This is a genomic window from Ramlibacter monticola (assembly GCF_016722785.1).
GTDB lineage: Bacteria > Pseudomonadota > Gammaproteobacteria > Burkholderiales > Burkholderiaceae_C > Ramlibacter > Ramlibacter monticola.
Genome location: NZ_JAEQNE010000010.1, coordinates 111,859 through 169,529, shown reverse-complemented (window position 1 = coordinate 169,529; position 57,671 = coordinate 111,859). Strand labels below are relative to the sequence as shown.

42 protein-coding genes and 5 tRNA genes (2 of these 47 only partly in view) are annotated in these 57,671 nt (G+C 68.9%); 16 read left to right on the top strand and 31 right to left on the bottom strand.

The window, feature by feature from the left end:
- The 5 genes from JJ685_RS27650 to fumC form a co-directional block, all read right to left on the bottom strand.
- Positions 1-48, bottom strand: the beginning of a protein-coding gene (locus JJ685_RS27650; RefSeq protein ID WP_236599331.1) for an MmgE/PrpD family protein. 1,407 nt of this gene lie to the left of the window's left edge; 48 of the gene's 1,455 nt are visible here — the first part of the coding sequence; the start codon lies at positions 46-48; its stop codon lies beyond the left edge, outside the window.
- A complete protein-coding gene (locus tag JJ685_RS27645) occupies positions 45-1,109 on the bottom strand; it encodes an ABC transporter ATP-binding protein (RefSeq protein ID WP_201677604.1) in 1,065 nt (354 codons plus the stop codon). The genes JJ685_RS27650 and JJ685_RS27645 overlap by 4 nt, the downstream gene beginning before the upstream one ends.
- A gap of 9 nt (positions 1,110-1,118) precedes the next feature.
- Positions 1,119-2,831 carry an ABC transporter permease gene (locus tag JJ685_RS27640; protein ID WP_201677603.1) on the bottom strand — a complete coding sequence of 571 codons (1,713 nt, stop codon included), beginning with the start codon at positions 2,829-2,831 and terminating at the stop codon, positions 1,119-1,121.
- 4 nt (positions 2,832-2,835) lie between these two features.
- A complete protein-coding gene (locus JJ685_RS27635; RefSeq protein ID WP_201677602.1) occupies positions 2,836-3,879 on the bottom strand; it encodes an ABC transporter substrate-binding protein in 1,044 nt (347 codons plus the stop codon).
- 109 nt (positions 3,880-3,988) lie between these two features.
- Positions 3,989-5,368 carry a class II fumarate hydratase gene (gene fumC / locus JJ685_RS27630; RefSeq protein WP_201677601.1) on the bottom strand — a complete coding sequence of 460 codons (1,380 nt, stop codon included), beginning with the start codon at positions 5,366-5,368 and terminating at the stop codon, positions 3,989-3,991.
- A 160-nt stretch (positions 5,369-5,528) separates the two neighbouring features.
- Between fumC and JJ685_RS27625 the strand changes: the two genes are divergently transcribed.
- The 6 genes from JJ685_RS27625 to JJ685_RS27600 all read left to right on the top strand — a co-directional run bounded on the left by JJ685_RS27625 (position 5,529) and on the right by JJ685_RS27600 (position 17,252).
- Positions 5,529-5,909 carry a hypothetical protein gene (locus JJ685_RS27625; RefSeq protein WP_201677600.1) on the top strand — a complete coding sequence of 127 codons (381 nt, stop codon included), beginning with the start codon at positions 5,529-5,531 and terminating at the stop codon, positions 5,907-5,909.
- 314 nt (positions 5,910-6,223) lie between these two features.
- The gene (locus JJ685_RS27620; RefSeq protein WP_236599330.1) at positions 6,224-10,942 is read left to right on the top strand and encodes a cytochrome c peroxidase; all 4,719 of its coding nucleotides are present in this window, start codon (positions 6,224-6,226) and stop codon (positions 10,940-10,942) included.
- Positions 10,943-11,019: 77 nt separating this feature from the next.
- The gene (locus tag JJ685_RS27615; RefSeq protein WP_201677598.1) at positions 11,020-11,673 is read left to right on the top strand and encodes a DM9 repeat-containing protein; all 654 of its coding nucleotides are present in this window, start codon (positions 11,020-11,022) and stop codon (positions 11,671-11,673) included.
- A gap of 254 nt (positions 11,674-11,927) precedes the next feature.
- Complete coding sequence (locus JJ685_RS27610; RefSeq protein ID WP_201677597.1) at positions 11,928-13,481, top strand: fumarate hydratase; 1,554 nt, start codon at positions 11,928-11,930, stop codon at positions 13,479-13,481.
- 47 nt (positions 13,482-13,528) lie between these two features.
- Positions 13,529-14,347, top strand: a complete 819-nt coding sequence (gene murI, locus JJ685_RS27605) for a glutamate racemase (RefSeq protein WP_201677596.1) — start codon at positions 13,529-13,531, stop codon at positions 14,345-14,347.
- Positions 14,348-14,600: 253 nt separating this feature from the next.
- Positions 14,601-17,252, top strand: a complete 2,652-nt coding sequence (locus JJ685_RS27600) for an Ig-like domain-containing protein (protein WP_201677595.1) — start codon at positions 14,601-14,603, stop codon at positions 17,250-17,252.
- A gap of 97 nt (positions 17,253-17,349) precedes the next feature.
- On the opposite strand, the gene JJ685_RS27595 is transcribed toward JJ685_RS27600, so the two are convergent.
- The 7 genes from JJ685_RS27595 to JJ685_RS27565 form a co-directional block, all read right to left on the bottom strand.
- Positions 17,350-18,648 (bottom strand): MFS transporter, encoded by a 1,299-nt coding sequence (locus JJ685_RS27595; protein ID WP_201677594.1) that lies wholly within the window; start codon positions 18,646-18,648, stop codon positions 17,350-17,352.
- A 49-nt stretch (positions 18,649-18,697) separates the two neighbouring features.
- A complete protein-coding gene (locus tag JJ685_RS27590; protein ID WP_201677593.1) occupies positions 18,698-19,327 on the bottom strand; it encodes a DUF6806 family protein in 630 nt (209 codons plus the stop codon).
- 101 nt (positions 19,328-19,428) lie between these two features.
- A tRNA-Leu gene (locus JJ685_RS27585) sits at positions 19,429-19,518 on the bottom strand.
- Positions 19,519-19,578: 60 nt separating this feature from the next.
- Positions 19,579-19,654: transfer RNA gene (locus tag JJ685_RS27580), tRNA-Gly, on the bottom strand.
- 154 nt (positions 19,655-19,808) lie between these two features.
- A complete protein-coding gene (locus JJ685_RS27575; RefSeq protein ID WP_236599346.1) occupies positions 19,809-22,406 on the bottom strand; it encodes an OmcA/MtrC family decaheme c-type cytochrome in 2,598 nt (865 codons plus the stop codon).
- Between the two features lie 246 nt (positions 22,407-22,652).
- Positions 22,653-23,036: a ComEA family DNA-binding protein gene (locus JJ685_RS27570; protein ID WP_201677591.1), complete on the bottom strand. Its 384-nt coding sequence runs from the start codon at positions 23,034-23,036 to the stop codon at positions 22,653-22,655.
- A 172-nt stretch (positions 23,037-23,208) separates the two neighbouring features.
- Positions 23,209-23,955 (bottom strand): hypothetical protein, encoded by a 747-nt coding sequence (locus tag JJ685_RS27565; protein ID WP_201677590.1) that lies wholly within the window; start codon positions 23,953-23,955, stop codon positions 23,209-23,211.
- 512 nt (positions 23,956-24,467) lie between these two features.
- Here JJ685_RS27565 and JJ685_RS27560 point away from each other — a divergent pair.
- From JJ685_RS27560 to JJ685_RS27540, 5 genes are all read left to right on the top strand, one after another.
- Entirely contained in the window at positions 24,468-24,938 is a 471-nt protein-coding gene (locus JJ685_RS27560; protein ID WP_201677589.1) for a spore coat protein U domain-containing protein, read from the top strand.
- A gap of 65 nt (positions 24,939-25,003) precedes the next feature.
- Positions 25,004-25,510, top strand: a complete 507-nt coding sequence (locus tag JJ685_RS27555; RefSeq protein WP_201677588.1) for a spore coat protein U domain-containing protein — start codon at positions 25,004-25,006, stop codon at positions 25,508-25,510.
- Positions 25,511-25,533: 23 nt separating this feature from the next.
- Positions 25,534-26,277, top strand: a complete 744-nt coding sequence (locus JJ685_RS27550; protein ID WP_201677587.1) for a fimbrial biogenesis chaperone — start codon at positions 25,534-25,536, stop codon at positions 26,275-26,277.
- A gap of 103 nt (positions 26,278-26,380) precedes the next feature.
- Positions 26,381-28,702 (top strand): fimbria/pilus outer membrane usher protein, encoded by a 2,322-nt coding sequence (locus JJ685_RS27545; RefSeq protein WP_201677586.1) that lies wholly within the window; start codon positions 26,381-26,383, stop codon positions 28,700-28,702.
- A gap of 4 nt (positions 28,703-28,706) precedes the next feature.
- Complete coding sequence (locus JJ685_RS27540; protein ID WP_201677585.1) at positions 28,707-29,177, top strand: Csu type fimbrial protein; 471 nt, start codon at positions 28,707-28,709, stop codon at positions 29,175-29,177.
- Between the two features lie 44 nt (positions 29,178-29,221).
- On the opposite strand, the gene JJ685_RS27535 is transcribed toward JJ685_RS27540, so the two are convergent.
- From JJ685_RS27535 to JJ685_RS27495, 9 genes are all read right to left on the bottom strand, one after another.
- A tRNA-Cys gene (locus JJ685_RS27535) sits at positions 29,222-29,295 on the bottom strand.
- A gap of 44 nt (positions 29,296-29,339) precedes the next feature.
- Positions 29,340-29,415: transfer RNA gene (locus JJ685_RS27530), tRNA-Gly, on the bottom strand.
- A gap of 68 nt (positions 29,416-29,483) precedes the next feature.
- On the bottom strand, positions 29,484-31,898 hold the full coding sequence (gene lon / locus JJ685_RS27525; protein WP_201677584.1) for an endopeptidase La: 2,415 nt from the start codon (positions 31,896-31,898) through the stop codon (positions 29,484-29,486).
- Positions 31,899-32,048: 150 nt separating this feature from the next.
- The gene (gene clpX / locus JJ685_RS27520) at positions 32,049-33,314 is read right to left on the bottom strand and encodes an ATP-dependent Clp protease ATP-binding subunit ClpX (protein ID WP_201677583.1); all 1,266 of its coding nucleotides are present in this window, start codon (positions 33,312-33,314) and stop codon (positions 32,049-32,051) included.
- A 160-nt stretch (positions 33,315-33,474) separates the two neighbouring features.
- Positions 33,475-34,083, bottom strand: coding sequence for an ATP-dependent Clp endopeptidase proteolytic subunit ClpP (clpP, locus tag JJ685_RS27515; RefSeq protein WP_201677582.1), 609 nt, complete (start codon positions 34,081-34,083; stop codon positions 33,475-33,477).
- 139 nt (positions 34,084-34,222) lie between these two features.
- Entirely contained in the window at positions 34,223-35,551 is a 1,329-nt protein-coding gene (gene tig / locus JJ685_RS27510; RefSeq protein WP_201677581.1) for a trigger factor, read from the bottom strand.
- Positions 35,552-35,577: 26 nt separating this feature from the next.
- Positions 35,578-35,664 (bottom strand) — tRNA-Leu (locus JJ685_RS27505).
- Positions 35,665-35,792: 128 nt separating this feature from the next.
- Positions 35,793-38,972, bottom strand: a complete 3,180-nt coding sequence (locus JJ685_RS27500) for an efflux RND transporter permease subunit (protein ID WP_201677580.1) — start codon at positions 38,970-38,972, stop codon at positions 35,793-35,795.
- Between the two features lie 7 nt (positions 38,973-38,979).
- A complete protein-coding gene (locus JJ685_RS27495) occupies positions 38,980-40,152 on the bottom strand; it encodes an efflux RND transporter periplasmic adaptor subunit (RefSeq protein WP_201677579.1) in 1,173 nt (390 codons plus the stop codon).
- Positions 40,153-40,244: 92 nt separating this feature from the next.
- Here JJ685_RS27495 and hpnC point away from each other — a divergent pair, with 92 nt between their 5' ends.
- The 3 genes from hpnC to hpnE are packed head-to-tail and all read left to right on the top strand — an operon-like array spanning position 40,245 to position 43,248.
- Positions 40,245-41,111, top strand: coding sequence for a squalene synthase HpnC (gene hpnC / locus JJ685_RS27490; protein ID WP_201677578.1), 867 nt, complete (start codon positions 40,245-40,247; stop codon positions 41,109-41,111).
- 26 nt (positions 41,112-41,137) lie between these two features.
- Positions 41,138-41,977 (top strand): presqualene diphosphate synthase HpnD, encoded by an 840-nt coding sequence (gene hpnD / locus JJ685_RS27485; protein WP_201677577.1) that lies wholly within the window; start codon positions 41,138-41,140, stop codon positions 41,975-41,977.
- Positions 41,977-43,248 carry a hydroxysqualene dehydroxylase HpnE gene (gene hpnE, locus JJ685_RS27480; protein WP_201677576.1) on the top strand — a complete coding sequence of 424 codons (1,272 nt, stop codon included), beginning with the start codon at positions 41,977-41,979 and terminating at the stop codon, positions 43,246-43,248. Before hpnD ends, hpnE begins: the two co-directional genes overlap by 1 nt.
- Before the next feature lie 158 nt (positions 43,249-43,406).
- Here the strand turns inward: hpnE and JJ685_RS27475 are convergent, their stop codons facing one another.
- Positions 43,407-44,096, bottom strand: coding sequence for an HAD family hydrolase (locus JJ685_RS27475; RefSeq protein ID WP_201677575.1), 690 nt, complete (start codon positions 44,094-44,096; stop codon positions 43,407-43,409).
- Between the two features lie 17 nt (positions 44,097-44,113).
- Between JJ685_RS27475 and hemH the strand changes: the two genes are divergently transcribed.
- Positions 44,114-45,217, top strand: a complete 1,104-nt coding sequence (hemH, locus tag JJ685_RS27470) for a ferrochelatase (protein WP_201677574.1) — start codon at positions 44,114-44,116, stop codon at positions 45,215-45,217.
- A 3-nt stretch (positions 45,218-45,220) separates the two neighbouring features.
- On the opposite strand, the gene JJ685_RS27465 is transcribed toward hemH, so the two are convergent.
- From JJ685_RS27465 to JJ685_RS27425, 9 genes are all read right to left on the bottom strand, one after another.
- Positions 45,221-46,117 carry an alpha/beta fold hydrolase gene (locus JJ685_RS27465; RefSeq protein ID WP_201677573.1) on the bottom strand — a complete coding sequence of 299 codons (897 nt, stop codon included), beginning with the start codon at positions 46,115-46,117 and terminating at the stop codon, positions 45,221-45,223.
- 37 nt (positions 46,118-46,154) lie between these two features.
- Positions 46,155-48,413, bottom strand: a complete 2,259-nt coding sequence (locus JJ685_RS27460) for a 3-hydroxybutyrate oligomer hydrolase family protein (RefSeq protein ID WP_201677572.1) — start codon at positions 48,411-48,413, stop codon at positions 46,155-46,157.
- The gene (locus JJ685_RS27455; protein ID WP_201677571.1) at positions 48,397-49,551 is read right to left on the bottom strand and encodes a branched-chain amino acid ABC transporter permease; all 1,155 of its coding nucleotides are present in this window, start codon (positions 49,549-49,551) and stop codon (positions 48,397-48,399) included. The genes JJ685_RS27460 and JJ685_RS27455 overlap by 17 nt, the downstream gene beginning before the upstream one ends.
- Positions 49,552-49,557: 6 nt before the next feature.
- On the bottom strand, positions 49,558-50,541 hold the full coding sequence (locus JJ685_RS27450; RefSeq protein ID WP_201677570.1) for a branched-chain amino acid ABC transporter permease: 984 nt from the start codon (positions 50,539-50,541) through the stop codon (positions 49,558-49,560).
- Complete coding sequence (locus tag JJ685_RS27445) at positions 50,538-51,263, bottom strand: ABC transporter ATP-binding protein (protein ID WP_201677569.1); 726 nt, start codon at positions 51,261-51,263, stop codon at positions 50,538-50,540. Before JJ685_RS27445 ends, JJ685_RS27450 begins: the two co-directional genes overlap by 4 nt.
- A complete protein-coding gene (locus tag JJ685_RS27440; RefSeq protein WP_201677568.1) occupies positions 51,260-52,093 on the bottom strand; it encodes an ABC transporter ATP-binding protein in 834 nt (277 codons plus the stop codon). Before JJ685_RS27440 ends, JJ685_RS27445 begins: the two co-directional genes overlap by 4 nt.
- Positions 52,090-53,577, bottom strand: coding sequence for an extracellular catalytic domain type 2 short-chain-length polyhydroxyalkanoate depolymerase (locus JJ685_RS27435; RefSeq protein WP_201677567.1), 1,488 nt, complete (start codon positions 53,575-53,577; stop codon positions 52,090-52,092). The genes JJ685_RS27440 and JJ685_RS27435 overlap by 4 nt, the downstream gene beginning before the upstream one ends.
- 110 nt (positions 53,578-53,687) lie before the next feature.
- A complete protein-coding gene (locus tag JJ685_RS27430; protein WP_201677566.1) occupies positions 53,688-54,884 on the bottom strand; it encodes a substrate-binding domain-containing protein in 1,197 nt (398 codons plus the stop codon).
- 164 nt (positions 54,885-55,048) lie between these two features.
- Entirely contained in the window at positions 55,049-56,500 is a 1,452-nt protein-coding gene (locus JJ685_RS27425) for a sigma-54 interaction domain-containing protein (protein ID WP_201677565.1), read from the bottom strand.
- A 177-nt stretch (positions 56,501-56,677) separates the two neighbouring features.
- Here JJ685_RS27425 and JJ685_RS27420 point away from each other — a divergent pair, with 177 nt between their 5' ends.
- Positions 56,678-57,671, top strand: partial view of an ABC transporter substrate-binding protein gene (locus JJ685_RS27420; RefSeq protein WP_408015506.1) — the 5' portion only. It continues 173 nt past the right edge of the window; 994 of the gene's 1,167 nt are visible here — the first part of the coding sequence; its start codon is at positions 56,678-56,680; its stop codon lies beyond the right edge, outside the window.

The following is a 57,671-nucleotide window of genomic DNA, read 5'->3' as shown; positions in this document are numbered from 1 at the left end:
CTCGATGATGCTCACGCGATGCTCCTCGATGTGCGAAAGGGTGGTCATTGCGCCAATGCGCGGCAGTGCTCGGGCGGCAGGTGCAGCCAGACGCTCTCGCCCGGCGGCACGCTCAGGTGCGAGGGCGTGACCGCGCGCACCGTCTCGCCGTCCGCCAGCGAGACGAGGTAGTCGCGGTGCGAGCCCAGGTAGATCTGCCGCGCCACCGTGCCCTGGACGACGTTGGTGACGCCCTCCGGCCGGGTGGGGGCCAGGCGGATGTCGTGGTGCCGCACGGACACGGCGGTGTCCCCACCGCCGCCGAACTCACCCGAACCGCAGCGCAGCACCAGCCCGTTGCCGCACGCGACGCCGTCGGTGCCGTCCCAGCGGCCGCGGAACACGTTGGTGCCGCCGATGAAGCGGGCCACGAACTCGGTGCGCGGACGCTGGTAGATCTCCTCCGGCGTGCCGGCCTGCTCGATCACGCCCTGGTTCATCACCACGATGAGGTCGGCGGTGGTCATCGCCTCGGCCTGGTCGTGCGTGACGTACACCGTGGTGTAGCGGTACTTGTCGTGCAGGCGGCGGATCTCGAAGCGCATCTCCTCGCGCAGGTTGGCGTCGAGGTTGGACAGCGGCTCGTCCAGCAGCAGGGTCTCGGGTTCCACCACCAGGGCGCGGGCGAGCGACACGCGCTGCTGCTGCCCGCCGGACAGCTCGCCGGGGTAACGCTGCGCGAGCTGCGACAGGCGCGTCACCGCGAGGATCGTGTCGGCGCGCTGCTGCGCGTCGTGCTTCGGCAGGCCGCGCAGCTTGAGGCCGTAGGCGACGTTGTCGAACACCGTCATGTGCGGCCACAGGGCGTAGCTCTGGAAGATCATCGACATGTTGCGGCGCTCGGGCGCCTCGGTCGCGCCCGGCGCGGAGATGCGGCGGCCGCCGACGCGGATCTCGCCGGCGTCGGGCTCCAGGAAGCCGGCGATCAGCCGCAGCGTGGTCGTCTTGCCGCAGCCCGAAGGCCCCAGCAGGCAGACCAGTTGCCCCTTGTCCACCGACAGCGTGAGGTCCTTGACCACCGCCGCGCCCGCATAGCGCTTGCTCAGTCCGTCGAGTTCGAGGAATCCCATGGTCTTCGTTCAGCGCAGCGCCGGCAGGCGCGGGCCGCCCAGCAGGGGCAGGCGGTTGGCGAGGATGACCACGGCGAAGGAGACGAGCAGCAGCATGATCCCCAGCACGGAGATCGCGCCCATGTCGCCGCTTTCGTTCAGGTCGTAGATGATCACGGACACCAGCTTGGTGTTGGCCGTGGTGAGCAGGATCGTGGCCGACAGCTCGCGGATCGTGCCGATGAAGACGAAGCACCAGGTCGCGATCACGCTGGTGCGCAGCAGCGGCGCCGTGATCAGGCGCAGCGTCTTCAGGCGGCTCGCGCCCAAGATGCGGCTCGCCTCCTCCAGTTCCGGGTGGATGCCCTGGAAGGCCGCCGCCATCTGCTGGTAGCCGGCCGGCATCTCGATGGTCAGGAAGGCGATCAGCAGGATCCACAGCGTTCCGTACAGCATCAGCTGCGGATGCGAGTAGGTCAGGAACAGGCCGACCCCCAGCACGATGCCGGGGATGGCGACCGGCGCGGTGGCCAGCATGCCGAGCCAGTGCGCGCCGCGCACCGGGTTGCGCGAGACCATGTAGGCCGTCAGCAGCGCGATGCCGGTGCCCAGGGTGGCGGTGGAGAACCCGAGCAGGAAGGTGTTCCACATCGCCAGCCGGGTGGCCGAGAACTCGAAGAACACGAAGTGGAAGTGGTGCAGCGTGAGGCCGTCGACGCCGTTCCTGGTGAGCGCCGCTTTCGCGAGGGCCGCATACGGCAGCAGCACCGTGAGGGACAGCACCAGGAAAGCGAAAGCCAGCGCCAGCGGCGTCCAGCCGCGCAGGCGCGTCACCCGCGGCTCGCCGCTCTTGCCGCCCAGCACCGTGTAGCCCTTGCGGCCCAGGATCCAGCTCTTGCCCTGCAGCAGCAGCACCGTGATCAGCAGCAGCGGAAGCGAGGCGGCCGCGGCCAGCCCCGGCTTGGGCGGGAACTGGAACAGGCTCCAGATCTTGGTCGTGATCACGTGGAAGCCGGCCGGCAGCGCCAGGATGGCCGGCGAGCCGAACATGGTCAGGGCCTGCAGGATCGCGATCAGCGAGCCCGCCAGCATGGCCGGCAGCACCAGCGGCAGCGTCACCTTGCGCAGCGTGGTCCAGCCGCGGGCGCCGAGGATGGAGGACGCGTCCTCGAGGTCGGAAGGCACGCGGTCCAGCCCGTTGGCCACCAGCGTGAACACGTAGGGGAAGGTGTAGCAGGCGATCGCGAACACCAGGCCGCCGAAGCTGTAGATGTTGACCAGGGCGTCGTAGGGCTGCGCCCCCGTGAGCTGGCGCCAGAACACATTGAGCAGCCCGCTGTTGGGCGCGGCCAGGATCTCCCAGGCGATCGCGCCCAGGAAGGGTGGCGTGACGAACGAGGCCGTGATCAGCGCGCGCACGATCCGCCGCCCGGGCAGGTCGGTCCGCGCCACCAGCCAGGCCAGCGGGGTGGCGACGGCGCAGGACAGCGCGCCGACGCCCAGCGCCATGCCGACGGCGATGCCGAAGGGCTTGCGCAGCGTGTTGTCGGTGACCAGCGTGGCGAAGTTGGCCAGCGTGAACTGGCCGTCCTTCGTGACGCTGTAGTAGGCCAGCCAGGCCAGTGGCAGCACCACCAGCACGACCAGCAGCGCGGCCAGCGCGTAGAAGGCGGGCCGCAGGAGGTCGATGCGGATGGGGGGCCGGGCGATCGAGACCGGTGCGTCCGGCAGCGCGACCGACATCGCTTCAGGTTCCGAAATACTCTTCGTACTTCTTCTTGATCGTCTCGGGGTCCAGCCTGGCCGGGTCCGAGTTCAGCAGCTTGATCTGCGACAGCGGCACGCGCCCGGCCTTCTCCTTCACCTCGGGATGGAAGGAGCGCAGGCCGCCGACGTCGCTATTGAGCTGCTGCGCCTCGCGCGTGAACATGAAGTGGTAGAACAGCTTCGCCGCGTTCGGGTTGGCCGCGTTCTTCAGGATGGCGCCGTTGCCGACCACGAGCGGGGTGCCTTCGGGCGCGTACACGGGCTCGATGGGCACGCCGCTCTCCTTCAACAGGAACACGTTGTACTCGTTGCCGTCCGCCATCACGGGGCGCTCGCCGGCCGCCAGCTTCTTGGGCGGCTCGGTGGACGACTGGACCTGCATGACCTTCTGCTTGCCCAGCTGCTCGAAGTAGCCCCAGCCCAGGGGCGACTGGCTGAGCGCCTGGGTGCCGGTCATGATGGTGCCGCTGTAGCCGGGGTGCGCCTTCACCATCTTGCCGGACCACTTCGGGTCCAGCAGGTCGGCATGCGACTTCGGCGCCTGCTCTTTGGGCACCAGCTTCGTGTTGTAGGCGATGACGGAAAGGTGGGCGCGGTAGGCCGCGTACTGGCCGTCCGCGTCCCGGTACTCCTTCGGCCAGAACTTCGCCACGTCGGCGGGCACCGCCGGCTGCAGCCAGCCCTGCTTCTTGAAATGCAGGAAGTGCACGGCGTCGGAGGTCTCGACGACGTCGGCGTTGTAGATCTTGCTGCCGTACTCCTGGTTGATGCGCTGGAAGATGCGCTCGGCGCCGGAACGCTCGACCTGCACCTTGATGCCGGGGTACTTCGCCTCGAAGGCACGCGCGAGCTTCTCCGCGACCTGGACGTCGGTGGCCGAATACCACACGACCTTGCCCTCCTTCTGCGCGGCCGCCACCAGCTGCGGCGTCGCGTCGTAGGGGGCGGGAGCTTGGGCCGAGGCCACACCCGGGACGAGTGCGGCCGCGATCGCCAGGGCGGCGACGGCGGGCTTCACTGACATGCAGGTCTCCTTGCTGCGGCTTCACGCGGGCCGCTGGAATTCCATCTTGGAGACCGTTTCCCAAAGTGTCAACAGTTCAAGCCATAACGTCGACAGTCAACGGAAAGGCCTACACCATCTTCTCCGGCCGCACCCACTCGTCGAACTGCTCCGCCGTCACGTGCCCCAAAGCGATCGCCGCTTCGCGCAGGCTGGTGCCTTCCTTGTGCGCCTTCTTGGCGATCTGCGCCGCCTTGTCGTAGCCGATGTGCGGATTCAGCGCGGTCACCAGCATCAGCGAGCGGTCGACCAGTTCGCGGATCCGCGCGCGGTCCGGCTCGATGCCCTTCGCGCAGTGCTCGTCGAAGCTGCGCATGCCGTCGGCCAGCAGGCGCACGCTGTGCAGGAAGTTGTGCGCGATCATCGGCCGGAAGACATTCAGCTCGAAGTTGCCGGAGGCACCGCCGAAGTTGATCGCCACGTCGTTGCCCAGGACCTGGCAGCACGCCATGGTCAGGGCCTCGCTCTGCGTGGGGTTGACCTTGCCGGGCATGATCGACGACCCCGGCTCGTTCTCCGGGATGCGGAGCTCGCCGATGCCGCTGCGTGGCCCGCTCGCGAGCCAGCGGATGTCGTTGGCGATCTTCATCAGGCTGGCCGCCAGGGTCTTCAGCGCCCCGTGCGCGAACACCAGCGCGTCGGCCGCCGCCATCACCTCGAACTTGTTGGGGGCCGTGACCAGCGGCAGCCCCGTCAGGCGCGCCAGTTCCTCGGCCACCTTCTCGGCGTAGCCCGCGGGCGCGTTGAGCCCGGTGCCCACCGCGGTGCCGCCCAGCGCGAGCTCGCACAGATGCGGCAGCGTGGCGTGCAGGTGCCGGTCGGCCTGTTCGAGCTGCGCGACGTAGCCCGAGAACTCCTGCCCCAGCGTCAGCGGGGTCGCATCCTGCAGGTGGGTGCGGCCGATCTTCACGATCCCCTGGAACTCCCGGGACTTGCCGGCCAGCGTGCCCTTCAGGGCGGCCAGCGAGGGCAGCAGCTTGTTCCGGAGGGCGTCCACCGCCGCCAGGTGCATGGCGGTGGGATAGACGTCGTTGGACGACTGGCTCTTGTTCACGTCGTCGTTCGGGTGCACCTTGCGGCCCTCGCCCCGGCTGCCCCCCAGCAGCTCGCTGGCGCGGTTGGCCAGCACCTCGTTGACGTTCATGTTGGTCTGGGTGCCCGAGCCGGTCTGCCAGACCACCAGCGGGAATTCCTCGTCGTGCCGGCCCTGCAGCACTTCGTCGGCGGCGGCGACGATGGCGGCCGCCTTCTGCTGGTCCAGCAGCCCGAGCAGGTGGTTCACGACCGCCGACGATCGCTTGATCCGGGCCAGGGCCCGGATGATCTCCCGGGGCTGGCGCTCGCCCGAGATGTCGAAGTTCTGCAGCGAGCGCTGCGTCTGGGCGCCCCACAGGCGCTCGGCCGGGACCGCGATGGGCCCGAAGGTGTCGTGTTCGATGCGGGTGGCCATGGGGCCACCGTAGCAGCTTTGCGTAGCGCGTGGGCTTCGCGGGATGCTGACTCGCGTCAACACATCCGCATAGGCCATCACTTTCGTTAGGGACGTCAGCCGGCGGTCGACATCCTGTGCTTGAATCCATGCCGACAGGGGTGGAGCTGTGGAAAAAGCGATGCAATCAGCCGGGTCGAGCGGGCCCGGGCAGGCAGCCGCGCGCGGCACGTGGAGCCTCGCGCTCCTGCTGTGCCTGGGCGGCTGCGCCGACGTCGACGTGCGGCGCATTCCGCTCGAGCAGCATCCCAACTTCGGCGGCGCCAGCACCGCGGCGCGCGCCGAACGCGAAACCCAGATGAACCGGGACTGGCAGAACAGGCCGCTGACGGAACTGCTGGCCGCCTACGGCAAGCCCCAGATGGTCATGAACATCCCCGGCGGCGGCATGCCCCCGAGCTTCGCCGTCGTCTACGGCACCGACCCGGACAGCGGCTGCATCGACGCCTTCGCCGTCAGCTCCAAGGGCGAACCGGTGGTCCGCATCTATCACTGCCGGTAGGCACCGCTCGCTTCCTCCGGGTTTCCCCTTGAGGCCTGCCCCGCAGGCCTGAGCTCCTGCCCCCTCCCTTCCCAGCCGCCGGGTTCCCGCCCGACCCCCGGGTCATTTTCCCCACGCATGGGGATTCGCCCTACCCAACCCCGGGGGAAGGTGCCGACTAAACGGCCCTTTGGTGCCGTCAGACCGGCACTTTTTACCAACTGACACGAATCGCGAGGTTGGCACGCACCGTGCACGTTTCGTTGCAAATAGGAGCGAGGACGATGAAGAGGAGCCACCTGCAACGGGCCCTGAAGGTTTTCAGGATTTCCGCGTTGAGTCTTGGGGTTGCCGGGGCGCTCGCCACACAGGCGGGCGCCCTGGATTATTTCGGGCCGCCCCCGCCCGATGATCCATCGTTCTACCGCGACCCGCCGCCGGACGCCGATGCCGCGCTGCGATCCCTGTACACGCTGCCCGAAGCCAACCTCGGCGCGTTCGAACTGCCGAACGGCGAGCACAGCGGCAAGGTGGAGCAGCGCGCCGGCAACGTGCTGCCGCCTTCGCTCCAGAGCTCGTTCAACTACCCGACCAACGGCTACCCCAGCCCCATGTTCGGCGCCCAGCCCTGGACGCAGAAGATGCTGATGTTCGAGGAGTTCGGTCCCGAGAAGCTGGACCCGAACGCCGAAGCCGGCACGCTGCCCCTGCCGCTGCCCACCACCGGCCCGGGGCCGGAACAGGACCCGGCGGACGTCGCGAGCAGCGGCCCCGCCGGCACGGCGCTGGAGGGCTTCCTCAAGCAGCCGGGCATCTTCCCCTTCCCGAAGCGCGAGTCCAACACCACGGCCCTCAACCCGTGGCAGTCGGTCGTCGAAGGCTTCCTCGGGCGCGCCCTCGACACCCCGCCGGCCGAAGGCCGTCCGCCGGGAGAGGGCTGGGCCCACCAGCGCTGGAACGAGTTCTACCCGCAGTCCTACTACAAGACGGCGCAGGCTGGTGCCCGCGTCAACGGCGGCTTCCGCGACTCGAAGCAGCTGCACCAGTACAAGTACGGCGAGTTCGGCCCCGGCGGCCTGTACCACAACACCACCGGCCTGGCCGGCTTCGACGGCACGACCAGGGGGATCGCGATCAAGATCCACCCGAACATGCCGGTGCAGGACCACAAGAGCCTGTGGACCTTCGATGGCACGCTGCCTCCGAAGCTGCTGATGGCGCGCTACGGCCAGCCGATCCTCATGCGCCACTACAACGCGCTGCCGGTCGACCCCGCCGCCAACCGCGGCTTCGGTCTGCACACCATCACGACCCACGAGCACAACGGCCACAACCCGGCGGAAAGCGACGGCTTCGCCAACGCCTTCTTCTTCCCCGGCCAGTTCTACGACTACCGCTGGCCGCTGCAGCTCGCCGGCTACGACAGCATCAACACCAACGCCTCCGACCCGAAGGCGGCGTTCCCGTGCTCGCCCGGCGAGACGCTGTGGGTGAACGACACGACCCCGGGCGTGAAGACCTGCCAGAACGGCAAGATCAACATCCGCGGCGACTGGCGCGAGACGATGTCCACGCACTGGTTCCACGACCACATGCTCGATTTCACGGCCCAGAACGTCTACAAGGGCAACGCCGTGATGATGAACTACTACTCGGGCCTGGACCGCGGCAACGAAGCACTGAACGACGGCGTGAACCTGCGCCTGCCTTCCGGCTCCGCCATGCCCTGGGGCAACCGCGACTACGACGTCAACCTGGTGATCGGCGACAAGGCCTGGGACCAGACCGGCCAGCTGTGGTTCAACCCCTTCAACACCGACGGCTTCCTGGGTGACCGGGTGCTGGTGAACTGGCAGTACGCGCCCTACCTCGACGTGCGGGCGCGCCGCTACCGCTTCCGCATGCTGAACGGCTCCGTGTCGCGCTACTTCACGTGGGCCCTGGTGAAGGAGTGCGCCGGTGCGACCACCTGCGCGCTGCCCGGCCCCGCCGGCTCCAACGTGTCGTACAGCCGCGTGCCCTTCCACATGGTCGCCAACGACGGCAACATCCTGGAGTACGCCGTTCCCTTCGACGGCACCCTGGACCTGGACCGCGACGGCGACCTCAACGACCACAACGCCATCCTGCCCACGCAGGCCATCGCCGAGCGCTACGACATCGTCGTCGACTTCGCCAGGAACGGCATCCAGCCGGGCGACAAGGTGTACTTCGTCAACATCAAGGAGCACCAGACCGGCATCGAGAGCAAGCGCGACGTGCCGCTGGGCGAAGTGCTCTCCGGCGAGTACCAGGCGGTCGTGACCACCGGCACCGACGGCAAGCAGCGCTGGGACAAGGGCGACCCCGCCGTCGGCAAGGTGCTGGAGCTGCGCGTGCAGGCCTACACCGGCACCGACCTGAGCATGGACCCGTCCGAGTACGAGCCGGCCAAGCCCGGCAAGGCCGCCGGCAAGAAGATGATCCCGCTCTGGCTGGATCGCAACAACCCGGCCGACCAGCTGAAGCTGGCCAACGCCCGCCACCGCGAGTTCCACTTCGGCCGCTCCAACGGCACCGACCTGGCGCCGTGGACCATCAAGACCGACGGCGGTGCCGGCTTCAACGCCGACCCGCGCCGCATCTCCGCCGCCCCGCAGCTGGCCAACGGCCCGACCGACGCCGGCTACAGCGGCGACGGCACGCTGGAAGTGTGGACCATCACGACCGGCGGCGGCTGGGGCCACCCCGTGCACGTGCACTTCGAGGAAGGCATCATCATCAAGCGCGGCGGCAAGGAACCGCCCGAGTGGGAGAAGTGGGCGCGCAAGGACGTGTACCGCATCGGGCCGGAGCAGGACAGCACGTCCAGCGTCGAACTGGCCATCCACTTCCGCGAATTCGCCGGCACCTACGTGGAGCACTGCCACAACACGCAGCACGAGGACAACGCCATGCTGCTGCGCTGGGACATCGAGCGCCCGGGCCAGTTCCAGCTGATGCCCACGCCGATGCCCACCTGGGACGGTGTGACCTACACGCCCTCCGTCGGCCTGCCGACCTTCCGCACCGGCCTGGGCACGGCGCTGAACCCGGTGTCGCCGCCCGCCAACATCGAGACCTTCGGCGCCATCATCCGGCCCGAGGTGCGCGAACCGGCCATTCCGCTGCCCCAGATGTCGCTGAAGACCGTGCCGGTGCCGAAGCCCACGGACGCCGAGCTCGCCGAGTTCGTGGTCGACAAGCAGGCCGCCATCGCCCTGGGCAAGGCGCTGTTCTGGGACACCCGCGTCGGCAGCGACAACAAGACGGCCTGCGCGAGCTGCCACTTCAGCGCCGGCGCCGACAAGCGCATGAAGAACCAGGTCAGCCCCGGCCTCCTGCGCATGACCAAGGACCTGGCCTCGGCGGATCCGGACAACACGTTCCAGCTGATGGGGCCGAACTACAACTTCAACGTGTCGGACTTCCCGCTGACGAAGTTCCGCGCCGGCACCACCGGCAACAACCCGGCCAACCGCTTCGACGTGAACGACGTGATCTCGTCGCAGGGCGTGCTCAACGCCACCTTCGGTGACATCACCCCCGACACGAAGAAGGGCAACGGCACGATGACGGAGACCTGCACCTACGAGCTGGATCCGGTGTTCCACTACGGCGCCGTCAACACCCGCCAGGTGCCGGCCCGCAACGCGCCCTCGGTGATCAACGCCGCCTTCAACTTCCGCCTGTTCTGGGACGGCCGCGCGAACAACCAGTTCAACGGCGGCGACCCCTTCGGCACGCGCAACCCCAACGCGCTGGTCTGGAAGATCGACAACGGCGCCATGCGCCAGGTGATGGTCAAGCTGCCCTCCTCGGCGCTGGCCTCGCAGGCCTCCGGCCCGCCGCTGTCGGAAGTCGAGATGAGCTGCTCCAACCGCACGTTCGCTCACCTGGGCAAGAAGATCCTGGGCACGCAGATCCTGACGGACCAGGCGATCTCGGCGACCGACGGCGTGCTGGGCGCGTACGCCACGGCGAACGCACGGCCCCTGTACCGCGACCTCGTGGCCAAGGCGTTCAACCCCGCGTACTGGATGTGGCCGACGGTGGACGTGACCGACGCCGATGCCAAGAAGCTGGCCTCGATGGACCTGAAGAAGAAGCTCAAGAAGCCGAAGAAGCTGAAGATGACCACGGGCCAGATGGAAGCGAACTTCGCGCTGTTCTTCGGTCTGGCGATCCAGATGTACGAGCAGACGCTGGTTTCCGACGACTCCCGCTTCGACCAGTGGGCGGCCGGCGACACCACCGTCATGACCGACAGCGAGAAGCGCGGCTTCGACATCTTCATGAACAAGGGCCTGTGCCAGGCCTGCCACGTCGGCGCGGAGTTCACCGGCGCCTCCTTCCGCAACGTCACGGCGGTGCGGCTGGAGCGGATGGACATGCGCGACGGCCGCCCGGTCACCTACGACAGCGGCTTCTACAACATCGGCGTCCGCCCGACGCACGAGGACCTGGGCATCGGCGGCCGCGACCCGTTCGGCAAGCCGCTGTCGGAAAGCCTGTTCATGACCGAGGCGCTCGACAAGGACGCCGCCGGCGCGCAGCTGGGCAACAACTTCGAGACCTGGAAGTACCTGATCCCGAAGAGCGCCGCGGAGGTGAACATGGCCGGCTCGTTCAAGGCGCCGAGCCTGCGCAACGTGGAACTGACCGGCCCGTACTTCCACAACGGCGGCAAGGCCACGCTGATGCAGGTGATCGACCACTACGACCGCGGCGGCGACTTCGGCGTCGACAACATCAAGCAACTGTCGCCGGCAATCATCCAGCTCGGCCTGACCGAGCAGGAGAAGATCGACGTGGTGAGCTTCCTGCTGTCGCTCACGGACGACCGGGTGCGCATGGAACGTGCGCCCTTCGATCACCCGTCGGTCTGCGTCGCCAACGGCCACGTGCAGAGCTCGCTGACCTCGCCGACCGGCCTGAACGCGGTGGACGACATGATGTGCCTGGACGCGGTGGGCTCGGAGGGACGGACGACGCCGATCACCCCGTTCCTGGAGCTGTCGCCCTACCAGCACTGACGCCAAAGCGCCGGCCCGCTCCCCCGGGGGCGGCCGGCGCGGATTCGACGAACTTCATATCTTCACTGGAGGCAGCTATGCAATCGATGGGACACGCCCTGGCAGCAGTGCTCGTCATGCTCGCGCCGGCCCTGGCGGGCGCCGAGGGCCTGGACTGGGTGGCCAAGGATGGGCGCGGGACCCTGGTGGTGGCGGGTGGCAGCGATGCCCTGCCCCTGCACGTGTGCCGGGTGGACCTGGGCTCCGGCGTCGTGGTGCCGGGCAAATTCTGGACGGGCGGCGACCGCGGCGGCGAGTGCCGCGTCGCGGCCGGCGGCAAGGAACAAGGCTACGCGAACTTCGAGATGCTGGTCGAGGCGGCCGACACGGAGGCCGTGTACCGGTGGGTGCCCGGCCATGCGATGGGCTACCCGCAGAATTCCGTGATCGGCGGCGGCGCGGCGGACGGCCAGCGCCTGCTGGTGTGCGCGGCCGTGGACAAGTCCGATGGCAGCGTGCATCCCGGCTACATGCAGGACGACAACTGCATCTACGGCCGCGACGGCGCCCAGGCGGTCGCCGAGAACTATCTCGTGCTGGCCACCAACGATCCCGAGGTGACCAGGACGGAGGAGGCCCAGCCCGCGCTGCAAGGCTTCGATCCGGGCAGCATCCTCGGCGGCAAGGGGGTCGCGGCCTTCTGCGCACGCAAGGCGGACGCCTGCGTGGCAACGCTGCCGGCGAATTTCTGAATCGAGGGGTGAGGAGCCGGCCGAGCGCCGGCGACATGGACGGGGGGCGCAGTCGGGCCCCCTTTTTTTATTCCCGGCCCGCTTCTTCCAGGCTGCGCCGGCTTCGTCGCGCGGCTGGTCGGCGCGGCGATCGGCCTGCTGACGGGAGGCCACGGCGTCACGGCCTGATCACGCGGTCATGGCGGGGTGTAAGGAGGTGCTCAGCCGGGGTGGGATAATCCCGGATCTCCCCTCCTGCACACCCTCCCCCAGCCATGACGACGACCATCAAGGCAGCCGACCTCATCGAATCCGTCGCTGCCGCGCTGCAGTACATCAGCTACTACCACCCGGCCGACTACATCGCCCACCTCGCCCGCGCCTACGAGCGCGAGCAGAGCCCCGCGGCCAAGGATGCGATTGCGCAGATCCTGACCAACAGCAAGATGAGTGCGACCGGCCACCGCCCGATCTGCCAGGACACCGGCATCGTCAACGTCTTCCTCAAGATCGGCATGGACTGCCGGCTGGAAGGCTTCGGCGGCAGCCTGGAGGAGGCCGTCAACGAGGGCGTGCGCCGCGGCTACCTGCACCCGGAGAACACCCTGCGCGCCTCCGTGGTCGCCGACCCGCAGTTCGAGCGCAAGAACACCAAGGACAACACGCCCGCAGTGGTGAACGTCGAACTGGTCCCGGGCAACAAGGTGGAAGTCACCGTGGCGGCCAAGGGCGGCGGCAGCGAGAACAAGAGCAAGATGGTGATGCTCAACCCGAGCGACTCCATCGTCGACTGGGTGCTGAAGACCGTGCCCACGATGGGCGCAGGCTGGTGCCCGCCTGGCATGCTGGGCATCGGCGTCGGCGGCACGGCCGAAAAGGCGGTGCTGCTGGCCAAGGAAGCCCTGATGGAAGACATCGACATGTACGAGCTGCAGGCGAAGTCCTCGCGCGGCGAGAAGCTGTCGAAGCTCGAGGAGATGCGGCTGGAGCTGTACGAGAAGGTCAACGCGCTGGGCATCGGCGCGCAGGGCCTGGGCGGCCTGACCACCGTGCTGGACATCAAGATCAAGATGTTCCCCTGCCACGCCGCCGGCAAGCCGGTCGCGATGATCCCGAACTGCGCCGCCACCCGCCACGCGCACTTCGAGCTCGATGGCTCGGGCCCGGCCTACATCGAGCCGCCGAGCCTGGACCTGTGGCCGCAGGTGGCCTGGGAAGCCGACACGAAGAAGAGCAGGCGCGTCAACCTCGACACGCTGAGCAAGGAAGAGATCGCCACCTGGAAGGCGGGGGACACCCTGCTGCTGAACGGCAAGATGCTCACGGGCCGCGACGCCGCCCACAAGCGCATCCAGGACATGCTGGCCAAGGGCGAGCAGCTGCCGGTCGATTTCGCCAACCGCGTCATCTACTACGTCGGCCCGGTCGACCCGGTGCGCGACGAGGTGGTGGGCCCCGCCGGCCCGACGACGTCCACCCGCATGGACAAGTTCACCGACATGATGCTGGCGCAGACCGGCCTGATCGGCATGATCGGCAAGTCCGAGCGCGGCCCGGAGGCGATCGAGTCGATCCGCAAGCACAAGGCGGCCTACCTCATGGCCGTGGGCGGCGCCGCCTACCTGGTGTCCAAGGCGATCAGGAAGTCGAAGGTGCTGGGCTTCGGCGACCTGGGCATGGAAGCCATCTACGAATTCGAGGTGGTCGACATGCCGGTGACGGTGGCGGTGGACGCCAACGGCACCAGCGTCCACACCACGGGTCCGGCCGAGTGGTCCAAGCGGATCGCGTCGGGCGAATTCAAGAAGATTCCTGTCGCCGCCGCCTGAAGCTGTCTCACAAGCGCCGTCGCGTTCCACCCCGTAGAGTTACGGGGATGGACCGTGACTGCCCGATCGGGGTATTCGACAGCGGCGTGGGCGGGCTCAGCATCCTGCGGGCCCTGCGCGCCGAACTGCCCCACGAGGATTTCGTCTATTTCTCCGACGCGGGCCACGCGCCCTACGGCGAGAAAGGCGAGGCCTTCGTGTCGAACCGCTCCCTGGCCATCGCCGTGGACCTGCTGGAGCAGCACCGGATCAAGGGCCTGGTCGTCGCCTGCAACACGGCGACGGCCGCGGCCGTCCACCTCCTGCGCGCGCGCCATACCCAGCTGCCGGTGATCGGCGTCGAGCCGGCCCTGAAGCCCGCCTCGGCGCTGACGCGGACCGGCCGGGTCGCCGTGCTCGCCACCCGCGGCACCCTCTCCTCCGCCAAGTTCCAGGCGCTGCTCACCTCGCTGCGCCACCAGGCCGATTTCGTGCTGGTGCCCTGCGACGGGCTGGCCGCCGCCGTGGAAGCCGGCGACGAGGCCCGCATCCGCGAGCTGTGCCGCCGCTACACGGTGGAAGTCTGCTGCTTCGGCAGCGAGCGCGGCGAGATCGACACGGTGGTGCTGGGGTGCACGCACTACCCGTTCGCGGAAGAGGTCTTCCGCGAACTGCTGGGTCCCTCCATCCAGCTGGTGGAGACCGGCCAGCCGGTGGCGCGCCAGACCCGGCGACTCCTGTCCGACCGGGGCCTGCTGAGCCCCGACGGCAGCGGCCGGGTCGAATGGCGCACCAGCGGCGCGCCCGAAGTCCTGCAGTCTGCCGCGGCCCGCTGGCTGGGCCTGGACACCGCCGGCTCTCCGGGCGGCCTGCGGCTGGCCGCCTGAGCCAGGGCTCCGCGACCCTTCCCCACGTCCGTCTCCCCAACACTGGTGGGGAACGGCACGTTCGTTCCCCCAATGGTGGGGGAATTTCACCCGCGCGCCAGCACGAAGGTGCCTCGAAGGTGGCACCTGCGGGTGGTCCACTCTTTGCGTAACGTTTGATACACCGGCATACAAGTTCGCCAGCAGGGCCCGAGCACGGGGCCTGGGGGATCCCGACCGGTCCGGCATTCACGTTACGAGGAGAGAGGGACTCATGGTTTCACCCAAACGCAGCCTGCTGTCTGCGGCTGTGCTGCTCGCACTCGCCGCCAGCCCCGCCCACGCCGTGCTCGAACGCATGGGGCCGATCAGCAAGGCGCCCACCGTCGGCGGCTTCCCGTCGTGGTTCCAGGACAAGACCGGCATCACGCTGGAGTTCTGCGACCCGCTGAACGCCTCCGAACTGAACGGCGGCTGGTGCACGGTCCTCGACGGCGTGCTGCCGGAGAACTTCCCGCTGAACTACGGCCCCGAGCACTTCTACTACGCGGCCGTCAACGACATGCGCGACGCCGGCACGGGAATGCGGGCCAAGCTGGTGCTCGCGATGGAGGCGGCGTTCGCCAACAACTTCCCGGCGGAAGGCGACCAGGTCACCTTCGGCCGCCTGCGCGTGGTGATCCCCAACCTGCCCTTCGACGGCGACTACCGCGTGATCACCCCGTATTCGGACAAGACCTATCCGAACATGACGGTCGGCGGCAAGATCTCCGACACGCTCGACATCGGCCTGGGCTGCGTCAACACCTTCGAGTGCACGCTGAAGACGCCGATCGGCCCGTACCTGCTGCCCTCGCCCTTCCCGGGCGGCAACGAAGTGCCGGCTATGCCCGAGCTGAAGTCGGCGCCTCCCGGCACCGACCCCTACTACGACGCCCTCCTGGCGCTGGGCGGCGCGACGGCCGACCCGCAGACCGGCAGGAAGTACCTGGCCGACCCCGGCCGCGTCGGCCCCGTCACGGGCAGCCCGCTGCCGAATTTCACGGCCTTCGAGACGAACGGCACCACCGCTTCGCGCAACCACAACACCTTCCGCATCGAAGTGCGCACGCCCGGCGACGGCGCGGTGTTCTACACGATGGAGGGCGAGAGCAACTTCACCGTGGCGGGCCGCCTGCTGACCGGCACCCTGCCCGGCAAGGTCACGCCGACCCGCGCGTCGTACAAGGCCGACGGCGTCGGCAACATGACCGACCTGGACGTCTTCGCCACCGCCTCGCCGACCACGCAGGCGCGCCTGCCGGCGCAGCCGCAGCTGCCGCCCGTGATGCCGGTGCTGTCGTACTTCGACCAGCCCTGCGCGAATTCGCTGATCGTGAACCCGGAGACCGGGCTCACCGTCGTCAATGCGCCGCAGTTCTTCGGCGCCCCGACGGGCACCTCCAGGACGATGGCGCAGAGCGGGAGCACCTTCTGGGGCCAGAACCAGCCCACCGCCACCGGGGCGGCGCCCAGCCATGTCTGCCTCATGGACTCCGCGGCGCGTGACGCGAACGGCCAGACCGTGCCGGCCTACTACCTGCAACGCGTGACCGACACCGTCCGCATCAACGCAGCCGACTACGACGGTCCGGGCAACGGCACGCTGTCCGTCAGCGCGATCTCGAGCGACCCGACGGCGAAGCTGACCCTGATCGGCTTCGGGCCCGCCGCGCCCGGGACTCCCGGCCGGGCGCTCGCCACGGCCCCGGGTACCGGCCTCGACCTCGCCCTGGACGCCGCCACCGTGACCGGCCTCATGGCCTCCCCGGCAACGGTGCAGGTGGCCTCCTCCAAGGGCGGCCTGGCGACCCACGAGACCGAGACGGCCCGCGGCATGGCCACCGGCACGGGGGGCGGCGGTGGTGGCGGCGGCGGCGGCAACACGCCGCCCGTGATCGGCACGCCCGTGGCCGTGAACGAGACGGCCACGGTGTTCGAGGACTGCTCGCAGGCGGCCGCCAGCATGTGCGGCGCGGGCATGGACCTCGCGGTCGACCTGCTCGGCAACGACACCATCACCGTGAACGGAACGGCGATGACGCTGCGCAACTTCGTGCGGCAAGGCCTCGGCACGGCCACGGTGAGCGCGCAGGCGCCGCGCCTGGGCCTGGCGAACATCACGTCCGACGGCATCATCTCCTACGTGCCGAACCCGAACGCCAACGGCACCGACTCGATCAGCTACACCGTGACGGTGGACGGCAAGGTCTCCAACCAGGGGCTCCTGACCATCACCATCACCCCGGTGAACGACACGCCCTCGGCTGGCAACACCAGCGGCGGCGGCGTGGTGACCAAGCCCGCCACCCTCAACCTGCTGGCGAACAGCACCGATCCGGACGGCCCGGCGGACCTGAAGGACGCGGTGATCATCAGCTGGCCCACGCAACTCGGCACGCGGCCCACGCCGGTGAACGGCGTCGTGAGCTTCACGCCGACGACCGCGGGCACGTACAACATCGTGTACCAGGTGAAGGACGCGGCCGGCGTGGTGTCGCCGAACACGGCCACCGGCTCGGTGACGGTGCTCGCCGCCGAGACGATCACGCCCGTCCAGACCCAGTTCACGCCGGCCGCCCTGCGGTGGAGGATCAACGGGACGGACACCGTGCGCGCAGGCCAGACCTTGACCATCGTCTACGGCGACGGCAAGACGCGCAGCGGCATCACCTGCAGCGGCCTCATCGCCACCGGCGAGTGCCTGATCGGCACCGCCATCGTCGACGCCGCCGGCGGCTGGTCGCTGGACAAGATCATCGCCGCGGGCACCGCGCAGGATCCGACCAGCACGGGCGCGTGGCAGCGGACGCCGTCCCGCGTGCGGATCTACTCCAGCGAGCCGGTGCTGGGAGGCTCCGCGAACGGGACGATCCTCGTGAAGTAAAGCGCCGACTGGCGCAAGTGCCATGACCCCGTCATGGCAGGGGCTGCCGGAATGCCGGCGCCACCGGGGCACCGACCGCAAGGCCGGTGCCCCTTTCTCATTGGGCGAGCGCGGCGGCGCGGCCGCGCGCCACGTCCACCTTGAGCAGCAGCGCGAGTCCGACGACGAAGAGCACCGCGGTGCTCATGATCGCCAGGCGCTGGTTGCCGCGCGTGGCCCAGGTGATCGCGCCGTAGCTGAGGGGGCCGACGATGCTGGCAAGGCGGATCGCGAAGGTCCACAGGCCGTAGAACTCGGCCAGCTGGCGCGGCGGCGCGAACATACCGGCCAGCGCGCGGCCCGCCGACTGGCTCGATCCCATGCACAGGCCCGCGATGGCCGCGGCCCACCAGAACTGGCCCTTGGTGGTGGAGAGCGCGGCGATCACGCAGGTGGCGATCCAGCCGGCCAGCGTGCTGCCCAGCGCGATCTTGTGGCCGATGCGGTCCTGCAGGTAGCCCCAGGCGAAGGCGCCGGCGGCGGCCGCGAGGTTCAGCACGAAGATCAGCACCATCGTCTCCTGTTGCTGGAAGCCGACCACGCTCTCGGCGTAGATCGCGGCCAGCGCGATCGCGACAGCGACGCCGCCCTGGTAGAACACGGCGCAGGCCAGCAGCCACATGAAGTCGACGTAGCGACGCGCCTCGGCGAAGGTGCGGCGCAACTGGTGCAGCGAGGCGGCGAGGCCGCCTTCGCGCAGCGCGTCCGGGTCGGGCCGGGCGCGCTCGGTGAGCAGGCGGAAGGTGACGGTGGAAGCCAGGCCGTAGATCGCCGCCGTGACCAGCATGGTGACCGGCACGAACTCCGCGGCGGGGATGCCGCGCCCCTGGGCCCACAGCACGTAGCCCAGGCAGATGCCCAGCGCCAGCATCCCGCCGAAGTAGCCGAAGCCCCAGCCCCAGCCGCTCACCTTGCCCAGCGCATCCGGCCGCGCCAGCTCCGGCAGGAAGGCGGCAGTGAGCGATTCGCCGTAGCTGTAGAAGACGTTGGAGACGACGATCAGCGTCATCGCCAGCGCCACGCCCCCGGGCCGCGCGAGCGCGAGCGCCGCGGTGCTCACCACGCAGCCGAGGGTGACCAGCGCGAGGATGCGCTTCTTCGCGCCGCGCAGGTCCGCGTAGGCCCCGAGGCTCGGCATCGTGAGCATCACGATGAAGTAGGAGATGCTGAGCGCGAGCGTCCACGCGAAGGTGGCCCACTCCGCCTTCTGGGCGATGCCGCCCACGAAGTAGGCGGCGAAGACGGCGGTGATGACGACCGTGGTGTAGCCGGAGTTGGCGAAGTCGTACATCGCCCAGCCGAACACCTCGCGCTTGCGCACGCCGGGGTTCAGGGCGTCCTGGGAGAACAGGGGCATGGGGCGGGATGGTAGACGACGGGAACGTCGTCACCCCCGCCCGGGAAGATCAGTGCAGGTGCCGCGGCCGCCGGCCACCGCCGTGCCCGCCCGAGGAACCGCCGCCGCTGCCGCGCGGCGGCTTGCCCAGTTCCAGCGAGCTCACCAGCGCGTCGAAACGCCGGGAGAACAGCTTGTCGATCTCGCCCACCACGCCATCGAGCTCGGAGGTGTCGAAGTGGCGCTCCATCAGGTTCACCACGTCCTGCACCAGCAGGTCGCGCTGCACCTGCATGATCGCCGCCGGCGTGGGGCCGACGAACAGCATGAGGAAGTCGTCGCGCGACTCCTCCTCCGGCTCGGCCTCCTCCTCGTCGAACTCGGCGTCGTAGAAGGTGACCTCGATGGCCGCGCCCTCTTCCGCCAGGTCGTTGAGGCTCATGCACATCTCGTCGAGCTGCTGGCGGAAGTCCAGGTCGCCGGCCACCGTCCAGCACATGCTCAGGAGGCGTTCCTGGGCGTCGAACTTGATGCCGGGCTCTTCCTCGTAGGCGCTTTCGGCGCCGTCGGCCAGGGACTTGGCGCCGGCGTAGGTCCACAGGGGTTTCAGCGCCTCCTGCAGCTGGGCGTACGTCACGCCCGTGCGCAGCGGTACTTCGCCGTGCACGTGGATTTCGAAGGGGGCGTCGTATTGGGACATGGTGCTCTCCGGCCCTATTGTGGACCTTCCCGGCCGAGGTTTAGTTCTGCGTATTCAGGGGGCGGGACCCGCCTCCGAAGGGGGCCCGGCCCGCAACAGGATGGTGCCCCGAGCCGGAATCGAACCGGCACGCCTTGTTCAAGGGCGGCGGATTTTAAGTCCGCTGTGTCTACCGATTTCACCATCGGGGCGCTGGGGGCGACTGTACGGCAAACAAAAAGGGAAGCCCTCTCAGGCTTCCCTTCCGGATCTGGAGCGGGAGACGAGTCTCGAACTCGCGACCTCAACCTTGGCAAGGTTGCGCTCTACCAACTGAGCTACTCCCGCATCGCACCTGACGTTCGACACATCAGGTGAGCCCACGATTATAGAACACAAATTCCGCCCGGATGGGCTGAGGCCAGCCCCCGGACTTTGCATCCGTCAGAAAGTCGTCCGTCTTCTCCGCTGGCCGTCCCGCAAGACGGCCAGCGGGACCACGCTACTTCGAGTGCACCGCCTTGATGTCGGCGATCCGGCCGGAAGCGTGGCAAATGAGGCATTGCTCGACCTTGAGCAGCGCCGTGGAGCGTGCTTCATAGATCGAACCGCCGTTCGACGTCATGTGCGACTGCGCCAGGGCCGTGTCATGGCAGGCGAAGCAGACGGCCGCGGTGGGTGAATTCACCAGCGTGGTCGGGGCCGCCTGGGTCGCCACGCCCGTTGCGGCGGCGAAGCTGAAGTTGGCGCCGTAGTTCGTGCCGGCGGTGATGTAGGGCGACGCCTGGAACTTCTGCAAATCGGTCGCCGTGGCGGACAGCGGCGTGCCGGTGGCCACCGCCTTGAACAGGCGACCGGCTTCCTGCGACGCCGAGGCGCTGGCGCTGAAGTCATAGGTGCCTGGCAGGTGGCAGGTCTCGCACCTGTTCAGGATGCCCGGGAACTTGATGTCCGCATAGGACTCCCCGACGGCGGTCGCGTGCCAGGTAAAGGGCTTCTCGCGCTTGTCGCTGGCGTGGATCGCATGGATGAACGAAGTCGAATCCGCCGTCCAGCCGCTGCTGGTCCGATTCGGGTTGTGGCACCACGAGCAGGTCGTGCCGTCGTTGCGCTGGCCTCCGTGGAAGGACTCGATCGTGAAGGCGCCGAGTTCCTGGTGGCAGTTGTTGCAGCGCTTGTCTTCGACGATCGCCCGACGTCCCGTGTAGCCGGTGCCGACCGTCTGCAAGTCCGGGGCGATGGCGACCAGGCCACCGAGCAGGTTCGGCTGTCCAGCCGTGATGTCGGTCGCCGTCGCGGGGCTGACCCCGAAGCGTGGGTGACGGTTCGGATCCAGCAGCGAGTTGTCCACCAGGTTGATCTGTGTCAGCGGCATGGTGGTCTTCAGGCCGTAGCTGTATCCGATGCCGCCCGTCAGCATCGTTGCATTGTCGGGAACGACGACGCCCGTGAGGGTGACGGTGTAGTTGCCGTTGGCGTCGGGTCCGACCAGGGTGCCGGCGCCCGTGCCGGTGGCCGTGCCGTTCCAGATGCTTCTCAGGTAACCGTTGATCTGGACGTTGAAGTCCGTCGGTGACGTCACGTTGTCCTGAGGCACGGCGAATGCGAAGGACGCGCTGGGCGAGCCCATGAAGTTGTCCCACATCTCGGTCTTGCCGCTGCCGAACACATTGATCGGCATCGGCACGCCGTCCTTCAGGACCTTGAACACGATCACCGGCTGCTTGGAGGCATTGCGCGAGACGCTGGCGACGACGTAGTCGATCTTGAACGCGCCGGCCGGCAGGTTGTCCGTCTTGGACGCGATCCACGCCGCGTTGGTGTTGTTGTTGCCGCCGGTGACCGCCAGCGAGTTGAGGGGGTTCGGCGGGGTGATCGCCAGGTGGTAGACCTTCTCGATCGACGTCGCGTCGTGGCAGGAGTCGCAACCGCCGTCGTCGGCCTGCACACCGCCGATGTGGCCGGTGGCCGCCGGCGTCGTGCCATTGATCTTGGCCTGGTTGGCGGCGGCGTTGGTCACGCCAGCGCCGGTGGCGAAGTCGATGCCGTCGTGGCAGGCGCCGCAAGCCAGGCGGCTGGGCTTGGTCTTGAAGTTGGTGGCCTGCGGTGCGACCTTGGGGGCGGTGCCGTCGTGGCACTTGTCGCAATTGCGGATGTCCTGCGGGAACTTGGTCTCGTTCAGCAGCAGGCCGGCGAAGTTGTAGCCCTGCTTGACCAGCAGCTCGCCCTTGTGGATGCGGTGGATCAGGACCGGGAAGTCGCCCATCGTGACGCCGTCCGCAACGTAGGTGGTGCCGGTGAAGACGTTGTTCACCGAAGTCGAGCGTGGCCGCCCGTACTTGCGCTGGTCGCTGTGGCAGGTCACGCAGTAGCGCGGGTCGAAGCGGGTGCCGGCGTGGAAGCCCTCGCTCTCGGTATTCGGAAGGCCACCGAGCTTGCCGTGGCATTCGTTGCAGCTCAGCTTGTCGACGATCAGGCGCTGGTTCGGGTTCGTCACAGGAACCGCCGCGCCGGTCGCGGGAATGAAGTCGAAGATGGCGTTGTTCGGCTTCGACATCGGCACGCCGGGAACCGTCTGCACCTCGGTGGGTGTATTGGTGCCGGTGCCCGGGGCGTTGCCGGAGATCTGCAGCGCGACCCGGTGAATGGCGTTCGGATCGAAGGTCAGGTCACCCAGGTCGGCCTTGACGTTGAGGCCGGTGAGCGTCATGGCGTCGACCTGCGCCTTCACTTGCTTGATGTCGCGGAAGAAGGTGTACTGGTACGTCCCATTTCCATTGTCGACCAGCGTGCCGTTGCTGTCGGTGCTCGGGCGCTGGGCCGTCGCGGCGGCCGTCGTGGTCGGCACGGTCGTCACGATGTAGCTGACCCACCTGCTCGGGCCGTTCGCGATGGGGTTGGGGACCAGCTTCGCCATGCTGAAGGCGAGGTTCTGGTAGCGCGCAACGGTCGCCGTCGCCGACTTGGTGGCCAGCCCCAGGCCAGCGATCGGGACGCCGAACTGGTCGACGACCTTGAAGTTGACGACCGGCGGACTGGCAATGGTCACGCTGGTGATCGTCGCATTGAATTCCGTGGCGGCGAATTGCTCCGGGGTCATCTGGGTCACGTTCGTCACGCTCGAAGGACCCGCGGGGCCCGCGGGACCCGCGGGGCCCGGGGGACCGGCAGGGCCGGGTGCGCCGTCGTCACCCGAGCATCCGTACAGCAACGATGCTGCGACTGCGGCGATGGCTGCACACCGCGACAGCCTCTTCAAACCATCGATCACGTGGTGCACGGTACCCTCCTCGGTGGATGCCACCCGTTGCTGGCCAGGCAAGCAGCTCTCTTCCGGAGAGCGGTGTCACTTGCTGGCCGACTTGCCGAACTTCGCGTCTTTCTGCCTTGCCACGACGAGTTCGCGCAGGGCCTGGTACTGCATGGGCGAGATGATGTTGCGGGTCTGCAGGTGGGCCTTGGAGAGGTAGGGCCGACCCGCGATCACCCTGTCTGCTTCGGCATCGCCGATGCCGGGCAGCTTCTTGAGCTCAGCCTTGCTGGCGCTGTTGATGTCCACCGGTTCGACGGGGGACGGGGCCGCCGCATCCTTTTTCGCGACCACTTTCCCGGCAGGGGCTGCACCGACCTGGGCCGCCTTGGGCGGCGGCGCATCCGCGGCCTCGGCCAGGGCGGCGGCCAGCCCCAGGACCAGTCCGACGAGAACGCATGCGGCACGGTGATGCTTCATTGCGCAGTTCCCAGATCCCCTTGATCTTGCGGCGCGGTCCGCATTCGGCCCGGCGCGGGTGGCTGAGCCAGAATCCGTGAAAGTAGCGGAGACCCGGATGAGGGGACTATTGGACCTTGGTCCCACCCGGTGCGAACGCACCCGGGCGCCGGGCGCTATTGAAGGCCGTCCGTCACCCGGCCGTTACGATCGCGATCAGCTTGCGCAGCGTGTCGATCTGGGACTCGATGGCCCCTTTCAAGGTATGGACCTCGCCCACCTTGCCGTTGCCGTTGCTCGTGTTCGCGGCCACCAGCGTCGCGTCAGGCCGGGAGAAGCGGGTCGCGTTCCACGGCCTGACGCTCGTCGGGTCGCTGACGCCCTGGTCGCTGATGTCGAACTTCAGTGGCATGGACTCGCAGGTCACCACGTACGCGAGCCTGCCGTGAGGCAAGGAATCGAGTTCCTCCTGGGCCTGCCGCAAGGTGTCCTTGAACTGCGCGAGCACCCTGGCCCTGACGTCCAGGGCGTCGCCGCCGACCGACGCATCCTGGCCTGGCAGCGGGGCCACCTGAAGCGGCTCGCGCTCGCCGAACACCACCTCCCAGTCGCTTGCACACGGCTTGTACGCGCCATAGGCGAAGTCGCGAGGGTTGGCCGCCCAGTTGAAGCCGCCGTCGATCGCGATGCGCCCGACGCGGGGGCACTGCAGGAGGGCGGCCAGTTCCCTGAGTTGGGCGGCCTTGCCGGTCCACTCCCAAGGGTCGGCGTCGCCACGGATGACGTTGTCGCCGAGGTCGTAGACCTTGATCCAGGCGCCGCGCGAGATCAGGCAACCCCGCCCGTGGTCGCGGGTGGCCTGGACCTTGGCGTCGAGCCGGGCAACGGTGATGGCGGAATTGAGGCGGGTGACGCTGGTGAAGTATTGATTGGCGTGCACGGACGGGATCGCATCTGGCAGGCTGCGGGCAGCGGCAGCCGGTGGGGAGGCACCCGCACCGGCTCGCGCCGGCGGGAGCTGGCTGCAGTTTCATGCGGGCCGTCAGGCTGAACGCCCCCTGAGAAGGGGGGGCCTGACCGGGACACGAGAACCAAGCTCCGCGGATCTGTTGTGGATTTCACGCTATCGGCACTCATCGGCCAACAAGAGGCGTTCCAGGCAGCGGTTGTGGGCATTGAATCCTCGCCAGCCGCATCCGAGCTGTCGGCTTTTCGCAGCCCAGAGTCCGGCGAATCCCGCCTGTCGCAAGGAGCAGCCCGCCGATCCCCGATACGGCGCGGATCTGCCGCCTTCTCGTGACAAACGACACGAATATCGCCTCCAAGTTCCAGTCGAGTTCTTTGGGCTGGCTGACAGACAAAATTTAACAATCGGCTTCCCCCCCTACATTCCCTTTCACCGAGGTTTAGGCATTTCGCCTAACCGTTTGGAAGACCGTTGAGGAGTCAGAGATGAAGAGCCCGAAGATTGCCCGTATCGCCGCGGTGGCCCTGGCTGCCGCCTTCGCTTCCGCTGCATTTGCCGCCGACACGCAGAACCTTGTGGTCACCGCCAACGTGCAAAGCACCTGCAAGCTGACCGCCGTGCCTGCCATGACGTTCACGCTGGATCCGACGGTCGGCACCGACCAGACCCAGACATCTGCCGTGCAGTACAAGTGCACCAAGAACACCGCGCCGTCGACCTTCACGGTGGGGGGCGCCAGCGCAGCCGCCGGCTATAGCAACACGCTGAGCGGCGGCGCCCTGGGCTCGATCCCCTTCACCCTCGCCTGGACGGCACCCAGCAGCGCGGGCAACGGCCTGGGCTCCAGCGCAGCCGCCATCACCGTGACCCTGACCGGCACGATCGTGGGCACGGATTACGTGAACATGGCCGCCGGCGCCTACACGCAGAGCGTGCCCGTGGTCATCGCCCCCTGATCGGGGACCAGGCAAGTCCAGGCACCGCCCGCACCGGCGGTGCTACCCGTACCGCCGCCGTCCCTATGGAGCCACTCGAGCGCCGCGGCGCCAGCCGCGCGTCATGGATCGCTGCTGCCGTTCTGCTTTCGGCGTTCGGCACCTGCCACGCTGCGGGAACTGGCCAGCTCGTCGTCTCGGCGACGGTGCTGTCCAAGGGCAGCTGCCACTTCCGCAGCACGCCCGCCACGCTCGCCTTCGGGACGATCAATCCCGCGTCGACGGTGGCCGCGACCGCGGCAACGTCCGTGGTGGTGCGCTGCAGCGGCTCCGGAAACTCCAGCACGGTCACGTATTCGCTCGCGGCCGGCAACGGCCTGTACTCGCCCGGTGCCGGGCTGCGGCGCATGCGGCACGCGACGGTCACCACGGCGTACATGGCCTACACCCTGAGCCTGTCGCCCGCCGGCGCGACGATCCCGAAGGGCCAGGACTTCACCATCGGGGTGAGCGGTACTGTCGCCCCCACCGATTTCCAGGACGCCGCCTCCGGCGCCTATTCGGACCGGGTCGTGCTTGACCTGAATCCGTGATCTTCGCCAGGATGCGCCACCGTATGAAGTCCACGTCCCGCCGCAACGCCGTCGCGAAATGCCTTGCCGTAGCCGCCCTGGGGAGCGCATGGCTCCCGGCCAACGCGGGCGAGTTCTCGGTGTCGCCGATCCGCGTCGAGCTCAAGGCCGGCACCCTGAGCGAGACCATCACCGTGACCAACCACGCGAAGGACAAGCTGCGCGCGGGTGTGCGCCTGATGGAATGGACGCAGGATGCCGAGGGCAAGGACGTCTACAAGGACAGCAGCGACCTGGTGTACTTCCCGCGCCAGATGGAGGTGGAAGGGGAAGGCAAGCGGCTGGTGCGCGTGGGCATCAAGACGCCCGCCGGCGCCGTGGAACGGGCTTACCGCCTGTTCATCGAGGAGCAGCCGGAAGCGGCGGAGTCTGCGCGCCCGCAGGTGGCCTTCTATTTCCGCTTCGGCGTCCCGGTGTTCCTGCCGCCTGCCGTGCCCAGGCTCCAGCCCGAGGTGGCGGATCCCACGCTCAAGGGCGGCAAGCTGTCCATCCAGGTCCGCAACCCCGGCAACCAGCACTTCCGGCTGGTGAAGATCGCCATCAGCGATGGTGCCGGCTACCAGCAGGAGCTGGTCGGGTGGTACTCCCTGGCCGGCACGGAACGCACGTACACCGCGGACATCCCGCGCGAGGTGTGCCGCAAGGCGTCCGCATTCGCCGTGGCACTGGAAGGCGAGGAGTTTCGCCTGGACCGCAAAGTGAATGTCGATCCTGCGAGTTGCTCGTGACGATCGCCACCCCCGCGGCGGCCTGACGGCGCCCGACCGCCGTTTCCGCGTGCGAGGACGCCCGCGTGCAGTCCTCTCCCGATCGCTTCTTGCGGCGTGCTGCGTGGCCCTCCTGGGCGCGCCGCCGGCCACGCATGCGCAGGCTCCTGCAGCCACGCAGGCCCAGGCCGACGAGCTGATCCTCACCGTGCGCGTCAACGGGGTCGCCCGCGGCGAACTCATGCTGCTGCGGCAGCCGCAGGGCGAATTCTGGGTCCGGGCCGAGGACCTGCCGCAGCTGAAGCTCGAGCCGGTGCCCGACGCGCGGCGGACCGTGGGTGCCGTGCCCTACTACTCGTTGCAGGGCCTCGGTGCGGAAAGCGTGGAGTTCGACGAAGCGCAGCTGGCGCTCGCCGTGCGCTTCCCCTCCCGCCGCCTGGAAGGCACGGTCATCGACCTCGGCACGCGCCCGCCCCCCGTGGAGGTCACGCAGCCGCGCACCAGCCTCATCCTGAGCTACCGGCTCGCCGCCAGCAACGCGGGCCAGGGGCAGCCGACGCAGGTGACCTTCGACACGGACGCCAACCTGCGGCTGGGGGGCCTGCTCCTGCGGCAGGCCTCGCGCATCGCGGCAGGCACGGACTTCAACGGCTACACGCGCGGCACGACGCAGGCGATCTGGGACAACCTCAAGGCCGGCCAGCGCTACACCGCGGGCGACGTCCTCTCCTCTGCCGGCCAGTACGGCACCGCCATCACGGGCGCCGGCCTGATGCTCACGAAGCTGTACGACATGACGCCCGACGTCATCCGGCAGCCGACGGCCACACTGAGAGCATCCACGCCGGTGCCGGCCGAAGTGCAGGTGAGCGTCGACGGCAGCACCATCTACCGCGGCAGCGTGGGGCCGGGCCCGGTCACGCTGGACAACCTGCTGCTCTATGGCGGCATGCGCAACGTGCAGGTGACGGTCACCGATGCCTCCGGCCGCCGCGAGGTCTTCAGCGAGCCCTACCTGTTCACGGACTTCGTGCTCGCGCAGGGGCTTCACGAATACAACTACTTCGTCGGCCGCCGCTCGGAGCTGGGCGCCGACAACGCCTGGCACTACCGGGAGATGGCCTGGCAGGGGTTCCATCGCTACGGCGTCACCGATTCCGTGACCGTGGGCGCGGGGGGCGAAGGCAACGGCGACTTCAGCACGCTGGGGGGCGGGCTCACCCTGCGCAGCGACATGCTGGGAATCGTCTCTCTCGACCTGCTGGCCAATCGCGACCACGAGACGCACAGCACCGCCGGCGGCTGGTCCGCGCGCTACAGCTACCTCACGCCCCGGTGGTCCTTCCAGGCGGGGCGGCGGGAGTTCGGCACCGGCTTCCGCACCTTCCTCACCTCGGACACCAGCCCCTTCGTGCAGCGCGAGACCCGGGTCGGCGTCTCGACGCAGCTGTGGCAGGCTACGCTGTCCGCCGACTGGGTGCGCACGGAGGACGCGCTGGGGGCGCGCGACACCGGCATCACGCGCCTTTCCTACAACCTGAACAACCGCACGATGCTGACCGGGCAGCTTCAGAACACGCGAGACAGCGAAGGGCGGCACGACTGGGCCGCCTTCGTCTTCCTGCGCTTCGATCTCGACGCGCGCCGCTGGATCGGCGCCACCGCGCGGTCGACGAGCAGCGTGCGCGCCATCGACCTCGAGGCCGGCCAGATGCTGCCGCAGGGCGAAGGCGTGGGCTACCGCGTGGGCCTGAGCGAGGAACGCAACGCCGGCAGCAATGGCGGCTCGGCTTTCGCCACCGCGAAGTGGAACCTGCGGCCGCTGTCGCTGGAGTTCCTCGGCACGCGCGGCGGCGGCTCGCAGTTCGCCGAGGTCGCCGCCAGCGGCGCGGTGGTGGCCGTGGATGGTGCCTGGGGACTGACGCGGCAGGTGAACGACAGCTTCGCGCTGGCGCGCCTGGGCGTGCCGCAGGGCGGCGTGGAGGTGCTGCTGAACAACCAGGTGCAGGGCAGGACCGACGATCGCGGCATGCTGTTCATTCCGGACCTGGGCGCGTTCGGGCGGCAGGACGTCTCGATCAACGACAAGCAGGTCGGCATGCAGTACGAGCTGGCGCAGCGGCGCAAGACCGTGACGCCGGCCTTTCGCAGCGGCACCGTGGTGGATTTCGGCGGCCGCAAGCTGAGTGCCGTCGCCGGCATCGCATCGCTGGTGAGCGCAGGGCGGCGCACGCCGATCGTCGGGCGAGCCTTCACGCTTGCGGGGCCTGACGCCACCCTGAAGGTGGAGACCGGCAACGGGGGCGACTTCTACCTGGAGAACGCGCCACCCGGCACCTACCGGGGCAGGCTGGAGGCGGACGGACGGGCCTGGTCCTGCCGCCTCGCCATCCCGGAGTTCACCGAGGCGGTGCTGGAACTGCAGGAAGGGATCGTCTGTGAATAGGACCTTGACGGCGGGCCTGACCCTGCTGCTCGCGGCCGCGGCAGCCCACGCGGACACGACGTGCCGCCTCACCGCCGGCGCGTCGCTCGCCTTCGGCGTGTACGACCCGGTCAGCGCCGTGGCCAACGATTCGCTCGCCAGGGTGTCCGCCGTCTGCTCGCGCAACGGCGGGCCGCGCGACGTGACCATCACCCTGCAGGTGGGCCAGGGCACCAACGGGACGGGCGTGAACGCACGCCGCATGGCCAACGGCAGCGTCGGCGGCGAGTACCTGAATTACGGCCTCTTCCGCGACACCGGCCGTTCCGCCGTCTGGGGATTCAGCGCAGGCATCGATACGATGTCCCAGAGCTTGTCGATCGACAACAACGGCAGCGCCACGGCCACCTTCACGATCTACGGACGCATCCCCGCGCTGCAGGACGTGGCGATCGGCAGCTACAGCGATGCCGTGACGATCACGGTGACGCCCTGAGCCTCGGCCCGGCAGCGGCAGGTCTGGTGGGAGTGCGGGGGATGTGGAGGCGCGTCCCGGAGTCGAACCGAGCTAAACGGATTTGCAATCCGCTGCATAACCGCTTTGCTAACGCGCCGGCATCAGATGAAGAAGGGGCGCTACGCGCCCCTCTTCGAGATCTGGAGCGGGAAACGAGTCTCGAACTCGCGACCTCAACCTTGGCAAGGTTGCGCTCTACCAACTGAGCTATTCCCGCGTCGAAGCCGAAATTATAGCGGAGATTTCGAGGCCTCCCGCCGCACTCCGGCCCGGTTCAGGCGCTTGTCAGTGTTTGACGGCCACCGGCGTCGTGCTCTCCGCCACGGGCGCGGCGGCCTGCACTTCTTCCTCGGTCAGCGGCGTGGGCTGGCGCTCGAGCGCGATCTCCAGCACCTTGTCGATCCACTTCACCGGCACGATCTCGAGATCGTTCTTCACGTTCTCGGGGATCTCCTGCAGGTCCTTGGCGTTCTCCTCCGGGATCAGCACCGTCTTGATGCCGCCGCGCAGCGCCGCGAGCAGCTTCTCCTTCAGGCCGCCGATCGCGGTGACTTCGCCGCGCAGCGTGATCTCGCCCGTCATGGCGACGTCCGCCCGGACCGGGATGCCGGAGAGGGCCGACACCAGCGCAGTCGTCATCGCGGCGCCGGCGGACGGGCCGTCCTTCGGCGTGGCGCCATCGGGCACGTGGATGTGGATGTCCTTCTTCTCGAACACTTCGTCCTTGATGCCCAGGGCGCGCGAGCGGCTGCGCACCACCGTGCGCGCGGCCTCGACCGATTCCTTCATCACGTCGCCCAGCGAGCCGGTGCGCAGGATGTTGCCCTTGCCGGGCATCAGCGCCGCCTCGATCGTCAGCAGGTCGCCGCCGACTTCGGTCCACGCGAGGCCGACCACCTGGCCGACCTGGTTCTGCTGCTCCGCGCGCCCGTAGGTGAACTTGCGCACGCCCAGGAAGTCGTTGAGGTTCTCCGCCGCGACGATGACCTTCGGCGTCATCTTCTTCAGCTGCAGGCCCTTCACCACCTTGCGGCAGATCTTGGACAGCTCGCGCTCCAGCGAACGTACGCCGGCTTCGCGGGTGTAGTAGCGCACGATGTCGCGCACCGCGTCTTCCCTGACCTCCAGCTCCTCGAGCTTCACGCCGTTGTTCTTCATCTGCTTGGGCAGCAGGTAGCGCATCGCGATGTTGGTCTTCTCGTCCTCGGTGTAGCCCGAGAGGCGGATCACCTCCATCCGGTCCAGCAGCGCCGGCGGGATGTTCATCGAGTTCGAGGTCGCCACGAACATCACGTCGCTCAGGTCGAAGTCGACCTCGACGTAGTGGTCGCTGAAGGTGTGGTTCTGCTCGGGGTCGAGCACTTCCAGCAGGGCCGAGGCCGGATCGCCGCGGAAGTCCTGTCCCAGCTTGTCGATCTCGTCCAGCAGGAACAGCGGGTTGCGCGTGCCGACCTTCGACAGCGACTGCAGCACCTTGCCCGGCATCGCGCCGATGTAGGTGCGGCGGTGGCCGCGGATCTCGGCCTCGTCGCGCATGCCGCCCAGGGCCTGGCGCACGTACTTGCGGCCGGTCGCCTTGGCGATCGACTGTCCCAGCGAGGTCTTGCCCACGCCCGGGGGGCCGACCAGGCACAGGATCGGCGCCTTGACCTTGTCGACGCGCTGCTGCACCGCGAGATATTCGAGGATGCGGTCCTTGACCTTTTCGAGGCCCCAGTGGTCCTCGTTCAGGACGTCCTCCGCATACTGCAGGTCGTGCTTGATCTTGGTCCGCTTGGCCCACGGCAGGGCGGTGAGGACGTCGATGTAGTTGCGCACCACCGTCGCCTCGGCCGACATCGGCGACATCAGCTTCAGCTTCTTCAGCTCGCCGTCCGCCTTCTTCTTGGCGTCCTTCGGCATCTTGGCGGCCTTGATCTTCTTCTCGATCTCCTCGATGTCGGCGCCTTCCTCGCCTTCGCCGAGTTCCTTCTGGATCGCCTTGACCTGTTCGTTCAGGTAGAAGTCGCGCTGGTTCTTCTCCATCTGCCGCTTCACGCGGCCGCGGATGCGCTTGTCGACGTTGAGGATCTCGACCTCGCGCTCGATCTGCTCGAACAGGTTCTCGAGGCGTTCCTTGACGTCGGCCAGGTCGAGCACGACCTGCTTGTTGTCCAGCTTGAGCGGCAGGTGGGCCGCGATCGTGTCGGCCAGGCGGCCCGGGTCGTCGATCGAGGCGATGGACGTCAGGATCTCCGGCGGGATCTTCTTGTTCAGCTTGACGTACTGGTCGAACTGCTGCAGCACCGCACGGCGCAGGGCCTCGATCTCCGCGGACTTGGCATCGGCCTCGCCGGACTCCACCGGGATCACCGTGGCGGTGAAGTGCTGGTTGCCGTCGATGATCCGGGCGACGCGGGCGCGCTGCTGGCCCTCCACCAGCACCTTCACGGTGCCGTCCGGCAGCTTCAGCATCTGCAGGATGGTGGAGACGCAGCCGACCTCGAACATGTCGGCGACCGAAGGCTCGTCCTTGGCGGCGGCCTTCTGGGCGACCAGCATGATCCGGCGCTCGGCCTCCATGGCCGCTTCCAGGGCCTTGATGCTCTTGGGACGGCCGACGAAGAGGGGGATGACCATGTGGGGGAACACCACCACGTCCCGCAGGGGCAGGAGGGGCAGGTCCATCGGGTCAGAAGGCAAAGGGGTATGTCCGGACATGGCGATCCTCGTAGTGACCAGCCATAGATGGCTGGCATGGGGACATTTTCAACCCGGCTGCGCCGACATTGGCGCCGCAAGGTCGGATCGTAAGGAAAAACCAGAGCGACGGGGGCGTGTTTTCGTTGCGAAAGCGCCCCAGCCGCGTCATCAGGCCTTCTTGGCCGCTTCGCGGTAAACGAGCAGCGGCGGCTTGTTTTCCTCGATGGTGTTCTCGTCGACCACCACCTTCTCCACGTTGCTGATGTTCGGCAGCTCGAACATCGTGTCGATGAGCGACTGCTCCAGGATGGAGCGCAGGCCGCGGGCGCCGGTCTTGCGCGCCAGCGCCTTGCGGGCGATCGCCTTCAGGGCGCTCGCGCGCACCTCGAGCTCCACGCCCTCCATGGACAGCAGCTTGGCGTACTGCTTGACCATCGCGTTCTTGGGCTCGGTGAGGATCTGCACCAGGGCGTCCTCGGACAGTTCCGCCAGCGTGGCGACCACCGGCAGGCGGCCGACCAGTTCCGGGATCAGGCCGAACTTGATCAGGTCCTCGGGCTCGACCTCGCGGAACATGTCCGACAGGCTGCGTTCCTTCTTGCTCTTCACCGTGGCGCTGAAGCCCATGCCGGAGGATTCGGTGCGCTGCTCGATCACCTTCTCCAGGCCGGCGAAGGCGCCGCCGCAGATGAACAGGATGTTGGTCGTGTCGATCTGCAGGAAGTCCTGGTTCGGGTGCTTGCGCCCGCCCTGCGGCGGCACGCTGGCCATGGTGCCTTCGATCAGCTTCAGCAGGGCCTGCTGCACGCCCTCGCCCGAGACGTCGCGGGTGATCGAGGGGTTGTCGGACTTGCGCGAGATCTTGTCGATCTCGTCGATGTACACGATGCCGCGCTGCGCCCGCTCCACCTCGTAGTTGCAGTTCTGCAGCAGCTTCTGGATGATGTTCTCGACGTCCTCGCCGACGTAGCCGGCCTCGGTCAGCGTGGTGGCGTCGGCCATCACGAAGGGGACGTCCAGCATGCGCGCCAGCGTCTGCGCCAGCAGCGTCTTGCCGGAGCCGGTAGGGCCGATCAGGAGGATGTTGCTCTTCGTGAGCTCGACGTCGTCCTTCTTGGCCTTGTCCTTGTGGCGCAGGCGCTTGTAGTGGTTGTACACCGCCACCGAGAGGGTGCGCTTGGCGGCCTCCTGTCCGATGACGTAGTTGTCCAGGTTGGCCTTGATCTCGGCGGGCGTCGGCAGGTCGCCGCGCGCCTCGCGCTGCTCGTCACCCGCGGGCAGTTCGTCGCGGATGATCTCGTTGCACAGGTCGATGCACTCGTCGCAGATGAACACCGACGGTCCCGCGATGAGTTTCTTGACCTCGTGCTGGCTCTTCCCGCAGAACGAGCAGTAAAGCGTTTTCTCGCTGGAGGAGCCTTTTCGGTCGGCCATGGGCGTAACTCTGTGACGGTTGACGAGATGATAACGATAAAGGACCGAGGGGCCAGGGATCAGGGGCCAGGGGCCAGGGGTGTTGTAAGACCGGAGCTTCCCCGGTCTTTCCCTAATCCCTGGCCCCTGGCCCCTGCAAGGCGACCAGCGGCGCCGAAGCTTACGGCCGCTTGGCGATGACCTGGTCCACCAGGCCGTAGTTCTTGGCTTCGTCGGCTTCCAGGAAATAGTCCCGGTCGGTGTCGCGTTCGATCTTCTCCAGCGGCTGGCCGGTGCGCTCGGCCAGGATCTTGTTCAGGGTGGCCTTGGTCTTCAGGATGTCGCGGGCGTGGATCTCGATGTCCGTCGCCTGGCCCTGCATGCCGCCCAGGGGCTGGTGGATCATGATCTTGGAGTTGGGCAGCGCGAAACGCTTGCCCTTCTCGCCGGCGGCCAGCAGGAAGGCGCCCATGGACGCCGCCATGCCGGTGCACAGGGTGGACACCGCCGGCTTGATGAAGTTCATGGTGTCGTAGATCGCCATGCCGGCGCTGACGCTGCCGCCCGGGGAGTTGATGTAAAGCGAAATGTCCTTGTCGGGGTTCTCGCTTTCCAGGAACAGCAGCTGGGCGACCACGAGGTTGGCGGTCTGGTCGTTGACCGGGCCCACCAGGAACACCACGCGCTCGCGCAGCAGGCGCGAATAGATGTCGTACGACCGCTCGCCGCGGCCGGACTGCTCGATGACCATGGGGATCAGGCCCAGGCCCTGGGTGTCAAGTGCGCTCATGGGGGAATTTGGCTCCGTTGTGCTGGCTGTACTTTAGCCTGAAAGGAGTTGGGGCCTGGACGGCCTGTTGCAAGACCGTCCAGGCCCCCCGAGGCGACGTTCCCGCGCGGGCGCGGGAACGCAGGGTTTTTCGCGCCGATCAGGCCTGCGGCGCCGGCGTCTGCTGGCCCATCAGCTCGTCGAAGTCCATCTTCTTCTCGTTGACCTTGGCCTTCGCCAGGACGAAGTCGGTGACATTGTTCTCGATCACGATCGCCTCGACCTCGGCCAGGCGGCGATTGTCGCCGTAGTACCAGCGCACCACGTCGGCCGGGCGCTCGTAGCTGGCCGCCAGGTCCTCGATGTGCTGCTTGATCTGGTCCGGCTTGGCTTCCAGGCCGTTGGCGCGCACCAGTTCGGCGACCACCAGGCCCAGGCGCACGCGGCGCTCGGCCTGCGGGCGCACGATGTCCTCGGGGATCGGCAACTTGTCGGCGTCCTTCAGGCCGCGCTGCTTCAGCTCGTTGCGCTGCATCTCGATCAGGCGGTCGATCTCGTTCTTGACGATCGAGTTCGGCAGGTCGAGCTCGGACTTCGCGACCAGCGCGTCCATGGCGGCCTGCTTGTTGCGGGCCAGCAGGCGGAACTTGACCTCGCGCTCGAGGTTGCGGCGGATGTCGTCGCGCAGGGCCTCCACGGTGCCCTCGCCGATGCCCAGCGACTTGGCGAAGGCTTCGTTGACCTCCGGCAGGTTGGAGGACTCGATCTTCTTCACGGTGACCATGAAGTCGGCCGTCTTGCCGGCCACGTCCTTGCCGTGGTAGTCGGCGGGGAAGGCGAGCGGGAAGGTCTTGCTCTCGCCGGCCTTCATGCCGCGCACGGCTTCGTCGAACTCCTTGAGCATCTGGCCTTCGCCGATCATGAACTGGAAGTCCTCGGCCTTGCCGCCCTCGAAGGGCTCGCCGTCGATCTTGCCTTCGAAGTCCACGGCGATGCGGTCGCCGACTTCGGCGCCGGCGTCCTGCGGGCGCTGGGCGAAGGTGCGGCGCTGCTTGCGCAGGATGTCCAGCGTGCGGTCGATGGCGGGCTCGCTCACGTCGCTGCTGATGCGCTCGATCTCGGCCTCGGCCAGGTCGCCGATCTTGACGTCCGGGTAGACCTCGAACACGGCGTCGAAGGCCAGTTCGCCGTCGGGCGCGCCTTCCTTCTCGGTGATCTTCGGCTGGCCGGCCACGCGCAGCTTGGCTTCGTTGGCGGCGGCGGCGAAGGCTTCGCCGACCTTGTCGTTCATCACCTCGTAGTGCACCGAGTAGCCGTAGCGCTGCGCCACGACGGACAGCGGCACCTTGCCGGGCCGGAAGCCGTCCATCTTCACGGTGCGCGCCAGCTTCTTGAGGCGCTGGTCCACTTCGGACTGGATCGCGTTGACGGGCAGCGTCAGCGTCATCTTGCGTTCCAGCTTTTCCAGGGTTTCTACGGTCACGGCCATGATCAGTCTCGGTTGGGAATATCGCGTGGTGCGCGGGGTCGGACTCGAACCGACACGCCATCGCTGGCGTCAGGACCTAAACCTGGTGCGTCTACCAATTTCGCCACCCGCGCAGGTCACTGAAAGGGAAAGCGGACGGCCAGGAGACACCCGACCGCCCGCTCGAATCCGGTCAACCGGCGATTTTAGCTGACCTCGTCATCCCCGCGAAGGCGGGGATCCAGATAACGCGCGCCGCACGTCAGGCGGCCTGGAAGCCCTGGATTCGCGTCTCCGCGGGAGTGCCGGTCGGGGCGGAATCTTCACGCCGCACCCGGAACCACGCCGCGTACATCGCCGGCAGCGCCAGCAGGGTCAGCACGGTCGCCACCACCAGTCCGCCCATGATGGCCACGGCCATCGGCCCCCAGAACACCGACCGCGACAGCGGGATCATGGCCAGCACGGCGGCCGCGGCCGTCAGCACGATCGGGCGCAGGCGGCGCACGGCGGCTTCGACGATGGCGTCCCAGGCGGGCACGCCCCGGCGGCGGTCCTGCTCGATCTGGTCGATCAGGATCACCGAGTTGCGCTGGATCATCCCCATCAGGGCGATCACCCCCAGCAGGGCGACGAAGCCGAAGGGCCGGTCCAGCAGCAGGAGCGCGCCGGCCACGCCGGCAATCCCGAGCGGTCCGGTCAGGAACACCAGCAGCGCGCGGCTGAAGCTCTGCAACTGGATCATCAGCAGGGTGAAGGTGAGGAACAGCATCACCGGCACGCCCACCGCGATGGAGGACGAGCCCTTGCCGCTCTCCTCCACGGTGCCCGCCACCTGGATGCGGTAGCCCTGCGGCCAGCCGGCCTCCAGCTTGCGCAGCTTCGGCAGCAGCGCATTGGTGACGGTGGCGCCCTGCAGGCCTTCGACGAGGTCGGACTGCACGGTGATCGCGTAGCTGCGGCCTTCGCGCCACATGACGCCCGGCTCCCAGGCGAACACCGGTCGGGCGATCTGCGTCAGCGGGATCGACTTGCCCGAGGCGGTGGGCAGGTAGGCGTTGGCGATGTCGCTGATCGCGTTGCGCTCGTCCAGCGGCTGGCGCAGCACGATGTCGATCAGCTTGTCGCCCTCGCGGTACTGGCCGACCGGCGTGCCGCTCAGGATGGTCCGGCTCGCCTGGGCGATCGACTGGCTGGTCACGCCCAGGGCGCGCGCCTTCGCCTGGTCGACCTCCAGCCGCATCGTCTTGACCGACTCGTTCCAGTTGTCGTTCACGCCGCGGGTGTACGGGCTCTCCCGCAGCACCGCCTTGACCTGGTCGGCGCGTTCGCGCAGGCCCGCCGGGTCGGGCCCGACGATGCGGAACTGCACCGGATAGGCGACCGGCGGGCCGTTGGGCAGCAGCTTCACGCGGCCGCGGACTTCCGGGAACTCCTGCGCCAGCAGCGCCGGCATCCGCAGCCGCAGCGACTCGCGCGTGGCCAGGTCGCGCGGCCGCACGATCAGCTGCGCCACGTTGCTTTGCGGAAACACCTGGTCCAGCGGCAGGTAGAAGCGCGGCACGCCGGAGCCCACCCAGGTGGTCACGTCCACCACCTCGGACATAGACAGCAGGCGCTGCTCGAAGCGCTTCGTGACTTCCTCGGTGGCCGCGAACGAGCTGCCTTCGGCCGACCACAGCTCCACCACGATCTCCGGCCGGCTCGAATCGGGGAAGAACTGCTGCTGCACCTTGCCCATGCCCGCCACCCCCAGCGCGAAGGTGAGCAGCGTCGCGCCTATCGTGATCCACCGATGCTGCACGCACCAGTCGACCGTGGCACGGAAGCGTCGGTAGAAGGGCGTGTCGAAGTGCTCGTGGTGCTCGGAGGAGACCGGCCTCGCCTTCAGCAGCAGGGTGCCGAGGTAGGGCACGAAGAAGACCGACACCAGCCAGCTCAGGACCAGCGCGATCACCGTCACGGCGAAGATCGCGAAGGTGTACTCGCCCACCGTGGAGCGGGCCATGCCGATCGGCAGGAAGCCGGCGGCGGTGATCAGCGTGCCCGTGAGCATCGGCATCGCCGTGACCTCGTAGGCGAAGGTGGCGGCGCGGACCTTGTCGTAGCCCTCCTCCATCTTCCGCACCATCATCTCCACGGCGATGATCGCGTCGTCCACCAGCAGGCCGAGGGCGATGATCAGCGAGCCGAGCGAGATCTTGTGCAGGCCGATGCCCCAGTAGTGCATCGCGAGGAAGGTCACCGCCAGCACCAGCGGGATCGTGATCGCCACCACCAGGCCCGGGCGCATGTCCACGTACCAGCGCTTCCACAGGGGCAGCGCGGCGCCGGGGCGGCGGTGCATGCCCAGTGCGAGGAAGCTCACGCCCAGCACGATCACCACGGCCTCGACCAGGGTGCGGACGAACTCGTTGACCGAGGTGGACACGGCCTTCGGCTGGTCCTGCACCTGCACCAGGCGGATCCCCGCGGGCAGCTGGTCGTCGATGCGGCCGACCGCGGACTTCAGCGACTGCCCGAGCCGGATGATGTCGCCGCCCCGGCCCATCGACACGCCCAGCGCGATCACCTCCTTGCCGCCGTGGCGCACCTTCACCTGGGGCGGATCGACGTAGCCGCGCCGCACGTCGGCGATGTCGGCCAGCCTCAGCTGGTTGCCCGAGGCGCCGCGGATCGGCATCGCGCCGAGCTGCTCCACCGCCTCGAACTGGCCGCCGACCCGCACCTGCACCACGTCCTGCGGCGTCTGCACGGCGCCCGCCGCTTCCACCGCGTTCTGCTGCCCGAGCTGCGCCAGCACCTGGTTGAAGTCCAGTCCCAGCTGCGCCAGTCGCTTCTGCGAGATCTCGAGGTAGATCTTCTCGTCCTGCACCCCGAACAGTTCGACCTTGGAGACGTCCGGCACGCGCAGCAGCTGCTGCCGCACGTCGTCGGCGAAGGTCTTCAGCTCCGCGTAGCTGTAGCCGCTGTCGGCCTCCAGCGCGTAGATCACGCCGAAGACGTCGCCGAATTCGTCGTTGAAGAAGGGCCCGACCACGCCGGCGGGCAGCGTGCCGCGCATGTCGCCGATCTTCTTGCGCACCGTGTACCAGACCTGCGGGACTTCGGCGGGCGGCGACGAGTCCTTGATCTGCAGGATCACCAGGGCCTCGCCGGGCTTGGAGTAGCTGCGGATGATGTCGGCGTACGGCACCTCCTGCAGGGTGCGTTCGAGCTTGTCGGTGACCTGTTCGGCCACCTGCTGCGCGGTGGCGCCGGGCCAGAACACGCGCATCACCATGGCGCGGAAGGTGAAGGGCGGGTCTTCGTCCTGCCCGAGCTGGAAGTAGGCCGCCACGCCCAGCACCATCAGCACGATCATCAGGTAGCGCGTCAGCGCCGGATGCTCCAGCGCCCAGCGCGAGAGGTTGAAGCGCTCCCGGGTCGGTGTCTCGCCCATCGCGGCCTCAGCGGGTGGCGGTGGTCAGCGTGGGGGCCGGCGGCGGCAGGGCCGGGCCCGGGATCGCCATTGGCGGCGCGGCGGAAGTCTTGTCCTGCCACACCGTGACCTTCTGGCCCGGCGCCAGCACGTGCACGCCGGCAGAGACGACCTGCATGCCGGGCGCGAGGCCGGCTGCGATCACCGCCTCGTTGCCGTCGGCGCTGGCGACCTCCACCGGCTGGACCTGCACGGTCATGGTCTGCCGGTCCAGCACCCAGACGGCGCTGCCCTGCCCCACCTGGCGCAGCGCGCTGGTGGGGATGCGGATCGCCGTCGCGCCGGCCGGCCCGGTGGCCTGCGGCAGCACGGCGGCCGTGGCGCCCAGCGGCGGCTGGCTGCTGCCCGCCAGCGACACCTTGACGGAGTAGGTGCGCGTCACCGGGTCGGCGCTGGCCGCCACTTCGCGGACGCGCCCGGCCAGGGTCTCGCTGCCGGCCCACACCTTCACCGCCACCTCGGTGCCGGGGCGCACGACGCCCAGCTTGTCCTCCGGCACGGCGAACTGCACGTCGCGCGGTCCGTCGACCGCGATGCGCACGACTGGCGTGCCGGCGACGACCACCTGGCCCGGTTCCGCCTCCACCGCGGTGATCACGCCCGAGACGTCGGCGACGAGGTTGGTGTAGCGGGCCTGGTTGCCCTGGGCGGCCAGCTGCGCCTGGGCCTGATCGAGCTGGGCCTGCGCCGCCTTCAGCGTGCTTTCGCGCCGCTCCAGCTCGGCGCCGCTGATGAAGTTCTCGTCGCGCAGGGCGACGTAGCGCTTGAAGTCGGCCGCGGCCAAGTCGCGGTTGGTACGGGCGGCCGCGACCTGCGCGCGTGCCGCCTCCGTGGCCAGCCGGTAGTCCTGCGGATCGAGCTGCGCGAGCACGGCGCCCGCCTTCACCTGCTGGCCGACCTCGGCCTGCCGCTGGATGATCTTGCCGCCCACGCGGAAGCCGAGCCGCGACTCGGTGCGCGGCCGCACCTCGCCCGCGAATTCCTGCTGCAGGGTCAGGCCGGCGGCGGCCACGGTGAACACCTTCACCGCGCGCACGGGTTCGGGCTGCGCCTCGGTCCGGGCGCAGCCGGCCAGGACGGCGATCGCCAGCAGGATGGCGCTCCAGAGCGGTGCCTGGCGAGGAATCTGGATGGGATGCATGGGAGAGTCCGTGAGAAAAGTCGCGGAAAACACCGTGTTAATGACTGACCGGTTAGTAATCTAGAAAAAAGCCTCAGCCGCGTCAAGCGACAATGCGCCGCGTGAGCTCCGTCCCCGACGATCGGCTGCGCCCGGTCGAGCACTACGAAAACTTCCCCGTCGCCTCCTGGCTCTGCCCGCCGCGGCTGCGCCGGCCGGTGGCCGCCATCTACTGGTTCGCCCGCACGGCGGACGACCTCGCCGACGAGGGGGAGGCTCCGGCCGAACGCCGGCTGGCCGACCTGCAGGCCTACCGCAACGACCTCCAGGCCTGCTACGCCGGCGGGCCGCTGTCGGACCGCTGGCCGGCCGTCTTCCCCGCCCTGCGGCGCGCCATCGTGGACTTCGGCCTCCCGCGCGAGCTGCTGGCCCGGCTGCTCGACGCCTTCGAGCAGGACGTGCGCAAGACCGCCGCCGGCGCGGGCTATGCCGACCGCGCGGAGCTGCTCGCCTACTGCAGCCGCTCGGCCGACCCGGTGGGCCGGCTGCTGCTGCACCTCTATGGCGTGGGGGAACCGGCGGCGCTTGCGCAGAGCGACGCGATCTGCAGCGCGCTGCAGTTGATCAACTTCTGGCAGGACCTCAGCGTGGACCTGCCGCGCGGCCGCTACTACCTCCCGGGGGAGGACTGCCGCGCCCTCGGCATCGACCCGGCGGCGCCGCAGGAGTGGCCCACGCACCCCCGGGGCCCCGCGCTGGTCGAGCGCCTGTGCGCCTGGGCGCGCGAGCTGATGCTGTCGGGCGCGCCGCTGGTGCATCGCGTCCCCGGTCGTGCCGGATGGGAGCTGCGCCTGGTCGTCCAGGGCGGCCTGCGCGTGCTGCGCCACATCGAGCGCACGGGCTTCCGCAGCCTGGGCCAGCGGCCGCGGCTTGGACCGCTCGACGGCCCCCCCATCCTGTGGCAGGCCGCGCGGATGTGAGAATCACGGCCCACTCCCACAGCCTCATGACGCCGGAACAGTACGTCCAGCAGAAGGCTGCCGCCTCGGGCAGCAGCTTCTATTACGCCTTCCTCTTCCTGCCGCCGCCGCGCCGCGCGGCGATCACGGCCTTCTATGCCTTCTGCCGCGAGGTCGACGACGTCGTCGACGAAGTGAGCGACCCGGGCGTCGCCCGCACCAAGCTCGCCTGGTGGCACGCCGAGGTCGCCAAGTCCTTCGCCGGCGACCCATCGCACCCGGTGATGCAGGCGCTGATGCCCTGCGTGCCCGATTTCGGGCTGGAGCAGTCGCAGCTGCAGGCCGTGATCCGCGGCTGCGAGATGGACCTGGAGCAGACCCGCTACCTCGACTTCCCCAACCTGCAGCGCTACTGCCACCTGGTGGCCGGCGTGGTGGGCGAGGTGGCCGCCCGCATCTTCGGCCAGTCGCGCCCCGAGACCACGGAGTACGCGCACAAGCTCGGCCTGGCCTTCCAGCTCACGAACATCATCCGCGACGTGGGCGAGGACGCCCTGCGCGGGCGCATCTACCTGCCGGTCAACGAACTGCAGCAGTTCGACGTGAAGGCGCACGAGATCCTGCAGCGCAAGCACTCGGACCGCTTCGTCGCCCTGATGCGCTTCCAGGCGCAGCGCGCCCACGCCCTGTACGAGGAGGCCCTGGCGCTGCTGCCGGCGCAGGACCGGCGCGCGCAGAAGCCCGGGCTGATGATGGCCAGCATCTACCGCACGCTCCTGCGCGAGATCGAGCACGAGGACTTCCGCGTGCTGAACCAGCGCATCAGCCTCACCCCCCTGCGCAAGCTGTGGCTGGCGTGGAAGGTGCAGGCCCTGGGACGGCTGTAGTGCGGCTCGCGGTCCTCGGCGCCGGCTGGGCGGGACTCGCCGCGGCCGTCGCGGCCACGCGGCAAGGCCACGCCGTGACGGTGTTCGAGGCAGCTCGCACGCTCGGCGGCCGGGCGCGCGCGCTGCAAGTGACGCTGCCCGATGGCGGCACGGCCCTCCTGGACAACGGCCAGCACATCCTGGTCGGTGCCTACGTGGCGACGCTGGGCCTCATGGAGCAGGTCGGCGTCGTTCCGCAGGAGGTGCTGCTGCGCCTGCCCCTGGTGCTGCGCCATCCCGACGGCGACGGCCTCGCCCTGCCGGACTGGCCCGCGCCCTGGGACGCGGCGGCGGGCATCCTGCGCGCGCGCGGCTGGACCTGGGCGGACAAGTTCTCGCTGCTGCGGGCCTCGCGCGCCTGGCAGCGCGCGCGCTTCCGGTGCGCGCCTTCCGTGACGGTGGCGCAACTCACCGCGGGCCTCACGCCGCGGGTGCGGCAGGACCTGATCGAGCCGCTGTGCGTGTCGGCGCTCAACACGCTGCCCGAACACTCCAGCGCCGAGGTGTTCCTGCGCGTCATGGGCGATGCGCTGTTCGGCCGCGGGCATGGCGGCTGGGGCGGCTCCAACCTGCTGATCCCGCGGCAGGACCTGGGTCGCGTCCTGCCCGATCGCGCGCAGGCCTGGCTGCAGGCGCAGGGGGCCGAGGTGCGCATCGGCGCGCGCGCCGGCAGCGTGCGCCAGCGCGAGCGCGAGTGGGAAGTCGACGGCGAATGCTTCGACGCCGTGGTGCTGGCCTGTCCGCCGACCGAGGCGGCGCGCCTCGTCGCCGGCAGCGGCGTGCAGGCGCCGGGCTGGCTCGCCGCCACGCAGGCCCTCGGCTACGAGGCGATCGCCACGGTGTACGTCACGGGCGGCCCGCGCCTGCCGCTGCCCCTGCTGGCCTTGCGCAGCGGCCCCGGCGCCCCCGCGCAGTTCGTGTTCGACCGCGCCCAGCTCGGAGGACCGGCCGGCCTGCTGGCCTTCGTCGTCAGCGCGAGCCCCACCGACAAGGAGTCCCTCGAAGCCGCGGTGCTGGCGCAATCGGCGGCGCTCGGCTGGCCGGTGCAGGCCCTGAAAACGGTGGTGGAGAAACGCGCGACCTTCGCCTGCACGCCAGGCCTGCAACGGCCCCCGCCGGCGATCGCCCCCGGCCTGTGGGCCTGCGGCGACTACGTGGAAGGCCCCTACCCCGCGACGCTGGAAGGGGCAGTGCGCTCGGGGCTGGCGGTCGCGGCGGCGTTGGCGCACTGAAGGCCTGCGCGCTGGATGAGCCGGTAAACCCGACAGCCGAACGCAGAGGAACGCAAAAGACGCAGAAGAATCTTCAAAAGGTATTCTTCTGCGTCCTCTGCGAGCCTTTGCGTCCTCTGCGTTCGGCTGTCTGGTTTTAGCGACCTATCGGCCGAAGCTCACAAGAGGTCCACCAGCTCCGACAGGTGCTCCACCGTCACGTGGGGCTCCTGCGCGTGCGGCCAGGGCTGGTCGCCGCGGTTGAGCCAGGCGGCCTGCATGCCGGCGTTGAGCGCGCCCAGCGCATCGAGCGTGGCATCGTCGCCGATGTGCAGCACGCGCTCCGGCGGCACGTCCACCGCGCCGGCGGCCGCGTGGAAGATGCGCGGGTCCGGCTTGCCCACGCCGAACTCGCGGGCACAGACGTGGGCCCGGAAGAAGCGATCGAGGCCCACGCGCTGCAGGTCCGCGTTGCCGTTGGTCAGCGCCACCAACGGATAGCGCGCGGACAGGAATTCGAGCGCCGGCAGCGCGTCCTCGAACAGGGTCACGCGCTGGCGCTCGGCGAAGAACACCTCGAAGGCCTCCGCGGCCAGCAACGGGTCCTCGCCGGCGCGGTAGAGGGCGAGCCGGATCGATTCGCGCCGCAGCGCGCTCATGTCGTGCTTGAGGTCCGGACGCGCGTGCGACATCTCCGTGCGGATCTCGCGCAGCGCCGGCGGGCTGGAGAACAGGGCCGCCGTCATCGGCGCGTGCAACGTCAGCCAGTCGTGCAGCACCTTCTCCGCCCGTTCGATGACGGGCCAGATGGGCCAGAGGGTGTCGTCGAGGTCGAGCGTGACCGCACTGATTTTCGCGGCATCCAGCATGCCGGCGAGAATACCGCATGCCCCCGACTTCCCGTCCCTCGTCCGCGCCCGGCCACCAGCACGGACAGGCCCCCTTCACCGCCGTCCTCCTGTGCAACCTGGGCACGCCCGACGCGCCCACCGCGCCGGCGGTGCGCCGTTACCTCGCCGAATTCCTGGCCGACCCCCGGGTGGTGGAAATCCCGCGCGCCGCCTGGCTGCCGATCCTGTACGGCCTCGTCCTCCCGCTGCGCTCGCGCCAATCGGCCCTCAAGTACCAGACCATCTGGACCCCCGAGGGCTCGCCGCTCAAGACCTGGACCGAGCGCCAGGCCAGGCGCCTGCAAGGCTGGCTCGGCGAGCAAGGGCACCGCGTGCGCGTCGCCCATGCGATGCGCTACGGCAGTCCCTCCATCGCCGGTGAACTCGACGCCCTCGCCGACACCGGCGCCGACCGCATCCTGGTCCTCACCGCCTACCCGCAGTACTCCGGCACTACCACGGCCAGCGTGATCGACGCCGTGACGGCCTGGACGCGCACGCGCCGCAGCATCCCGGAACTGCGCTTCGTGAACCGCTACCACGACGACCGCGGCTACGTGCAGGCCCTGGCCCGCCGCATCGAGCGCCACTGGAGCGAGAACGGCCGGCCCGAGCATCTGGTCATGAGTTTCCACGGCGTGCCGGAGCGGACGCTGCACCTGGGCGACCCGTACCACTGCGAGTGCCGCAAGACGGCGCGCCTGCTGGCCGAGTGGCTGCGGCTCGCGCCGGAACAGTACACGCTCAGCTTCCAGTCGCGCTTCGGCAAGGCGAAGTGGCTGGAGCCCTATACGCAGCCGACCGTGGAAGCACTCGCGCGCAAGGGCGTGAAGCGCCTCGACGTGGTCTGCCCCGGCTTCGTCGCCGACTGCCTGGAGACGCTGGAGGAGATCGGGATGGAGGTGCGCGATGCCTTCCTCGCCAACGGCGGCAAGGAGTACCGCTACATCCCCTGCCTCAACGACGAGACGGACTGGATCGCCGCGCTGGGCAACATCACGCTGCAGCACCTGGCCGGCTGGCCGACGCAGGCGGCTCCGGACCCGCGGGACCTCGCGGCGCAGAAGGAGCGCGCGCGCAAGCTGGGCGCTTCCGCGTAGCGCTCACCCCGTTGCGACCGGCGCCGGCAGCGCCGCCTCCGCCTGCTCGAGGAAGGTCCGCACCACGCCCAGCTGCTCCGGCACGTTGAGCGCCGGGGCATGCCCGCAGCCGGGCACTTCCACCACGCGCGCGAGCCCCAGCGCGCCGGGGCCGCGGGCCAGCATCTCCGCCGCGGCGTCGGGCAGCACGAGGTCCGATTCGGCGCCGCGCAGCAGCAACACGGGGATGCGGATGCGGTCGTAGTGCTCCCACAGTTCGTAGTCGCGCGGGTGGTCGACGAACTGGCGCGCCATCGCCGGGTCGTAGTGCGGCGTCACGCGGCCGTCGGGCAGGCGCCGCGTGGACGTTTCCGTCAGCCGCCGCCACTGCGCGTCGCTGAGCCAGCCATAGGGCCGGTAGACGTCGCGGAAGAAGGCCCCCAGTTCCGCCATGGTCCGGAAGGCCGGCGGGTCGCCCGCATAGGACCGGATGCGCTCGATCGCGGAGGCCGCGAGCCGCGGCGCGTTGTCGTTGAGGACCAGGCTCTGGATGCGCGGCGCGAGTTCCGGCTGCGCGATGCCGCCCGCGCACACGGTGCCGATCGCGCCGCCCATCGAAGTGCCCACCCAGTGCGCCCGCGCAATCCCCAGCCGCTCGAACAGTTCCGCCGCCAGCCGGGCGTAGAACGCCAGGCAGTACTCCCGGCCGGGATCCGGGCTCCACTGGCTGTAGCCGCGCCCCAGCGTGTCCGGGCAGATCACCCGGAAGCGGTCGCACAGCGACTGGGCCAGTTCGTCCATGTCCCGCCCCGTGCGCGCGAGGCCGTGCCACGCGATCACGGTGGGCCGGTGCCGGGCGCCCCACTCGGTGAAGTGGATCTCGCGCCCCGCACAGGTGGCGTAGTTCGAAGTGAATTGCATGCTGTCGTCCTCCGGGGCGGGCGCCCCGCTCCCCTCCCTATTGCGGCACCGTCAACGTCGTCCCGCTGAAGCCGATCCGGTCGCCGGCCGCCGGGCTGTCGCTGATCGGCGGCACGTTGGCGGCCGTCAGCGCGGGGGCGGCTCCCGGCACTCCGCCGCGCGGTGTGGTGCGCACCACCTGGCTCGGCGGCAGCGCGGCGCCATTTCGCAGGTGCGCGTACATCCTGTCCATCGCTTCGTTGAAGTAGACGTGCAGCGGCACGAAGCGCGTGTCGAAGCCGGACAGGGGGATGAAGGTGTCGAAGTGCTGCGCGTTCGTGACCTCCACGTAGTGCAGCTGGCTCTTGCGCCCTTCGCTCGCCCGGTTCAGCGCGGTGTAGGCGCGCGCATTGTTGTCCACCGGCACCAGCGCATCGCTGCGGCCGGCGACGACCAGCGTCGGCGTCCCGCGCAGGTCGCCGTCCACCAGCACTTCGGCGATGCCGGCCTGCACGGCCCGGCTTTGCGCCAGCGTCGGCGTGCTGGCGGCCGTGAGCGGCGCCCCCGTGACCGGGTCCGTTCCGGTGACCAGGGCGCGCTGGCACAGCGCGGTGTCCAGGCCGAAGTCCAGCACGCCCGTGGATGCGGATCCCGCGAACTGCCACGCCTTGGACCCGCCGGGGGAGCGGTCGTAGACGGGCGTGGCCGGGGTGCCGTTGGCCGTGCCGTTGGCCGTCGCGAAGGTGATCGCCAGGCCCGGCGCGGGGATCGGGTCGCCCGTCAGCGGATTGACCGCGGCGAAGCTGGTGCCGCAGACCTGGTCGAGCACGGAGAAGCGGCCGTAGGCCAGCGGGTACATCGCCGACAGGATCGGACCGTTGCCCAGGCCCCAATGGGCGTTGTGCATGCGCTCGTGCTCCGCCGTCCAGCCGTAGGCACGCAGCTTCGCCAGCGCATCGGAGGCCTGCGCCTGCAGCGTCGCGCCGCTCACCAGCCCCTTGGCGGCGAGGCCGGCGCAGCGCGCCTGCGCGCGTCCGTTCATGCCCGCGATGGTCATGAAGTTGAACACCGAGAGTTCGGCCATCGCCGCCTCCGGCGCCTGCGCGGCGCAGGGCTGCAGCAGGTTGCCGTAGGTCACGTAGTCGGCCAGCGTCTTGAAGCCGCTCGCCGGCACGCCGCCCACGGTGATGCCGAATCCGTTCGCGCCCGCGATCTCGGTCACCGGCTCGGAGGCGACCACGCCGTCGATGATGCCGCTGCGATCGAGTTCCGCCGCCCGCAGCACCGCAGCGCCGCCGTTGGACGCCGAGCCGGCGATCACCAGCGTGTTCGACTTGTCGAAGTGCATGCGGGTGCCGCGCCGGCCGAAGTGGTCCTCCAGCGCGACGAAGGCGTACTGCGCCGCCGCCAGCGTGTCCTTGCCCCAGTCCTTCTCCGGGTTCTGCTGCGAATGCGCGTGCTTCAGCGCGAAGCGGTTCGGCAGTGCCGCGTTGAAGGCGGCCAGCGCGGCATCGCCTACGTTCGCGGCGAACTGGGCCAGCGCGCCCGCCGCTGCGCGCGTGGCGCGCGTGCCATCCACCTTGGTCACCGTGTCGTTCTGCAGGTCGTGCAGGCCGATGCCTTTGCCCGCGTCCGTGAGCGCCACGGCGCAGCCGTGCTTGAGTCCCCACTCGCCCGCCGTGCCGATCGCGCCGTAGACGCCGCGCGAACCCGAAGACGGCCCGAGCACCAGGCAGGGCCGTTCCGTGTCGAAGCTGTCCGGGATCTGCACCGCCATCACCACGCGCTTGCGGCCGCTGCCGTCGTCCAGCGAGGCGACGTATTCGGTGCCGGGGATCAGTCCCTCGTCCGTCGTCACCGTGCCGTCCGTCTTGACATTGGGCCCGTAGAACTTGCCGTAGCCGCCGGCCGCGGAAGGATCGAGGATGCCGCGGTAGTTGGAGTACAGCGCATTGCGCCGCAGTTCGGCCGCCGTGGGATTGGCGGCATCCGCATAGGCCGGTGGCAAGGGGGCACCGAGCCCGGTCTTGCCGATGCCCCCGGTGAGCAGGTCCTGCGTGGCGGCCGTCGCGCCGCTGCCGGCGGCCGTGGCCGGGTACGCGGTGACGCTGTGCTGCGTCACCTCCAGCGGCCGGCCTTCGCCGGGCACCTGGACGAAGAGAGTGGACTTGCCGGGGGACGAGGAACTCAGGAGCGTGGCCGCGCCGCCTTCATCGGCCGACGGGGAGCCGCCCCCGCATGCGGCCAGGACGGCGGCAGCGACGGCGCACAGCGGGACGAGGCGGCGCAGGGGCGCAGGATCAGTTGTTCTCAACATAGTCTCCTTGCATGCTCTTGGTGGGGGGGGATGCGGCCGCAGGGGCCGCGGGGGGAAAAGGAGCCCGGATCGCGGCGGAGGCGCGCAGGGCCCGCAGCCGCCCCACTACGCCGGTGGGAAAGTAGTAGACGGACAGCACGAACAGCAGGCCGAGCCACAGCAGCCAGCGGTCCGGCGAGAGCAGCGCCGCCAGCCACGGCAGGCCGGCGACGGCGCCGCTGGCGAGCCGCAGCAGGTCCTGCAGGTAGCTCTGGGCCACCAGGAACAGGCCGGAGCCGATCGCCGCGCCGTAGATCGTGCCCATGCCGCCGATCACCACGATCAGCAGCACGTCCAGCATGATCTCGAAGGACAGCGTGGTGTCCGGCCCGTTGTAGCGCAGCCAGATCGCCAGCATGGCGCCGGCCAGGGTGGCGAACAGCGCCGACAGGATGCTGGAGATCGTGCGGTAGACCACCACGCGGTAGCCGATCGCCTCGGCGCGGAACTCGTTCTCGCGGATCGCCTGCAGCACGCGGCCGAAGGGCGAGTTGACGATGCGCAGCAGCGCGAGGAACAGCACCGTGCTCGTGGCGAACAGCAGGTAGTAGCAAAGGATGCGGCCGTCGATCACGAGGCCCAGGAAGGGCGTCTCCGACAGCGTGAAGCCCGGCGACAGCACCTCCGGCATCCTGAAGGTCAGGCCGTCCTCGCCGCCGGTGAAGTCGGACAGCTGCGAGGCGAGGGTCTGGAAGGCGGCGGCGAAGGCCAGGGTGATCATCGAGAAGAAGATCGCGCGCACCCGCAGGGAGAACAGGCCGATCGCGAGCGCCAGCACGAAGGACAGCGCCAGCGCGACCAGCGTCCCCAGCGCGATGGCGCCCCAGCCCGCCCCCATGCGGGACGAGGCGATCGCCACGCCGTAGGCGCCGATGCCGAAGAACATCGTGTGGGCGAAGCTCACGATGCCGGTGTACCCGAGCAGCAGGTCGAAGCTCGCCACCAGCACGATGAACACCAGCACCTTGGCCGCGACGTTGAGCGCCTTGATGCCGGGGATCAGGAAGGGCTGGAACGCCAGCGCCAGGAACAGCAGGACCAGGATCGCGCCCAGCAGGCGGCTGCGCGGGAAGTCGTTGGAGAGAAGGCGGTTCAGCATCGCGGTTTACTTGCTCAGGGCGTAGACGCCCTGCGGCCGCCAAAGAAGAATGGCCATCATCAGCAGGATGTTGGAGAACAGCGCCGCCTTGGGCACGAGGAAGCCGGTGTAGTTGGCCATCAGGCCCACCAGCAGCGCGCCCACCAGCGCCCCCGTGGTGGAGCCGAGGCCGCCGATGATCAGCACGATGAAGATCAGGACGTTGACCTGCGCCCCCATCTGCGGGACGACGTTCTGCTGGTAGAGGCCCCACATCACGCCACCCAGGCCGGCCAGCGCGCTGCCCACCATGAACACGCCCACGAACAGCACGCGGATGCGATAGCCGAGCGCTTCGACCATCTCGCGGTCCTGCACGCCGGCGCGGATCAGGAGGCCGATCTTTGTGCGCGTGAGCGTCCACAGCAGCACGCCGAAGACGATCGCGCCCACCACCACGGCGATCAGGCGGTACTTCTCCACCGCGGCGTCGCCGAACAGAAGGGTGCCGCGCATGCCTTCAGGCAGGGGCAGCGGGATCTGCAGCGGGCCCCAGATCACCTTGATCAGTTCCTCGCCGATGATCATCCCGCCCATCGTGATCAGGATCTGCTTGAGGTGGTTGCCGTACACCGGCCGCACGATGAAGCGCTCGAAGGCGAGGCCGATCGCACCGGCCACCAGCATCGCGACCCCCATCGCCGGCAGCACCGCCAGCATGTTCTGCCACAGGCTGGCGGAGTTGGTGTAGTCGCCCATGGCGCCGAGCACGCTGGTGGCGACGAAGGCGCCCAGCGCGATGAACACGCCGTGGCCAAAGTTCAGCACGTCCATCAGCCCGAACACCAGCGTCAGGCCGGAGGCGATGATGAAGACGATCATGCCCATGGCCAGCCCCGCGACCGTGAGCGTGAGCCAGGTCGAGGGCGAGCCGATGAAGGGGAACACCAGCAGCGCCAGCACGGGCACCAGGGCCAGCGGTTTCCAGTCGAAGTCTTTCCGGTTGCTCACAGGGCCAGTCCCAGCAGCTCGTGCTGCAGTGCCTCGTCCTCCGCCAGCGCCCGCATGGAGCCGGCGTGCACCACGACGCCGTTGTCCATCACGGCCACGGTGTCGCCGAGGCGTTTCGCGAAATTGATGTTCTGTTCGACCAGCAGGATGGTCACGCCGCTGGCCTTCAGCCGGGCGAAGGCCTCGATCATGTTGTTGATGATGGCCGGCGCCAGTCCCTTGCTGGGCTCGTCGACGATCAGCAGCTCGCGCGGCTCGACGATCGCGCGCGCCACCGCCAGCATCTGCTTCTGCCCGCCCGAGAGCTTGCCGGCGGGGTGGTTCCAGAATTTCTCCACCGCCGGGAACAGCGAGAAGATCCACTGCAGGCGCTGGTCGTCCATCTGCCTGGCGTGGCGGGCGCCACGGGCGGCCAGCAGCATGTTCTCCTTCACCGTGAGGTCGGCGAAGATGCCCATGTTCTCGGGCACGTAGGCGATGCCGAGGCCCGCGATCCGCGGCGTCGCGGCCTGGGTGATGTCCTGCCCGGCGAAGGCGATGCGGCCCTGCGAGGCGCGCCACAGGCCCATGATGGTCCGCAGCGTGGTGGTCTTGCCGGCGCCGTTGCGCCCGAGGAGCATGGTGAGCTGGCCACGCGGCACGGCGAGGTCGACGCCGTGGAGGATGTGGTAGGCGCCGATGTGGGTATGCACGCCGGCGAGCGTCAACAGGTTTTCGCTCATGACGGAAGCCCTCCCCCTCGAGGGGCAGGGTTGGGGTGGGAGAGAGCCACATGCTGCGCAGAAGCGTCCTGGGGCGACAGCCCCAGGTAAGCTTCCTGGACGATCGGCGATGCGATCACTTCCGCCGGTTTGCCATCCGCGACCAGCGTCCCGTTGTGCAGCACGATGATCCGGTCCGCCAGCTCGCGCACGACGTCCATCTTGTGCTCCACCAGCAGGATCGTCCGGCTCCGGTCGGCCTTCAGCTGGCGGATCAGGTCGAGGATCACCGGCGCTTCCGCGTGGTTCATGCCCGCGGTCGGCTCGTCGAACATGTAGACCTGCGGCTCCAGCGCCATCAGCAGCGCCACCTCCAGCTTGCGCTGGTCGCCGTGCGGCAGGTTGGACACCAGCTCCATCTCGCGCTCCTTCATCGCCACCGCGGCGAGGATCGCATCGGCGCGCGCGAGCAGGTCCGCGTGGTCGTTCCAGACGCTCCAGAGGTTCAGTCCGCGGCGGTGCGCGCCGTCCCGGGTGGCCTGCACGGCCAGCCGCACGTTCTCCAGCACCGTGAGGCGCGGGAACAGGTTGGTGAGCTGGAAGGCGCGGCCGAGGCCGGCGCGCGTGCGCTGCGACGCCGAGGCCCGGGACAGGTCGCGCCCGCCGAGCGTCACGGTGCCGGCGCTCGCCTTCAGCTGGCCCGAGATCAGGTTGAAATAGGTGGTCTTGCCCGCCCCGTTGGGCCCGACGATCGCGGTGAGCGTGCCGGGTTCGAAGGTGCAGGTGACGCCGTTGACGGCGACGTGGCCGCCGAACCGCACGGTGAGGTCGCGGGTGGCGAGTTGGCTCATGGACAGCTGCCGATCACGTAGGCGTTGGGGCCGGTCTGCTTCAGCGTGGTGACGACGAAGACGTTCCACAGGCCCATGTTCTGGTTGGATCCGTTGGCGAAGGCGAAGCCGCCGAACACGTACGCCCGGCCCGCCACGGTATGGCTGTAGTTGGTGGCGGTGTAGCACGTCGCGGCCGCCCCGGTGGTGGTTCCGTTCGCGGGCGCGGACAGCGCCCCCTGCACGCCGTTGCCATCGACCGCCGCCACCGTCCACGCGTAGGTGGTGCCGGGGTTGAGGCCGGTGTCCGTGTAGCGGGTCGCCGTGACGCCCAGCGCGTTGGCCTTGTTGCCGTTGCGCAAGACGTTGTAGCTCGCCGCGCCGGCGACGGCGTTCCAGGAGAGCGTCATGGAGGTGCTGCCCGCGCCCGAGAGGGCCAGGCCCGTGGGCGCCGGCAAGGCGCCGCCGCCGCCGCCCGTGCCCGTCCCCGAGGAGAGCTGGTCCACCATCGCCTTGATCGCCGCGACCTGCGTGCCGGCCTTCTGCGCGAAGTTGCCGCCGTACCAGCCCACCCAGTCCCAGCAGCCGTTCGGGTTGGTCAGCAGGCCGCTGGCGGCGGTCTGCCGCAGCGTGTTGTCCGCCTGCGCCTGCGGGAACAGCACGACGATGCCGTTGGTGTCGGCCCAGCGCGTGTAGCCGGTGTTGCGCAGGAAGCGGTCGCCGATCTCGGCGTAGCTCTGCTTGCAGCCGTGCAGCGCGACGTGCACCCGGCACTGCGCACCGGCAGCGCAGTCCGCCGGGACGTAGACCCAGCCCGTGGGCGACATGCCCGCGTTGGCGGTGAACGCGCGCTGGTCGAACTCGAGGTAGTTGCCAGCGGCGGGCGCGTCGTTGCGGGGATTCAGCGGGCCGTAGAACGTCGACAGCACCGCCTTGGCCCCGTCGTAGCCGCAGTTGGCGACGTAGGGCGAGGCCGTCGCGTTGCAGGCGTTGTTGCCGGTGGCGTCGAAGTCGGTCGGGAACACGTGGGCGGTGCCCGCGCGCTGCACGTACTGCAGGTTCGCGGCCGGGACGCCGTTGTTCGCGTACTGGGCCTGCAGCGCGTTCATCGGGTTCGGTCCCACGGTGGTGTCGGCGCTGCCGACGAACAGGTAGACCTGCTGCGCGGCGACGCCCGCTTTCGCGTCGATGGTGGCGTTCGCGGCGAAGCCGTCGATGCCGTTCTGCATGGCGCCCAGTTGGCCGGCGCTGATCGCGGCGTTGTTCATGCAGGACGTGTAGTGGTTCAGTCCCGCGCACGCGTAGGGCCCGCCCGCGAAGACGCCCACCCCCTTGAACACGGACGAATGCGCCCACCCGAGCTGGTTGGCCATGAAGCCGCCCGCGGAGAGCCCCGACACGCTGGTCCGGGTGCGGTCCACGTTCAGCTTCGGCAGGGGAACGACGGCGTGCGCGGCCACGCAGATGAATGCGGCAGCTGCGGCCAGGATGCGCAAGGACTTCATGTCGTGTCTCCCGGGATGGATTTCGACGATGCGAACCACCGCCCCCTCTGGCGGGGGCTCCCTTCGACCAGGGTCGGGGGCGGCTTTTTCCCGGCCGCCTCCCTCTGGGATCAGCGCTTGTTCCGGATCGGGACCTGCATCTCGTCCGGCTTGATCTCGCGCACCAGTTCGGGCACGCCCCAGGCGAAGGCCGGGTCGACCTTGACGCGGAAGTGGTACATGCTCTGCATGGCCTGGTGGTCTTCCTTGCGGAAGGTCATCTTGCCCTTGGGGGTGTCGAAGGACATTCCTTCCATCGCGGCGATCAGCTTGTCGGAGCCGGTCTCGCCATTGGTCTTCTTCAGCGCCGAGACCACCGCCATCGCCGCCGAGAAGCCGCCCGCCGTGAAGAAGTCCGGCGGCGCCTTGAACTGCTTGTAGTGGGCGGCGACCAGGGCTTCGTTCACCGGGTTCTTCGGGATGCCGAAGTAGTAGTACGTGGCGCCTTCCATGCCCGGGAACTGCTTGTAGGCAGCCATGGCCGGCAGGATGTTGCCGCCGGTGAAGACGTCGATGCCGTAGCGAGTCTTGAGGTTCTGCGCCGCCAGCGCATTGAAGGGCGGCGTGCCGCCGGCCCAGATCACCTCGATCACCTTGCGCCCGGGCTGGTCCTTCAGCTTGTCGACGATGCGCTGGATGCCGGCGGTGAAGTCGGTGGTGGTCTGCGGCAGGTACTCCTCGTGGACGATCTTCGCGTTCTTCAGCGAGTCGCGGAAGGCCTTCACGCCGTCGCGGCCGAAGGCGTAGTCCTGCGCCAGCGTGGCCACCACGGTGCCGGGCTTGTCCATCGCCACCGCGTTGGAGATCGCGTCCTGCGAGCTGTTGCGGCCGGTGCGGAAGACGTACTTGTTCCACTTGTCGCCGGTGATGGAATCGGCCACGGCCGGCTCCACCAGCAGGATCTTCTTGTATTCCTCCGCGACCGGCAGCATGGCCAGCGCGACGCCGGAGGAGGTCGGGCCGATGGCGAGATCCACCTTGTCGTCCGAGTAGGCCGTGGCCAGCAGCGACTTGCCGAGGTCCGGCTTGCCCTGGTCGTCCTTCTCGATCACGACGATCTTGCGGCCGCCGACGCTCATGGTGCCGCCGGTGGCGTAGTCGAGGCCCATCATCAGGCCGGTCTGGGTCTGCTTGCCGTAGGCCTCGAGCGGGCCGGTGCGGCTGTAGACGTGGGCGATCCGGATTTCCTTCGCCTGCGACCAGGCCAGCGGCGTGGCCAGGCTGGTGGCGGCGAGCGCGGCAACCGCGACCCAGATGCGTCTTTGCATGCGTTTGTCTCCTGCTTCGTGCTTTGTTCGAACCGGTGGTTTATTGCAGGGCCTGTGCCAACACGCAAGTGCTTGTCAGATCAGGACTTTCCCGCTGGCGCCCCAAGGACTGTCTCATCTTCAGACAGAATGGAGTGCCTGACTTACAGACAACTGTCTGGTTTTCAGTCGACCAACTCCAGGCGCTCGTAGAGTTTCGCACGGGAAATGCCGAGCAGCTTCGCCGCCGCGACCTTGTTGCCGCCGGTGGCTTCCAGCGCCGCCTGGATGGCGCGCCGCTCCACTTCCGCCACCTGGTCGGCGAGCGGGCGCAGCACCCGGCCTTCCGGCGCGCCCCCGCGTTGCGGCGCCGGCGCCGACGGCACGCGCGCGACGCCGGCGTCGCGCAGCACCTGTTCGATCTGCCCCGCCTCGATGCGCTGCGAGTCGGTGCGCATCGCCGCCTGCTCCAGCACGTTGCGCAGTTCGCGGATGTTGCCGCGCCACGTCTGCGACTCCAGCATCGCCACCGCGTCGGCGTCGAGCTCGAAGGGCGGGGTGCCGTTGCGCAGCGCGATGTCCTCCAGCAGGACCTCCGCCAGCGCGGGGATGTCGCCGCGGCGCTCGCGCAGCGGCGCCACCCGGATCGGCAGCACGTTGAGGCGGTAGTAGAGGTCCTCGCGGAAGCGGCCTTCGCGCACCAGAGCGACCAGGTCGCGCGAGGTGGCGGCGATCACGCGGGTGTCGAAGGGCACCACCTTGTTGGAGCCGAGCTGCTCGATCTCGCCCTCCTGCAGCGCGCGCAGCAGCTTGGGCTGCAGGGCGAGCGGCATGTCGCCGATCTCGTCGAGGAACAGCGTGCCGCCGTGCGCCAGCTTGAAGCGGCCTTCGCGGCCCTTGCGGTCGGCGCCGGTGTAGGCGCCCGGCGCGACGCCGAAGAACTCCGCCTCCAGCAGCGTGTCGGGCACCGCCGCGATGTTGACGCTGACGAAGGGCGCGCGCGAGCGCGCCGAGGCCGCGTGGATCGCATGCGCCAGCAGTTCCTTGCCGGTGCCCGTCTCCCCCAGCAGCAGCACCGGGCTGGACGATTGGGACGCGCGCCGCGCCTGCCGCTTCACGTCGAGCGCGGCGGGGCTGGTGCCGATGAAGCTGGCCAGGGTGTACTTGCTGCGCCGCTGCGTCGCGAGTTCGCGCCGCGCGTCGTCGAGGTCGCGCTGCAGCGCCGCGAACTTCTGGATCAGGGGCTGCAGCGTCGTCTCGGGGTGGTCGAACAGCACGATGCCCAGCACGCCGATCACCTTGCCGCCTTCGTCGCGCAGCGGAATGCGGCTCACCACGAAGGTGCCGGCCCGGTTCGACAGCAGGTCGATCAGGATCGGCTTGCCGGTCTCCAGCACGCGGTGCATCTGCGTGTTGTGCACGACCTCCGAGACGGGGTGGCCGACGAAGTCTTCCTCCCGCTCGAAGCCCAGCGCCGGCAGGAAGCGCTTGTACTGCTCGTTAATCCACACGACGCGTGCGTGTTTGTCCACGAGCAACATTCCTTCGCTGGCATTGGCGAAGAGCTCGAACATCGAGCGCGCGGCCAGCTCCAGGATGCGCTGGCCATCGAGGGGCAACGAAGCGTCTGCGGTCATGTCGGCATGGTAGCGCCGGGCCTGACTTTCTTGCGTTAGGACAAGCCTTGTGCGTTTGCAAGGGAGCCCTCTCTTGCGCCGTCGGCGGGCCGCAATCAATCTTGCGCGGACAGAGAACACCGGTGTCGGCAGCGCATCCCGCCGACTTCACGGCCGTCCATCCACAGGAGACAGACAGTGAAGCGATCGATCCTTCGCGGGGCCGCGGCCCTGGCGGCAGCACTGGCGTGCGGCGCGGCCCTCGCCGCGGGCAACACCATCAAGATCGGCGTGATCGCCGAGATGTCCGGCACCTTCGCCGACTTCGGCCAGCAGATCACCACCGGTGCCAAGGCCTACATGAAGGCGCACGGCGACACGGTCGCCGGCAAGAAGGTCGAGCTGATCGTGAAGGACGTGACCGGCCCCGCGCCGGACGTCGCCAAGCGCCTGGCGCAGGAACTGGTGGTGAAGGACGAAGTGGACTTCATCGTCGGCTTCGGCCTCACGCCCAACGCGCTCGCGGTCGCCTCGATCGCGAGCGAGGCGAAGAAGCCCACCGTGATCATGAACGCGGCCAGCTCGGTGATCACGACCAAGTCGCCCTACCTGGTGCGCACCTCGATGACCCTGCCGCAGGTGACCGAGCCGATGGCCCAGTGGGCCTTCAAGTCCGGTGTGCGCAAGGTCTACACGATCGTGGCCGACTACGGCCCCGGGCACGATGCCGAGAAGGCGTTCCGCACCGCCTTCGGCAAGGCCGGCGGCGAGATCGTCGGCGACCTGCGCGTGCCGCTCAAGAACCCCGAGTTCGGGCCCTTCGTGCAGCGGATCAAGGACGCGAAGCCGCAGGCGGTGTTCGTCTTCATGCCCGCGGGCGAACTGGCGCTGGGCTTCATGAAGGCCTTCAGCGAGCGCGGCCTCGACAAGGCCGGCATCAAGCTGCTGACCACCGGCGACCTCACCGAGGACGGCATCCTCGAGGCGCTGGGCGAGCACGCGCTGGGCGTGATCTCCACGCACCACTACTCCATTGCGCACGACTCGCCGGAGAACAAGACCTTCCTCGCCGCCTACGCCCAGCTCAGCCCGCAGCGGCCCAACTTCATGGCCGTGGGCGCCTGGGACGGCATGGCCGCCATCTACGAGGTCGCGCGCAGGCTCAACGGCACCATCGACGGCGACAAGGCCA

Coding starts and splice junctions, on each gene's coding strand:
- JJ685_RS27460 (WP_201677572.1), bottom strand. CDS start 48,413: ATGTTGAGAACAACTGATCCTGCGCCCCTGCGCCGCCTCGTCCCGCTG.
- JJ685_RS27590 (WP_201677593.1), bottom strand. CDS start 19,327: ATGTCCCAATACGACGCCCCCTTCGAAATCCACGTGCACGGCGAAGTA.
- JJ685_RS27560 (WP_201677589.1), top strand. CDS start 24,468: ATGAAGAGCCCGAAGATTGCCCGTATCGCCGCGGTGGCCCTGGCTGCC.
- JJ685_RS27465 (WP_201677573.1), bottom strand. CDS start 46,117: ATGCAATTCACTTCGAACTACGCCACCTGTGCGGGGCGCGAGATCCAC.
- JJ685_RS27445 (WP_201677569.1), bottom strand. CDS start 51,263: ATGAGCGAAAACCTGTTGACGCTCGCCGGCGTGCATACCCACATCGGC.
- JJ685_RS27495 (WP_201677579.1), bottom strand. CDS start 40,152: ATGCATCCCATCCAGATTCCTCGCCAGGCACCGCTCTGGAGCGCCATC.
- JJ685_RS27610 (WP_201677597.1), top strand. CDS start 11,928: ATGACGACGACCATCAAGGCAGCCGACCTCATCGAATCCGTCGCTGCC.
- murI (WP_201677596.1), top strand. CDS start 13,529: ATGGACCGTGACTGCCCGATCGGGGTATTCGACAGCGGCGTGGGCGGG.
- JJ685_RS27615 (WP_201677598.1), top strand. CDS start 11,020: ATGCAATCGATGGGACACGCCCTGGCAGCAGTGCTCGTCATGCTCGCG.
- JJ685_RS27425 (WP_201677565.1), bottom strand. CDS start 56,500: ATGACCGCAGACGCTTCGTTGCCCCTCGATGGCCAGCGCATCCTGGAG.
- JJ685_RS27550 (WP_201677587.1), top strand. CDS start 25,534: ATGAAGTCCACGTCCCGCCGCAACGCCGTCGCGAAATGCCTTGCCGTA.
- tig (WP_201677581.1), bottom strand. CDS start 35,551: ATGGCCGTGACCGTAGAAACCCTGGAAAAGCTGGAACGCAAGATGACG.
- clpP (WP_201677582.1), bottom strand. CDS start 34,083: ATGAGCGCACTTGACACCCAGGGCCTGGGCCTGATCCCCATGGTCATC.
- JJ685_RS27500 (WP_201677580.1), bottom strand. CDS start 38,972: ATGGGCGAGACACCGACCCGGGAGCGCTTCAACCTCTCGCGCTGGGCG.
- JJ685_RS27475 (WP_201677575.1), bottom strand. CDS start 44,096: ATGCTGGATGCCGCGAAAATCAGTGCGGTCACGCTCGACCTCGACGAC.
- hpnD (WP_201677577.1), top strand. CDS start 41,138: ATGACGCCGGAACAGTACGTCCAGCAGAAGGCTGCCGCCTCGGGCAGC.
- JJ685_RS27595 (WP_201677594.1), bottom strand. CDS start 18,648: ATGCCCCTGTTCTCCCAGGACGCCCTGAACCCCGGCGTGCGCAAGCGC.
- JJ685_RS27440 (WP_201677568.1), bottom strand. CDS start 52,093: ATGAGCCAACTCGCCACCCGCGACCTCACCGTGCGGTTCGGCGGCCAC.
- JJ685_RS27435 (WP_201677567.1), bottom strand. CDS start 53,577: ATGAAGTCCTTGCGCATCCTGGCCGCAGCTGCCGCATTCATCTGCGTG.
- JJ685_RS27640 (WP_201677603.1), bottom strand. CDS start 2,831: ATGTCGGTCGCGCTGCCGGACGCACCGGTCTCGATCGCCCGGCCCCCC.
- hemH (WP_201677574.1), top strand. CDS start 44,114: ATGCCCCCGACTTCCCGTCCCTCGTCCGCGCCCGGCCACCAGCACGGA.
- lon (WP_201677584.1), bottom strand. CDS start 31,898: ATGTCCGGACATACCCCTTTGCCTTCTGACCCGATGGACCTGCCCCTC.
- JJ685_RS27645 (WP_201677604.1), bottom strand. CDS start 1,109: ATGGGATTCCTCGAACTCGACGGACTGAGCAAGCGCTATGCGGGCGCG.
- JJ685_RS27625 (WP_201677600.1), top strand. CDS start 5,529: ATGCAATCAGCCGGGTCGAGCGGGCCCGGGCAGGCAGCCGCGCGCGGC.
- JJ685_RS27575 (WP_236599346.1), bottom strand. CDS start 22,406: ATGACCCCGGAGCAATTCGCCGCCACGGAATTCAATGCGACGATCACC.
- fumC (WP_201677601.1), bottom strand. CDS start 5,368: ATGGCCACCCGCATCGAACACGACACCTTCGGGCCCATCGCGGTCCCG.
- JJ685_RS27570 (WP_201677591.1), bottom strand. CDS start 23,036: ATGAAGCATCACCGTGCCGCATGCGTTCTCGTCGGACTGGTCCTGGGG.
- JJ685_RS27555 (WP_201677588.1), top strand. CDS start 25,004: ATGGAGCCACTCGAGCGCCGCGGCGCCAGCCGCGCGTCATGGATCGCT.
- hpnC (WP_201677578.1), top strand. CDS start 40,245: ATGCGCCGCGTGAGCTCCGTCCCCGACGATCGGCTGCGCCCGGTCGAG.
- JJ685_RS27455 (WP_201677571.1), bottom strand. CDS start 49,551: ATGCTGAACCGCCTTCTCTCCAACGACTTCCCGCGCAGCCGCCTGCTG.
- JJ685_RS27430 (WP_201677566.1), bottom strand. CDS start 54,884: ATGCAAAGACGCATCTGGGTCGCGGTTGCCGCGCTCGCCGCCACCAGC.
- JJ685_RS27600 (WP_201677595.1), top strand. CDS start 14,601: ATGGTTTCACCCAAACGCAGCCTGCTGTCTGCGGCTGTGCTGCTCGCA.
- clpX (WP_201677583.1), bottom strand. CDS start 33,314: ATGGCCGACCGAAAAGGCTCCTCCAGCGAGAAAACGCTTTACTGCTCG.
- JJ685_RS27635 (WP_201677602.1), bottom strand. CDS start 3,879: ATGTCAGTGAAGCCCGCCGTCGCCGCCCTGGCGATCGCGGCCGCACTC.